The following is a 57,421-nucleotide window of genomic DNA, read 5'->3' as shown; positions in this document are numbered from 1 at the left end:
CGATCGCCGGATCGGCGAATGTCCCGCTCGCCGGCACGAAGGTCTTCATGAATCACGCCGTAATCTGGCGTGGTGGGAAGATCATGGACCTGGGGCTGCTGCCGGAAGGCAAATGGGCCATCGCGACGGCAATCAACAGCAAGGGCGACGTCGTGGGCCTTGCGGGCGTCGGCGGCGACACGCACGCCTTTTTGTATCAGGACGGCCGGATGAGCGATCTGGGCTCGCCGGGCGAAGAAACCGTCAGCGCGCGGGCCATCGGCGACGGCGGAGAAGTTGTCGGGATCTTCGCGGTGAACGAGCGTATCCACCACGCCTTTCTCTGGAAGAACGGCCAGATTGCAGACCTCAATCAGTGTCTGCCTAAAGGTTCGGGCTGGACACTTTTGCAGGGAGACGGCATGAATGCGCGCGGTCAGATCGCATGCCAGGCGCGCAGCGCGCAGGGCGAAATCCACGCGGTGCTGCTGACGCCGCAGTGACCTAACCCAGGATGGGTTACTCACGAGGGCGGTAGAAGCGGGCGTAACGCGAAGGCTGGATTAAGTTATTTATCGGACCATTACTTTCGAAGACGATCATTAGGAGTACGCAATGATGGATCGACGGTTGACGGCAAGATTTTCTCAGCTGGCCTTCGGCGCGGCGGCCGCACTGACGCTCGGCTCGGCCGCGTCCTTTGGCGCGCCTGTGACGGTGTGGACACAGCACAACGACAACTCCCGCACGGGACAGAACACGCAGGAGACGCTGCTCAATGTCTCCAATGTCAACAAGAACACGTTTGGCAAGCTCTTCAGCTACCCCGTCGACGATCAAGTCTACACCCAGCCGCTTTATATTCCGAACCTGACTATGGGCGTTGACAGCCAGGCGCACAACGTTGTTTTTGTGGCCACCGTCAACAACTCGCTTTACGCATTCGATGCGGATAACCCAGCCGCCAACGGCGGGGCGCCGCTGTGGAGCCGCAACTTTACCCCGGCCGGGATGCGCCCCCCGATCAAAAGCGACATCGCGGGCTGGTACAACGACTTCGATAATAACATGGGCATCGTCGGCACGCCCGTGATCGACACCGCCGCTGGAACCCTCTACGTGGTGTCCCGCCACACGGACGGCAACGGAAACTTTGTCCAGCAGCTTCACGCCATTAATATCCAATCCGGAGAAGAGCGCGCGAACAGCCCGGTGACGATCGAGGCGACGTACACCCTCAATGGAAACACCACCACCTTTGACAGTCGCCTGCAGAACCAGCGTCCGGCGCTGCTGCTGCTGAAGGGAAATATCTACATCGCGTGGGCGTCCCATGGCGATACGAGCCCGTACCATGGGTGGATCATCGGTTACAAGACCTCGGATCTGTCCAAGGTCACCGTCTGGAACTCCACCCCTACCGGCGACATGTCCTCGATCTGGCAGTCCGGGCAGGGTCTCACCACGGACGCCGCCGGCAATATCTACTTCATGACCGGAAACGGCACATTCGATGGCACGAACAACTTTGGCGAAAGCGTCCTCAAGCTTTCCACAAATCCCTCCGGCGTTCTCGCCTTCCAGGACTTCTTTGCGCCTTCGAACTGGGATACGCTGAACGCATGGGACGCGGACCTGGGCTCGGCGGGCGTGCTGGGTATTCCCGGCACGAAGCTGATTTTGTGCGGCGGCAAGGAAGGCAAGCTTTACCTACTCAATACCAGCAACCTGGGGCAGGTCAACAGCGTCGACAACATCGTGCAGGAGTTCCAGGCGACGTCGCCGTCGGCGGGTCAGAGCGGCCACATCCACGGAACTCCCGTTTATTGGAAGAACCAATCCGGCCAGTATATTTACATCTGGGGCGAGAATGATTATCTGCGCCAGTACCAGTTCCTGAACGGCGCGGACGTCAACCACGGCTCGTTCAATACCTCCGCGATCGCACACGGACCGTTCCGGGCGCCGCTCTACAATGGCGGCATGCCGGGCGGCTTCCTGAGTGTTACCTCCAATGGCGGCTCGACGACGTCGGGCATTATCTGGGCCGCGACGCCATTTAACGACAACGCCAATCAGCAGACGGTGGCGGGGATCCTCTCGGCGTTCGACGCCTCGGATGTCTCGCACCTGCTGTGGACCAGCAAGGATTTCCCGTCGCGCGACGATATCGGCCGGTTCGCCAAGTTCGTTCCGCCGACTGTCACCAACGGCAAGGTTTATATCCCCAGCTGGGGCGACGGCAACGGCGGCCCCTGCCAGCTTTCCGTTTACGGCCTCATGCCTCCGCCCGCCGCCGGAACTGGTTTGGCCGTCCAGTATTTCAACGATCCCGCAGACAGCTCCTATCCACTGACCAACCCGTTCCAGGGCGCGCCGAGCTTGAGCCGTGTTGATCCTACGGTCGACTGGGAGTGGGGCAACGACTCGCCGACCCCGGCCGTCACGACCGACCACTTCTCCGCGCGCTGGACCGGCCGCGTGCTGGCGCCGACGACCGGCGATTACACCTTCTTCGCGACTTGCGATGACGGCGTGCGTCTCTGGGTCAATGGCGCGCTGGTGATCGATCAATGGATCGACGAGGGACCGACCGAATACAGCAGCCCCGTGCTGTCGCTCGAAGCCGGCAAAAAGTACGACATCCGCATGGAGTACTACGAGGACGGCGGCGGCGCGGCGGCGCACCTTGCCTGGTCCGGTCCGGGGATTGATAAGCAGATCATCCCACAGTCGCGGCTGTATGTCGCCCCAACGCTGAAGGCCATTGGCTTCAATGCGGTCTCCGGACCTGGCGGCGCCACGGTGGCGGTAGGTGTGACGCTGAGCGATACGGCAAGCGTCGGCGGCGTCGCCGTGGCGATGTCCAGCTCGGACACCAGCGCGATCCCGCCCGGAACGGTCCTGATGATCCCCGCCGGAGCGAGCAGCGCATGGCTGCCGCTGACTCCCAGGACTGTCTCGGCGGACACCGTAATTACCGCGACCGCCACTTTCGGCGGCGTCAGCAAGAGCGCGAGCTTTACGGTCACTCCGCCGGTGCTCAAAACGCTGGCCGCTTCCGCCGTGGTCGGCGGACAAGACGTGATCGTCAAGGCCACCCTGCTAGGGAAGGCTCCCGCCGGCGGCGTCACCATCCCGGTGACGAGCAATTCGGCTAATGTGACAGGCGGCTCCATCGTCATTCCCGCCGGCGCATCCTTCGGAACGGCGTCTCTTACGAGTAAGATCGTCACGGCTGATGCGCCGGTCACCCTGACCGGGACCTATCGCGGTGTGACGGTCACGGCGAACGTTACGATCCAGGCCTCGTTCCAGTCGGTCCGTTTCGCCGCGACGAGCGGTTACGGAGGCGTGCCCACGAGCGTCGGCGTCGTCCTCTACACTCCGGCGTCTGCCGGCGGCGTCACGATCAAGCTGGCCAGCCCCGGATCGTCCCTCATTCCGGCTGGCGCTGCCGTCACGGTCCCCGCAGGAGCCTATAGCGCCTGGTACAAGGTCACCCCGGCGCCCGTCAAGACGGACACAGTCGTGACCGCGACTGCGACGCTCGGAACGGTCACTCGCGAAGCGTCCTATACCGTGAAGGCGACGGCGCTTCGCAGCGTTACCACCAGCGCCTCCGTTCTGGCCGGGGCGCCGCTCTCTGTGCGCGCCACGCTGTTTAGCCCGGCGCCGGCGGGCGGCGTCACGGTTCCGATCTCGGCCAGCTCGCCGTCGATCTCGGCCGGCTCAGTCGTCATTCCCGCCGGCGCCCTTACGGCGCTGACGTCCCTGGCGACCAAGCCGGTCGGCGCCGACACTGCGGTGACTCTGACGGGAACGTTCGGCGGGGCGACGCAAACGGCGAACGTGACGGTCCAGGCGACGTTCCAGAACATCGCCTTCGCCTCCGCGAGCGGCAACGGCGGGGTTCAAACCGGGGTGGGAGTGATCCTCTACGCTCCTGCGCCCGCTGGCGGCATTGTCGTGAAGCTCACGAGCCCCGGCTCCTCGCTCATTCCCGCCGGAGCCACGCTGACAATCCCCGCCGGCGCTTACGCCGCCTGGTACCGCGTTACGCCTCCTCTGGTCAACCAGGACACAGAGGTCACGGCGACCGCGACCCTCGGCTCCACCAGCAAGAGCGCGACCTATAACGTGATCGCGCACTAAAAGACACGGAGCGAAAGATACGGAAAGACAGAAGGCCGGCGAATTCGTTCGCCGGCCTTCCCCTTGGGCCTCACTTTCTATTCTAATCCTATCAGTGTTTGCGTAAAACCAATTTTTAAGACGCTGCGCTCACTTACAGTACGCCACTCATTTTGATCCGTCACGTTTTTGGCGTCAATCGTCACGGCGCGGTCACGATTGAGCCGCTATACTGATGACAGATCGAATGAATAAGGCGACGATTACAGGAGCGCGCAATGATGGATCGATGGTTGACAATAAAATTTACTCGGCTCGCGTGCGGCGCGGCGGCCGCACTGACGCTCGGCGCGACGGCGGCGTTTGGCGCGCCCGTGGCGGTGTGGACGCAGCACAACGACAACTCGCGCACCGGACAGAACACTCAGGAGACGGTGCTCAATGTCTCCAACGTCAACTCGAAGACGTTCGGCAAGCTCTTTTCCTATAATCTCGATGATGAGGTCTACGCGCAGCCGCTCTATGTGCCGGGGCTGACGATGCCGGTCGATAATAAAGTGCACAACGTCGTCTTTGTCGCCACCGTCAACAACACGCTCTACGCGTTCGACGCCGACGACCCTTCCGCCAACGGCGGCCAGCCGCTCTGGAGCGTTACGGTCGGCTTTGAAAGCGCGTCGCCGATGAACAAGAGCGATATTTCCAGCACGTACAGCGACTTCGACGGCAATATTGGGATTGTCGGCACGCCGGTGATCGATACGGCCACGGGTACGCTCTACGTCGTCTCCCGTTGGGCGGACCCCAGCTCAGGGTTTTACGGCCAGGAGCTGCACGCGATCGATATCCATACAGGCGCGGAGCGTCCGGACAGTCCGGTCGTGGCCGATGCGTGGTACACCCTAGACAGCACCACGACGCTGTTTGACTCTCGCCTTCAAAACCAGCGCCCCGCGCTGCTGCTGCAAAATGGCGTTGTCTATATCGCGTGGGGATCCCATGGCGACATGAGCCCGGCTCATGGCTCGATCGCTGGCTACAATGCGTCCGACCTGTCTCAGGTGGGCGTCTGGAACTCCTCACCTCGCGGGTATCTGGCAGGGATCTGGCAGTCAGGGCAGGGCCTGACGACCGACGCCGCCGGCAACATCTACTTCATGACCAGCAACGGCACGTTTGATGGGACCAATAACTTCGGCGAAAGCGTGCTCAAGCTGGGGACGGACGCGGCCGGCGCGCTCACCAACAAAGACTACTTCACGCCCTCCAACTGGAACACGCTGAAGTCGTCGGGCGCCGATCTGGGCTCGGCGGGAATTCTTGGCGTTCCGGGAACGAAGCTGATCCTCGGCGGCGGCAAGGAAGGCAAGCTTTATCTGCTCAATACGGACAACATGGGGAAGATCAATAGCACCGACAATGTTGTACAGGAGTTCCAAGCGACTTTCCCGGCCTCTGGGCAGAGTGGACCGATCCAGGGGTCGCCGGTCTACTGGAAGAACGCATCCGGCCAGTATATCTATGTCTGGGGGGCGAACGATACTCTGCGCCAGTACCAGTTCCTGAACGGCGCCGACGCCAATCACGGTTCGTTCAACAGTACGGCGATCGCGCACGGACCGTTCCGGGCGCCGTTCTACAACGCGGGCGCGCCGGGCGGGTTCCTGAGCGTCTCATCCAATGGCGCCGCCGCCAATTCGGGCATCGTCTGGGCCGCGACGCCGTATGACGACGACGCCCATCCGCACGCGGTGGCGGGAGTTCTTTCGGCGTTCGACGCCTCAAATGTCTCGCACGTGCTCTGGACCAGCAAGGACGTTCCCTCGCGCGACGACATCGGCCGATACGCTAAATTCGTGGCTCCCACGGTCAGCAACGGTAAGGTCTACATTCCCAGCTGGGGCAACGGCAGCGGTGGTCCCTGCCAGCTCTGTGTTTATGGCCTGCTGCCCACGCCCACAGAAGGGACCGGTCTGACCGTCCAGTACTACAACGACCCCCCGGACAGTGTCTATCCTCTGGTTAATCCGTTCAAGGGAACGCCGGTTCTGAGCCGCGTCGATCCCACGGTGGACTTTGATTGGGGCAATAATTCTCCCAATCCCATCGTGAACCCGGATCACTTCTCCGCGGTCTGGACCGGAAGCGTGGTGGCGCCGTATACCGACTACTTTACCTTCATGACGTTCACGGATGACGGTGTACGCCTGTGGGTCAACGGCGAACTCATCACCGATCAGTGGGTCAATCAGGGAGCGTCCGAGATCGATAGCAACTTTATCGAGCTGCAGGGCGGACAGAAGTACGATATCCGCATGGAGTACTACGAGGACGGCGGCTCCGCAGCGGCGCATCTGGGCTGGTACAGTCTCGGTCTCAACGAGCCGATCATTCCACAGTTTCGGCTGTATCCGGCGCCGGCGACGGTGAAGGCCATCGGCTTCAACGCGGTCTCCGGACCGGGCGGCGTACCGGTGGCGGTCGGAGTAACGCTGAGCGAGGCGGCCGGGGCCGGCGGCGCCGCCGTGGCGATGTCCAGCTCAGACACCGGCGCGATCCCGCCTGGTACGATCCTGACGGTTCCCGCCGGTGCTTCGTCCGCATGGCTGACGCTGACGCCAACCGCCGTTTCGGCGAATACCGTGATTACGGCGACCGCCACGATCGGCGGCGTGAGCAAGAGCGCGAACTTCACGGTGACCCCGCCGGTGCTCAAGACGCTGACGGCCGCCAGCTTAGTTGGCGGGCAGCCCCTCGCCGTCAAGGCGACGCTCCTCGGCAAGGCGCCTGCGGGCGGCGCGACCATCCCCATCACCAGTAATTCGGCGGCGGTGACCGGCGGCTCCATCGTCATTCCCGCCGGCGCGACCACGGGAACCATCTCACTGGCCACCAAGATCGTCACCGCCGATACGCCCGTCACCCTGACTGGAGCCTATAAGGGCGTGACCGTCACCACAAGCGTCACGATCCAGGCGACCTTCCAATCGATCTCGTTCGCCGCCCCGAGCGGCTACGGCGGCGTCTATACGTCGGTCGGCGTGGCTCTTTACGCCCCGGCTCCGACGGGCGGCGTCACGGTGAAGCTCGCCAGCCCCGGCTCGACCCTGATCCCGGCGGGAGCGACGATCACCATACCCGCCGGCGCATATAGCGCCTGGTATAAGGTCACCCCGGCGCCCGTCACGACGGACACTGTCATCACCGCCACGGCGACACTGGGCTCGATCACGAAAACCGCTTCCTATACCGTGAAGCCAGCCGTACTTCGAAGCGTCAGCGCGAACTCCACCGTGCTGGCCGGAACGGCCCTCCCCGTGCGGGCGACTCTTCTCAGCCCGGCGCCGGCGGGCGGGGTCACGGTTCCGATCTCAGCCAGCTCGCCGTCAATCTCAGCCGGCTCAGTCGTCATTCCCGCCGGCGCCCTCACGGCGCTGGGATCTTTGACGACCAAGCCGGTCGGCGCCGACACTCTGGTGACTCTGACGGGAACGTTCGGCGGGGTGACGCAAACGGCGAGCGTGACGGTTCAGGCGACGTTCCAGAGCATCGCCTTCGCCTCCGCGAGCGGCAAAGGCGGGGTTCAAACTGGGGTGGGGGTGGTCCTCTACACTCCCGCGCCCGCTGGCGGCATTCTCGTGAAGCTCTCCAGTCCCACCGCCGGCTTAATCCCTGCGGGCGCCACGCTGACAATCCCCGCCGGCGCTTACGCCGCCTGGTACCGCGTCACTCCGCCGCTGGTCAGCCAGGACACAGTGATCACCGTGACCGCGACCCTCGGCTCCACCAGCAAGAGCGCGACCTATAACGTGACCGCGCACTGATCTAGTGTCCGTCTCGTTCTCACCTTCCCCGGTTTCGGTTTTTATCTACCTAACCCGGGGAAGGATACTTCCTTCCCCGCGCTCCCACATATTCTGACTGCGGCCGAATAATTCTCCCTGTTCGTCGCTGTTCGATGCAGTGTGCGAGCCAGCCAGCGGCGCGTCCGGCGGCGAAGGTCGGCGTGAACAGTCGCGTTGGCAGCCCGAGTCCGTGCAGCAGCAGCGCCGTGTAGAACTCGACATTTGTCTGAAGCCGCCGTCCAGGCTTGTATTCCTCCAGCAAACGCAGCGCCGTTTGCTCGACGGAGAGCGCCAGAGGATAAAGGTCGCTGTCGTTCTCAAACAGGCGCTCGGCGGCCGACGCCAGGACATCGGCGCGGGGATCGCGCACCTTGTAGATCCGATGTCCAAACCCCATCAGTCGTTCACCACGCTCCAGCTTCTCACGCAAGATCGGCTCGGCTCGCTCCGGCGCTCCGATTTCAAAAACCATATCCAGCGCCGGGCCGGGCGCTCCGCCGTGCAACGGTCCCTTCAGCGCTCCGATTGCTCCGGTCACCGCCGAGACGAAGTCGGAACCGGTGGACACGATCACCCGTGCGGTAAACGTGCTTGCGTTGAGGCCGTGGTCCGCGACAGTGTTCCAGTATGTCTCCAGGGCGCGCACACGCTCCGGTGACGCCTCCTCTCCCGTCAGGCAATAAAGATAGTTTGCCGCATGGTCCAGGTCGGGGCGGGGCGCCACCGGTTCGCGCCCATGCAGGAGCCGCTCATAAGCGGCCACGATGACCGGAATGCGCGCGACGATCATGCGCGCCTGCTCCTCGTCGTCGGTAGGCGCATTTAGACTGAGCGTCGCGGTCGCCATGCGCAGCGCATCCATCGGATCGGCTTGCCGCATGGCGGCTGCACTCAGCAGGTCCAGGGTCGTTGCCGGCAGCGCGCGGCGGCGGGCAAGATCGCGCGCGAAAGCGGAGTGGTCTTCCGAGGAGGGGAGCGCGTCATTCCAGAGCAGTTGGATCATCTCCTCCGCCGCAGCTTTGCCCGCGATTTCTTCCAGCGCCACCCCCGCAATCGTCAGCCGTCCCGCTTCCCCCTCCACATCACTGATTCGCGTACGCGCGGCAATGACGCCTTCCAGGCCATCGGCGAATATTTTAGTCGTCTCCATGATTTCTTTATCTCCCGAGCAGGAATTTCGTATCTTGAGTCTTAATATGCGTGATATGAAACAATATTGTCAATATTGATTTATTAATCAATATGTGTATTGGAGAAACGATGTCGTCCAAAGACTTTTTCAGTGCTTCGGAAGCTGCTGCTGAGCTTGGCGTGAGCCTGGCGACGCTTTACTCTTATGTCAGTCGAGGAATGCTGCGCTCGGAAGGAGAGGACAACGCCAAACGATCGCGGCGGTATCCGGCGGAGGATGTGCGGCGCTTGCGTCAGCGCCGGGAGCTGCGCCATAATCCGGAGCAAGGGGTTGGGGAGGCGCTCAGCTGGGGGCTGCCCTTGCTGGAATCCAAACTGACGCTTGTGGAGGGTGGGCGCTGTTATTACCGTGGGCGTGAGATTGGCGGTCTTGCGCGCACCCACTCTCTGGAAAGTGTCGCCGCGCTGTTCTGGACGGGAGACTTTGCGGAAGAGGCGCTGGTGTTCGGTTCGCCGCCGGCGCTGCTTTCGCCGAGCCTGCGGACGCTGCGTCGGGCATTGTCGGAGGCGCCGCCCACGGAGCTATTTCTCACACTGCTTCCGGCGGCGTGCGCGGAGGACGGAGGGGCATGGGATTTTCGCCCGGCTCAGGTGGCGCGAACCGGCGCGCGAATCCTGCGTCTCATGACGACGCTGGCTGCGGGCCGGGATGCGCTGGACGGTGATGAGAGAATATCGGGCGCACTGGCGCGAGCCTGGGGATTGGAGCGTGACGCCGAACGCGTGCTGGACGCCGCTCTGGTGCTGTGCGTGGATCATGAGCTGAGCGTGTCGTCGTTCACCGCGCGCTGCGTGGCGTCGGCGGGCGCAACGGCGTATCATGCTGTTCTCGGAGGGCTGGCGGCCTTTCAGGGGACAAAGCACGGCGGCGCCACAAGCCGTGTGGAGGCGCTGCTGCGCGAATGCGCGGCGCCCGAGCAGGCGGGATCGGCGCTGCGTGCCCGTCTGCGGCGGGGCGAGGCGGTTCCCGGGTTCGGGCACCCTCTGTATCCCGAGGGCGATCCGCGTGGGCGTTTGCTTCTGGAGATGGCGCGTGAGATCGGCCAAAAATCACGGGAATGGGCGTTGGCGGAGGCTGTCGCGCGGGAAGGGAGCGCTCTGCTTGGTGAACATCCGACCATTGATTTCGGTCTGGTGGCGCTCCGCGGAGCGCTGGGCCTGCCGCCCGGCGCGGCGCTGACTCTCTTCGAGCTTGGGCGGTCCGTCGGCTGGATTGGGCACGCCATCGAAGAATATCGAGCGGACCGGCTGATCCGTCCCCGCGCCCGCTACAGCGGTCCCCGTCCTGGAACACTGGAGGAATAATGACGCAAGAACAAGCCGACGCGCTGGCGCTCGACTGGATCGAGGCCTGGAACGCACATAACTTAGAGCATATCCTGTCGCATTACGCCGACAATGTTACTTACGTCTCGCCGTTCGCCGTGCAGATGCTGGGCGATCCCAGGGGCGAGATGCGCGGCAAGGCCGCCGTACGCGACTACTTCACTCGCGCCCTCGCCGCGTTCCCGGATCTGCGCTTCGAATTCGGTCATGCTTTCGCGGGTGTGGACAGTCTGGTGATTCATTACAAAAGCGTGCGGGATTTGATGGCGGCGGAGTATTTCGAGCTGGGAGAAGACGGCAAATTCACGCGAGTACAGTGTCATTACAGGCCCGCGACGGGCAAATAAAAGACGCCTTCCTTGGCGGAAGGCGTCGCCGCTCAAAATTGAAAGCGTTATGGAACGTTCACGGTCGCCGTCAAAAAGACCATCTGTTTCCACGGAGCATGGAGCTGGGTTTTCGCGCCCGCGCCCGAGCGCCAATGGGAGCTTGTGAAGGTGTCGATCATCGTCGTCTTTCCATCACGAAACAGCGCCGTGGTGAGAATGGTCTTCCGATGCGGCTTGCCGGGAACAGGATCGAGCACCGTGTCGATTTTGTCCAGTTTCAGGCGAATGGAGATCCCGCCCGCGCCCGGGAAGTGCGGCGTGATTTCTGCTTTGAAGACTGTCTGCAAGTAACCACTCACCGATTTATCATCAATGATCAGCGCGCCATGCTGCGTGGTCCTGGATTCGCAGTGGACGGTCTGATCCGCCTTCGCCGTCACCCTCGCGCCCTGGAAATCGGTGGCGCCGCCTTCCCGCAGGGCCGCCAGCAGATCCGCATCGTGATTGGGACCCTTGCGCGCCCGCTTGCCGGCGGCGTCGAAGTCCGCGCTTCCGACACTGACATAGTCCACCACCACCATTACCGTTTTCTGAGCCTTCGCTTTCGGAGGAAGCGCCGGAGCGATCATCCCGCTTGTCGCCGCCAGTATCAGTATTCCTTGCAACATTATTTACGTATTCCAGTCAGATTCGTTCTTAACATTTAATTCCATGGCTGGACGCTTATTTCCTCCCTTGCTCTCAGCCGCGCATTTTGTAAAAGATAAATCCTGCGGCGGCGGCCACCGCGATCATGGCGACAAGTTCTCCCGGAGGAAACTGCGCGTTCATGGTGTGAACGATCGTGCCGTCCGCCAGCGTCTGAGTTTTGCCCTGCTGCATCTGCATTTGCCACGGCAGCCGCGTCACGGCGAAGCACGCCAGTACGCCGATCACCAGCGCCGCGATCTGTTTCTTGTTCATGAGAGGGTTATACCCGTGGGCGGCGTGTTAGAATTCCGCCTTCGCTGCATCTTCCCATTGAAACGGGCCGCGTACGCCGCCGTCGGGATCGATGACGCAATAGGCGCAGTGTTTGGTATGGCCGGACCAGTCGCCGGTGTTGATGTAGACCTGACCGCCTCGGAAGACGTAACGGTCGGGGTGGTGGGTGTGGCCGATCACGATGCTCTGGATATTTTTCTGACCTTCGCGATGGAACTCGCGGAAGGTGCGGCGCGCGGCCTGACGATACCGCAGGAGGACCAGCTTTTCCCCCCGGCTCCCTTGAAGACCTGCGAAGTGGTTGCTGCTGGTTCCCTTAGGAAGCGCCGGGAGCAGATGGGCGTCCTGGACGATCGTCTGCTTGCCCATGCCGACTTTGCCCTTGCGCTGCATTCCTGAAACGAGCTGGCCTTCGCGGCGGCGGTGGCCGTAGCGCAGGACATCGAGCAGAGCGTAGCGCATGTAAAGCCACAGGTACGGATCCCAGTGGTGCCCGTGCTCCATATAGGTCCAGTGTGGGTAATCGCCGCCCTCGGCGTCGGTGCAGAGCAGCAGGGAGGGGTTCCAGGCGCTCTGGACCCCGGGCAGGTAATCCGGCATCTTTGGGCGCACATAGCGCAGTCCGCTGATCCCGATATCGTGGTTGCCGGTCTGGAAGATGGCGCGGCGGACCGGCTGCTGTCCTGGTTCGGGCTGCGTGAGGCGGAGCAGGGGCTCAAGAACAGGGTCATAACGCTCCAGCAGAACGCCCTGCTCGGTGGCGAGAGATTCGCTCAGGCGCAGCATCAGCGGCTCGGGCTTGTTCTCATCGGGGTGCAGCGGGAGATCCATCAGATCGCCGTTTAAATAAAAGCTATCGATCCTGGGATTGGACTTGATGGTGGCGAGCAAATCCAAAAAACGGGTCTGGCGCTCCGAAACGCCGCCGCTTTTGGCGTACTCCCACGTATCGATATGCAGGTCCGAGACGATAATCCCTAGCGGCCCATCGGCGCCTGCGGGCGTGACTTCCGTCGGCTGCGGAGGATCCCAAAAGCGCTCCATCAGCCACTCCTGCGCCGGACCGGCGTATGTGACCCACATCGTCCCCAGCACGATGGCGACGGCGAATCCGCACAGCGCACCCAGCCCATAGATCAGGCCGGAGGCGATATGCTCGGCGCCGATCCGCCATGCGCCGGTGAACAGGCGCCAGACAAGGACGAAGACGGTCACATAGACGGCAAGGGGGCCGATGCGGCTCCCAAAGCGTTTCCAGATGGGATTCAGCGAGTTATCCTCCGGCAATGTCGTTCTTGGTTTGATCGAACAGGCCGACGACGACGTTCAAAATCGTCCCGCCGATGATGATCCCGATCCCAATGCTCAGCCCCAGGACGGCTCCCTGCCGGAACAAAAGCATCCCTCCACTCAGGAAGAAGCCCACGACCGTCACGAGCAAAAGCGCCGCAGCGAACCCCGTCACAAATCCGCGTTTCGCGGCCCGGCCGATAAGGACGGCGGTGTCACGATCCATAGTCGCCTCCGATTGCAGTCAGTAGATGGCGACATTATAACGGACAAGCACGCGGGCGTCAATCATGTCAAAGTCTCGAACCCAAATCGCCTCTCGCCGCGTTATTGATTTTCATGGACATACCGATCCCCCTGACGCCGCAGCAAGCGGCGAAGCGCCGCAAAACTCGAATGCAGACAGCAGCTGTCGTCGGCGCCATCGCGCTGCTGGGCGGCGTATTCATTCACGAACTGGATGTCACCCCAAACGTCTTGATCCCCACGCCGACGCTTCCATCGCCCAACGCCTATGACGACTACGCGCGAGCAGCGGCGCTGATGAAGGACCAAAGGGAGATCAAGGCGCCAAGACCAAGAGGGACTTTGATGGCTCCTGAAACTCAGCTGCGAGTGCTGCGCGACAACGCGCCGGCGCTGGCGGCCTTGCGCCAGGGAATCGCCCATTCCTACCTCAATCCTCCCGCGCGATCCTTCAGCACGGCGCTCGCGAACTTGGAGCCAGACCGGGCCCTCGTCCGCTTGCTGGTGCTGGAAGCGGACGAACAGGCTGCGCGAGGAGACTGGGGAGCGTCGGCGCAGACCAGTCTGGACGGTCTCAAAATGGGGAGCGACATCCCGCACGGTGGGGGCGTGATCCATCGCCTGGTCGGAATTGCGATTGACGCGATCTCCCGGGAGGCGCTGGGGCGAGCCGTCGACAACCTGAGCCTCACGGAGACGAAGGCCGCGCTGGAGCGGCTTCGGGCGATCGACGCCGATCCGCAGACGACGGCGCAGACTTTCCGGGAAGCGAAATGGTCCACGCAGGCGAGTCTGATGGAGCTATTCGGGCGACCGTCCTGGCGTACGACCTTCCTCGGAGAGAATGCTGGCGGGGACGCCGGGCCGTCGCTTTCCATGCGAATGTCATTCCTTCTCACGAGCAAGCGCCGCATGATGGCCGATTATACCGACTATATGGATACGACGATCTCCGACATGGAGGCGCATCGCCCCATATCGCCCCTGCCTCCCGCGCACTCCGATCCGATGGCGGACATACTTACGCCCATGTTTACCGGCCTGCCCGCGATGTGTGACGACGACCGAACACAGAACGCATTCCTGGAGATCGCGCTGGCGCTTCACGCCTATCAATTGCAGCATCATGACTATCCCGAGACGCTTTCGGCGCTGGCGCCCGATCTCCTTCCGCGTCTGCCCGATGACCCGTTCGCGCCGGGCTCCCCGCTGCGTTATCAAAATAACGCGGGGACTTACACTCTCTACAGCGTCGGCCCGGATGGCGTGGACGATGGAGGAAAAGCGATTGATAACCCGACCGCCCCCAGCGCGAAAACAAGGCGATCCGTCATGCAAGGCGCGAAAGGTGATGTCGTCATGGGCGTGAACTTTTGACGTGCCGGGCGCCATTGATAAAATCGTGAAGGCGTGTGTATGATGGGGCTTATGGATACGTCTCCACTCAGCAATAAACGCCGTTCTCCAAAGCGCAGCGTAATCATCGTCATGACTGCGGTGGTCATCGGCGCCTTCGCCGCCGTCGGGGTATATCTCTGGAGCCTGGAGCGTGACCCCCGATCTTTTGCCGAGTGTCCCTAGCGATCCGTTCGAATCCAGTCACGCCCTGCGCTATCGTAAGAAGAACAACTCTTATATTCTGTACAGCATAGGTCCTGATGGGGCAGACGATGGCGGCAAGTCGATCGACGAACTCGACCCGACGTACCCGCAGTCTCGCCATAACGTGTCTAGTGACAGCAAAGGCGATATCGTGGCGGGTGTCAACCCGTAATCGTGACACTGGAGAATTCGAAAACTTATGGACACATCAAGCCCAAAACTCAAGCGTCGTTCTCCAAGGCGCAGCGCCAGTGCGTTGATGATGACGGTTGTGATCGCCGCCTTTGCTGGCGTCGTCGCCTTGCTTTGGGAGCTGGAGCGCGATCCGGTGATGAATATCCCCACGCATACCGTCCCATCGCCCAATGCGCTCGATGATTTTGCGCGGGCGGGGAAGCTGATCCCGGATGTGAATATCGTCAATGGGCCGGGCGGGCGTGGCGTCTCCCGGGCGTTAGGGCTCTCGGCGGCGACGCAGAACCGAGTGGTGCGTGACAACGCGCCGGCGCTGGCGGCGCTGCGGCAGGGCTTGACGCGCCCGTATATGACGCCTCCTGAGCGCTCATCCACCGCGACATTCGACTATGTCGTGGATGACCGGCGTCTGGCCCGCCTGCTGGCGCTCCAGGCCGATATTCAGGCGGCGCATGGGGATTGGGCGGCGTCCGCGCAGACCAGCCTCGATGGGATGCAGCTGGGGGAAGACGTTCCGCGCGGCGGGATCTTGATCCATATGCTTGTGGGAGTCGCGATTGACGCCATCGTGCGTGAGCCACTGATGCGCTCAGTGGACCATCTCGATCTTGCGGGAACGCGGGCGGCGCTGCATCGGCTGCAAAAGATTGACGCTAACGCGCAGCCGTACGCCCCCATTTTGCAAGAGGAAGAATGGTCCATGCAGGCGGGACTGCTGGAGATGTATCAGAAGCCGAACTGGCGGAGGGATATCCTGCAAAATGGTGGGTTCGGGACGTCGCCAACGGATCTGAAGACACGAATGGCGGTTGCCATGACCAGCAAGCGGCAGGTCATGAACAATTTTACGAAGTATATGGACGGGCAGATCGCAGGTGCGCGGGCGCATCGTCCGCCGACGCCGTTTGATTACGCCGCCGCCGATCCTTTTTTACAAGTTCTTGCGCCTATCTATACGGGGACCGCGACGCGATACCACGACAACCGTACGCAGAACGCTTTCCTGGAAGTCGAGCTTGCCCTGCACGCCTATCTGCTGCAGCATCACCAATATCCCGAGACGCTGGCGGATCTGACTCCCGATCTTCTGCCTGCCGTCCCTGGCGACCCGTTCGCATTCGGCAAGCCGGTGCGCTATCAAAAGACAGCAAACTCCTATGTGCTCTACAGCGTCGGTCCGGACGGCGTGGATGACGGCGGAAAGGCGATCCAAGATCCCAATCGGAGGAACGGTCCGAAGCGTCCCGTCGTGGAGCCCCAGAACAAAGGCGATGTGGTCGCGGGCGTGAACTTCTGACCGAACTCCGTGAGAAACTCTATGAATCAACCGACAACAAACGCCGCGCGTCGCCCCGGCGGGCGCAATTCCGGCCTTAAGATGGGCCTCGTGACCCTCGGAGTGCTCGCTTTCGCAGGAGCATTTCTGGGGTTCATGGAGATCGATCCGAACGTCTCCATCCCTGCGCCGAAGCCGCCGCCGTCGCCAAACGCAATGGACGATTACCTCAAGGCGGGCGCCCTGCTGATGGACGACAACTTATTCGACGCGGCCCATCCGCCTGGGACATCCGCCAGCGCGGCGCTGACGCCTGCGGTGCAGGATCGGATACTGAACCATAATGCTCCGGCGATGGCCGCTCTGCATCAAGGGTTGATGCATGAGTTTCAGATGTGGCCGCCTCGTTCGTTCATTGGGTTCCCCAAGTACCGCAAAACCGCTCGCTATTTGGCGTTTCAGCGCGATGTCCATGCGACGCGAGGTGATTGGGGAGCCGCGATGCAGACTACTTTAGATGGTCTACAAATGGGTTCGGACATGCGGCGTGGCGGTGGTCTGATACCGACGCTGTTTGGCGTGACGGTCGGAGCGATTTCCAGAGATCCAAGATACCATATCATCGATCACTTGAGCCCCGAGGAAACGAAAGCCGCCTTTGAACGTATTCATGCGATCAACGCAAATCGCGTGACACTGGCGCAGATGCTCCAGCAAGACGAATGGGATAGGCAGACGGATCTCATGGCGCAGTTCCAGCATCCCAACTGGCGATCACAGCTGGCGGCGGGCGCGATGCCCAGCGGAAACAGCACGCCGCCGCCATTTCTCTCGTATACTCTGAGGAGCAAGCGAAGCGTGATGCAGCACTACACACGCTATATGGACGCCGCAGTCGTGGCCGCGCGAGCGCGTCGTCCGATCGCTCCCTATGCCACGCATACTCCCAGGTCATTGGATGATATGGTCATCATCGACGTTTCTGAAATACAGCAGAAATACAACTCGGATGTGACGCAGAACAACTTTTTAGAACTTCAGCTGGCGCTGCGCGCCTACAAATTTCAGCATGGCAGTTACCCCGAGACACTCGGAGCCCTCACGCCGGATCTGGAAACGGCGATTCCCGACGACCCATTCGCGCCCGGCAAGCCCTTTCACTATCAAAAGACAGCAAACTCCTATGTGCTCTACAGTGTCGGCCCGGACGGGGTGGACGACGGAGGCAAGGCGATTGATAACTTCGGCCACGTGCAGCCATACCTCCGTCGGGTCGCTCTCTCCGACAGCAAAGGCGATGTGGTCGCAGGCGTGAATGAGTGATGAGGTAAGCGTTGTGAATGATCCTCTCGATCCGAAGTCCGTTCCGCGCCGGCGCATGGGAGTGAAGTCCAGCGGCGGCGCGCTCATGATGATTGCGGTGATTGGCGCTTTCGTGGCTATTGGCGGGTTTCTGCTGAATCTTGAGCGTGATCCCGTGGTGCGCATCCCCACGCACGTCGTACCATCGCCCAACGCATTTGATGATTATGCGCGAGCTGGACAGGTCATGACGGACGTGAATATCGCCAACGGATTGCCCCATTCCATCATATACGCTCGTGTTATGTCGCCGCTGGCGCAAGATCGCCTGCTGAAAGCCCATTCGCCGACATTTGCGGAGATTCGCATCGGTTTGAAACATCCCTATCTGTCGCCTCCGGTGCGTTCGGCGTCGCATCGTTTCGCTGATCTCTATGTGGATTACCAGTTGACGTCGCTGCTCGAAATTCGGGCGGATCGGGAGGAAGCGAGAGAGGAATGGGCGGCGTCCGCTCAGACGAGGCTCGACGCCATACAGATGGGAGAGAATATCCCGCGCGGCGGAGGCGTGGACCACTTCAATTCTGGATTAGGTATTGTCAACAATTCACAAGTCTCCCTCACACGCATCGTCAATAATCTCAATTTGGTGGAAACCCGGCAGGCTCTGTCTCGATTGTACGAGATTGACGCAGCCGCGCAGCCGCTCGATCAGACGCTTGAGGAACAAAAATGGATACTCCAATCGGTGCTGCTGGAGATCTTTCAAAAGCCCAATTGGCGGGAGCAATTGGTCCCAGCGCGCCGGAGATCGAGAAAAGATGTCCGAATGAAAGTGGCGATCTTTCTCACCAGCAAGCGTCAGGTCATGGACAGTTACACGCATTATATGGATGACTGGATCGCAGGCGTCCGCGCGCATCGTCCGGCGTTATCGTTTCATGGCGCGGGCTCCGATCCCTTTTTGCAGGGCTTGACGAGTAACTCCCAAGACAGTGAGATGCTAACGCGCTATGACGAAAATCGCACGCGAGGCGCCTTTCTGGAAATCCAATTGGCGCTGCACGCCTACGAATTACAGCATCATTCGTATCCGGAGTCGCTCGTTGCGCTGACGCCGGATCTGCCAAATATCCCCAGCGATCCCTTCGCATACGGCCAGACGCTGCGTTATCACAAGACTGGAAAGAGCTATCGACTCTACAGCGTTGGTCCCGATGGCGTGGATGATGGCGGTAAGGAAATCACAACTCCCACCCAGACGCCGGGGCAGTGGACCCTTGATGTCCACCCACAAAGCAAAGGGGATGTTGTGGCGAGCATGTACTCCTAACAGTCCATGCTCGCTGACTATCTTACGCCTCAGCGCCGACTTCGATCAGAATCCCGCCGAGGGCGGTGAAATAGAAGCCGAAACTCCCATGAACGGGGCGCGGCTCATGCGGCAGCGTGACGCCGCCGGCTTGCAGCGTGCGATAAACTTCCCAGACTTTCTCCGGACTCTCTTGCATGAAACCGATATGGAAGGCTTTGGGGTACACCGGCGTTTCGTCGGTGAAGCGGCTAAGAACGAGAACGAATCCGTTTTCGCCTTCCAAGACCGCGAGCGGAGGTTTTTCTTTCTCCGTCAGGGCGCGAAAGCCGAAATACGTCGTGAACAGCGTCCGCGCTTCGGGAACGTCGCGAACGCAGAGATTCAGGTGGTTGAGTGTCATCATGGCTCCTTGTGTGAATGGAACGATGAGGGACTTCGGCGCAATGGGAACGATCTAATGAAAGTTGTGTCCGCAAAATGCGCGTTTGTCGTTAAGTCCCTCAGTCGACGGCGCAGGCGTAGAAACGCCTGTGCGATCGCTGTGGGTACTCACGCTTGCGCATGGAACATAAAACCTCTCGGGAGATCGAGAGGGTGACTGGGGCTACCAAACCAGTCCGCCTTTTTCAGCAGACTTAAGAATACCCACTATAAGATTTATCTGTCAATTGACAAAAAATATTTTCACTATTATAATAGATTTCACCGCGTGGTGAAAATATGTTAAACCGTGAAAATTATTTACGAGAGGCAAATGTCATTTCTAATGCAGCCTCCGCTTTACAAGATTGCCTCCTGAAAATTGCCGAAGGTGGGGTTGATTATAACATCTCTCCCAGCTTGTCATCGGGCGCTCGGCCGGATATTGTCGCCACTTTTTATCGTGAGCATCTCATCACAGTCATCGCGGAAGTGAAGAAAAGCGGTGAGCCGAAATTTGCGCGTGAGGCGTTTTATCAGCTTGAGCGCTATCGGCGGGAGATTCCAGGCGCCGCTCCCGCATTTATTGCCCCTTACATTTCTCCGCAGACGGCGCAGCTTTGCCGCGATGAAAAGATCGGTTATATGGATCTTGCCGGCAACTGCCACCTATCGTTTCCCGGGGTTTACATTCATGTTGAAGGTCAAGCAAATCCTTTTGCGCACTCACGCACGTTAAAATCGCTCTATCAGCCAAAGTCGGAACGAGTACTGCGGGTGCTTCTGCACCATCACCCGCGCAGTTGGCGCATTCAAAAGCTAGCTGATGAAGCGCAAGTGAGTACCGGCCAGGTGCATAAAGTGAAAGAGCTTCTGCTGGAGAAAGAATGGGTGACGGAAGGTTCTCAGGGAATAACAGTGTCGCGTCCGAAAGAACTGCTGCACGAGTGGGGGGCGCATTATCACCCAGAGAAACATCGCCAAGTCTTGCGGCATACTCTCGCGAATCTCGCCGTGTTCGAGAAAGATTTCTCTCACCTGTGCCGCCATCTCAATCGGCTGAGCGCTGTGACTTCATTCGCCGCTGCGGATTATTATGCGCCGCACGCCGCCTACCAGCGTGTAACGGCGTATGTTTCTGGGGATCTTGAGCCGCTTGATCTGGCTTTGGAGTTGGAGCATGTCACTTCGGGCGCAAACATTATTCTGCTCGCTCCTTACGACGATGGCGTGTTCTATGGCGCCCACGACGAAGACGGTGTGCGGATTGCTTCTCCCGTGCAAACCTATCTCGATTTGCAACAGGCGGGCGGGCGGGCATTGGAAGCCGCCGAAATTCTTCTGGAGCGAGTGATTAGCAAGCAATGGTAAATACACGATCTGAATATGAACCCGAAGCCATCCAGGCTGCGAAGCGGGTCTTGCTGGAGATTGCCTCTGTCTTTGAGGACGAACTCGAACATATCGTGTTTGTCGGCGGACAAAGATGCGATAGACATCGACTATGTCCTGCGCCGATATCCTGACGGATTGGAAATGCTGGGGCGTGTGTTCCAGAACGATGCATTTGCGAATGATGGATTGGTGCAGGAAGGAATCCAAGGTATCGCCAAAGCGTTTGGCTCTCTCGAAGCTATCGGTCCACTTTCCGTGGCTTCCTCCGACCGTTATCCCGAAGAAGAAGAGCGCTTGATCGTTCAGCAGACTGTCTATCAGAGAGCACAGAAATTTCTTCGCATGCTGAAACTGTAGGCGATTTGTCTCTCTTATTTCGAAAGCTTGTGCGAGAGGAGCCACGGCAGCAGGCCAGGTTCGGCGTAGGCGTTGTCCCAGCTGCTGTGGCCGACGCCGGGATACTCGCTGTAGCGGATATCGGCTTTGTGGGCGAGGAAGACGCCGACGAGCTGACGGGACTCGGAGACGGGGATCGTCGTGTCCGCCTGGCCATGGAAGTCCCAGATCGGCATGCCGGGGAGCGCCTGCGCCATTGCGAAGTAAGGATCTTTTTCGGCGGCGGTGGTTTCTTCGATGGCCGCATTGATCGATGGAGGATAGACAACTCCGCCGCAGACCGGAGCAATCGCCGCCCAGCGCTTGGGGTATTTGCGCGCCAGCTCCCACGTTCCATAGCCGCCCAGCGACAGTCCCGTCAGATAGATTTGACGCGGATCGCCGTTAAATTCTACGATGGCCGCGTCCAGCGTTTTGAGGGCAAGATCCTGCATCGCCGGCTGCGTCCAGCGCATTTCCGGCCGCAGCTGAGGGCAGACGATGACGGCGGGGAACTTGTCCGCGTCCTGGGCGATCAAGAGACGCACGCCGTTCTTGGTTTGCAGCGCCCCGTCCGTGCCGCGTTCGCCCGCGCCATGCAGAAACAAAATCACCGGCGTTTTCTTTTTCTTGTCCCAGTGCTTTGGGATAAAGACTTGATATTTATAAATCTCGTCGCCGATTGTGACCGTTCGGTCTGCGAACGGGACAAGTTCGGGCGCGATGGCGGCGGCGCGCGTCGGCGTGGCCGACAGTACGGCGATGGCGAGGATCGCGACCGGCGCAAAGAGAAGCGCGCGGGCGAGGCGGCTGAGCTTGGTGGACAAAGAACATCTCCCTGTTATCGTAAGCGTCGCCCTGCGATTTGCAGAGTGGCTTTCGATCATACTACCCGCACGGCGCTTATTCCCCAGTCTTCTTCATCAGCTCTTTTATTTTGAGGCGCGCGGCGGGAACGTTCACGCCGAATGCGCTTATCAGCTCGGATGAAAACTCGTCCGTCAGAGTGGTGAGCGAAGCCAATGGCTTCGGGGACTGGATGCTCCGCGCCGCGTCCACGGTCAATAATGAGTTCGGCTCCGGCGCTGTCCGTCGCCGGACGGGAGCGGCGCCGATCCCGCGCAGGACTTCGGCGGTGATTTGAGCAAAGTTCCAGCGGGTGGCGACGCCGCCTCGGCTGAGAAACAGCCGATCCGGCGGGTCCTGAAGCACGCCGCTGTCGTACAGAGTACGAAGGCATTCATAAGCGGGATCGGACTTTGGGACATCCGTAAAGACCTTCGGCGTCTTGTCAATGGCCGGCGCGATTTCCGGCGTACGGACTAACTCATCCACAATGCAGTAGCAGTGGTATGTTTTCGCCGGCTGGGCGATCCAATGGAACCTTGGTGGATGGGCGTCGACCTCAAACGGGCCATACACTTGGAGCTTCATCCGGCGCACGTCATTGATCGCGCTGAAACCGTTGTACCAGCCCCATGTGCCTGTGACAACTAACAAGCTCCCCTCAGTGCTCCAGGAACCCGTGATTTCTCGCCCGCTCATGCTCAAAGGGACGGAATGGAACGCGCCCCCGCGCTGAAAAATATAGGCCGAACTACCGTCGGTAAAGGCGAACTGGCCTTCCGCTTTAATGATCTCCATCGCGGATTGATATTGCGGAGCGACTACGGTCTTGTGCGCGGTCACGGCGAGCAGTGCGCAGGCGGCGATGGTAAACATTGAGTCGGCTTCCTTTCATGGTGAGGATTCCAGGCGTTCCCACGTATACGATAAATGTAATGATACCAGTAGCGACTTCGATCTTCACGCTGCTCTGAAGCCCGCTTTGTACGATTGTCGCCTATGAAACTCGCCATCAACTATTGCCCCGCCGCTGAAATGCTCGCGCGCGACGGTGCGTTGCCGGTCGATCTGTTCAAATGCCCGTCGCCGTTCGACACAGATGTTTCCGTCCATATGCCGGATTTGCTGGAGCGCGCCCGAAAGACGCGGCCCGTCTACGTCCACTTTCCCCTATTCGCCGGTAACGACAGTCTGCGGGATGTGAACTGGCAGGAGATTGTAAGTGTCCTCACGGCGACGGCGACGCCATATGTGAATTTGCACTTGGAGACGCGTTCTGCCGATTTTCCCGACATTCCCACGGACACGACGGATCCGGATCACCAAGATCAAATCGCCCGGGCGCTGATCGCCGATGTGATGCTGGCCGTGGCGCGGCTGGGCGCGGAGCGGGTGATTGTGGAGAACGTGGTGGCGCGGGGCAGCGTGCTGCGGCCGTGCATCGAGCCGGAGGTCATTACGCGGGTCGTGATGGAGACGGGGTGCGGGCTGCTGCTGGACACCGCGCATATCCGCCTGACCGCCGAGGAACTGGGGCTGGATGAGCGCGCTTATGTGGATGCGCTTCCGCTGGGCCAGCTGCGCGAACTGCATGTAACCGGAGCGCAGCCACATGAGGGTAGACTGCGCGACAGCATGCCGATGGGAGCCGAGGATTGGGATCTGCTGGAGCATGTTCTCGCCCATATCCGGAACGGCCGTGCGGCGGAGCCGTGGGTGACCGCGCTGGAGTACGGCGGCGTGGGGCCGGGTTTCGATTGGCGCAGCGATCCCGCGACGATCGCGGAGCACACGGCGCGCTTGCGCGCTCTTACCGACGGATAAAATCAGCCGAATTATGTAACAGCTAATTAACGTTGTAACGAGCTTTCATTATGTATCTTAGGTAACAATTTCTGGTGTGAATTCATTCAAATGTGTCTGATATCGCGGTATAGTCCAAATGCGATTCTGGGCATCCAGTGCTGTACGCAATAAACTGGTACGCGTCGACTAGCAAGGACAAACTACAGTGAAAACACCGAAACCCTTGGCGTATGCAATTGCGACATCTTTTTTTGCGTTCGCATCGATCGGCGCAGTGAGTGCGTCCAGCGGCAGCGCCGGAAGCTTCGCCGACCTACTTTCTCTGTCCGGCCCCTCCGCCACATTCACCGGCGGCCCGGGCGGAACGCTTTACGTCCCTTCCCCTCCCGGAACCGCCGGCATTCCGGTGAACTTCTTTTTGGACGCCACCCATCAGACAAACGCGATCTTTACCTTGTCTCCTGTGGTGGGGACTTCAACGGCCGTTCCTGTCTTTGGAACATTTCAAGAAACCACGACGGGGGGGACTTTCTCGATCGCGAATGGCTCCACCACCTATCTCTCCGGCACTTACACGAGCGGCATCCTGGGTGTTGCGAATGGCGGCACGACGGTTTCCTTCAAATCGGGCGGCGCCAATAGCGTGGTCTACACCGGCGGAACGTTCCTTGCTCCGGCCGGTTTGTCCGCAGGCGATATCGGCTCGTTCAATTTCAGCTTCTCCGGCGCCAACACCGGCGCCGGCACAGGCGTTTCCGTGGGCGCTTACATCAACAGCTTCGTCTCCCGTGGCGCGTCTGGGACATTCAGCGCTGAGGTTGCCTCAGTCCCGGAACCCGAATCCTTGGCTCCTCTGATCATTGGGGGGATGCTCCTGTTTGGGTTCGGACTTCGCCGCCGGAACGTTCCTGCGGAAATTGCGGCGTAATGCTTTGCGCGACGCACGAGAAAAAGCCAGTTTGAGCGCATGCGCTCAAACTGGCTTTTTCTGAATGACGCCGTCTTAGTTGACTTTGACGGAGAAGGTATCCAGATTGAATGTCGTCGGGAGGATCGCATCCTGGCGGTCGTAAAGCCAAATATCGATCGTCTTGCCCTTATACGTTCCGAGGTTGAAGGACTTCGTCACGTATCCGGCGGTCGCGTTGACATTGTAGAAGCCGCCGACACTTCCCAGAACGGCGCCGGTGGCGGGATCGCGCACTTCGATCCGAAGCAGGTCCCGGGATGAAGTCGTCGTTTCCGTCGTCGAGATCCAGAGCGCGAACGAAAGCGTCGCCGACATGGCCGTGGTCGGGATTGTGACCTGCTGATGCAGGAAGTCCGAGGTTCCCAGGCCGCAAATCGTCGCCTTCCACAATCCAGAAGCCGCCGGCTGGCTGCTTGTCGAGGTGTTAATGACCCCGGCGGTGGCGCTCCAGGGCATCAGAGCCGATCCGTTCTCAAAGCCCGGGTTGCCTAGCAGCTCCATGAACGATGTCGTGGATGGCTTGGCGTTCGCCTCGGGAGAGAACGACGTTTCACCTGCGGCGGTTACCGCCTTGACCTTGTAGTAATACGTCGTATTGTTGCTCAAAGCGTTGTTGCCCAGTGAGGTCGTTGTCACGCCCGTCTTCACCGGTGTCGCCGCCTCGCCGCCCGCCGTTGTTCCGCGGTAGATGTTATAGCTGGTCGCTCCAACGACCGGCGCCCATGACAGGAACACTTGGCTGTTGCCGGCGTTCGCCTGGAGCGAAACCGGTCCCGCTGCGGATGTCGTTCCCCCCGTGGTCGTTCCGCCGGTTGTGGTTCCGGTTGTTCCGCCAGTCGTCGTTCCGGTTGTTCCACCGCCTGTCGTCCCGCCGGTCGTTTCCCCCGTGGTTCCGCCAGTCGTCGTCCCCGTGGTTGTTCCTGTTGTTCCACCATCAGTCGTCCCGCCCGTGGTTCCTCCGGTCGAGCCGCCCGGCGCGAGATCGGCGAGCAGGTTGCCACCATTGAACGATCCCCAGCCAGTCGCCGCGTCGTATCCAGGCAGGGCCGGATAATAGAGGTTCGTGCTGGTCATCACGTCGTGGAAGTCCGAAGCGTAGCGAGCGCCTTTGCCGATGGAGTAAAGCGTGGGGTTCGCGAAGCCGAGCGGAGCAAGGCTCGCCGAGGCGCGCTGCTCGTTGACCAGAGCCGTGAACGCCGACCACAGCGGCGCCGCGCAGCTCGTTCCGCCATAGATGTACCAGCCGCCGCGCAGGCAGATGGAGTATCCGGATGAAGGATCAGACGCTAGAGAAACGTCCGGAACGGTCCGCATGGCCGGGTTGGCCAATGTCGCCGCTTTGACAACTCCTGTTTGATAGGACGGCGCCGACCAGTAGAAGCTGGATCCACCGCCGCTGCCCGCGCCCCGGGAGCTGCGCGACTTGTCGCCCGTGTTGGACCAGGTCTTTTCAGAGACCCATGAGCCGCCGGCGACGCCGGTGGTGAGCGTGGTGCCGCCAACGCCGGTAACGTAAGGCTGCGCGGCGGGATCGTCTACGCTGAGCGAAGATCCATCGTCATACGCGCCGGAGTCGCCGGAGGCGGCGAACATCGATTGGCCCTGCGCCGCCATCTGCATGAAGATTTGATTTTCCGCATCGAGAACATCATAAGGGACCATCCCTTCGCTAATGCCCCAGGAAGAGCTGACGGATTTGGCGAGGTTATCGGTTGCGATCTTGCTGTAGCCGGCGAGTACGCCCGCGCTGGAGTTGGGAGCCTGGTAAACGATGATCTTGGTCGCGCCCGGCGCCAGCGCCATCTGAAGCTCAATGTCCAGCGTGACTTCGCCCTGGCCGTTCAGGTCGCCGGTCATTCCGGTCGCGCCGCCGACGAAGACGTTCTGGAGCGGAACGGCGCGCAGCCCGAATTTCTGCTGATAGGCGGTGATGTCGCTTGCCGAGTATCCGTCCAGCTGAAACAGGGCCAGCGTCTGCCCGGCTCCGCTGCGCGAGGTTCCGGTCAGTCCATAAGCGGCGCGGATGTCGGTAGGCGTCATGCCTCCGCCGGGACCGGAGCCGATTTGGTTGGGATTCTGTGTGATATTCTGAGGCGTGACGAGGAAATTATGAGTTTCCCAGACCGTGGCGTTTTCCAGACCGGTGACGTTGGAAATGAAGCCCCGCATGCTTGCTGGAAGCGATGGTTCGCGATCTGGAGCATAGAATGCTCGTCCATTTAATTGTTGGTAACGCTGTAATCGCAATCCAAATGTCTTTTCCGCGATTGCCGCCGGGGCGTTGACCTCGACGAGCAGCCGGTTGGAATGCTGCTGAGTGATCGTGAATCCGTTCTCCCTAGCAAAATCGACGACCTTCTGATATTGCTGCTGCGTGGGAGAGAAGCGCGCGGCGAATTGCTCCGGCGTCAGATACTTGCCGTAGAGCGCATCGGCGGGATTGTGCAGCCGCTGAATCAGATCGCTTAGCTCCGGCTTGTTGCGAAGGGGCAGGGATAGCGCGAGCGCCACGGGATGATTGGTGGGAAGCTGACCTACGGCGTGAGCCGCCGCAGAGATCGGCGGGATGTGTCCGGAAAGCGAAAATCGGTCAGCGGCGTTTGCTGAATTGGCTATAGTCAGAAGCGCGGCGGCTGCGGCGAAGGCAGACGTGCGCTTGAGTTGGTTAAGTTTCAACGGAAGCGTTCCTTTGAGATCAAGACATTGTCCAGGTGATTCAGTTTGGGCGCACGGAAGCGGAGGAGGGTAACAGCGGCTTCCGTTTCGAGAAAAATCATTCGTAGCGCCTAAACATAATCATAACATAGATTCTGGCAATTTTGCGGGTCGGCAAATATATTTTTGCGTTCGCACGCTGTGTATTTGTAAGCTTGGTTGCTATTATGCAGAGTTCGATGAATATCAAATAACCCTACATACGAATTGTCGGCATTTGGACGAAAATTTGGAGTCTGAAGATTTATTCTGGGAATATTCTGGATTAGAATGAACGCTTGCTTTTATTCCGCAATCTTAAACAAATCAATTATCCATCAAGCATATGGGCTTTTAAATTAAAAGTAAGTTAAAGCAGCAGGGCTTTAACTTTACTATGTTTAATAGCGAGCAAGCGTAATTAATAAATATTCGAATATTATGCGAATCTAATTTAATATTATCGAATATTGTGTTTATTAGACTTTACACACGGGTATAGCTTAACTGCGGTTCTGGATCCCCAGTGTTGTACGCATCTCAATTCCGGCCACAAGCAGTTAAGCGTCGGAATACATCTATATCTATTATTCAGAGAATAAGGGCCCCCTATCGTGAAGACACAGAACACGCTCAACGCAGTTATTGCAACCTCTCTCCTGGCGATTGCTTCCATCAGCATGGCCAGCGCCGCCAGCGTCAGCGCCGGCAGCTTCCCCGACACGCTCGGACTTGGCGGCCCTTCCGCTACGTTCACCGGCGGGCCCGGCGGCACGCTTTACGTCCCCAGCGCTCCGGGAACGGCGGGCATTCCCGTCAACTTCTTCCTGGATCCCGCACATCAAGCGAATGCTATCTTTACGTTTTCGCCCGTATCGGCCACTTCCGCCGCACTGCCTGTATTCGGCACATTCGCGGAATCGACGACGGGCGGCACTTTCTCGATCGCCAGTGGCTCCACGACGTATCTGTCCGGAACCTACAGCAGTGGGATTATGAGTGTCGCGAACGGCGGCACAACGGTTTCCTTCGCGTCGGGCGGCGCCAATAGCGTGGTCTATACCGGCGGAACGTTCCTTGCTCCGGCCGGTTTGACTGTCGGCAACATCGGCTCATTCAACCTGAGCTTCTCTGGCGCGAACTCCGGCGCTGGCAGCGGCGTGTCCGTGGGAACGTACATCAATGGTTTTGTTTCCCGTGGCGCCTCCGCGACGTTCAGTGGCGTTCCCGGCACAAATGGCGGCAATGGCAACCCCGTTCCGGAACCCGGCTCCGTGGCGGCTTTGATGATCGGCGGCATGCTCTTGCTGGGCGTCGTCCTGCGCCGACGGACCGCTTCTCCCACATTCGCCGCCTAAGCGGGGCCTAAGGAGTTGAGCCGGACAGGACAAATGACAGTTGTATGTCATTTGTCCTGTCCGGCTTTTCTTTGTTCGGCTCAGGTATCATAAACCCATCACACCGATGGGAACACGATAGACCATGGATCACAGCGCAGCGCTCCTTGAACTTTCTTCCGGTATGCCGGTCATTTACGGCGGCGACCGCATCGCGTACGTCTCCGAGGAGCTGGCGACCGCCTTTCAGCCGGGCGACAAGCTCCTCGTGGTCCAAACGACCGGCGACCTGCTGCGCATCCCCGCCGAAGTTTCCGATAAGACGAAGTCCGCAGTGGCCGTCGCCTATGAAGCGTTCGCCGGGATGTCCGGCGTAAGCGACGAAGATGTCTCGCGCTTCTTTGAAGAGTTTGCGCTGCGCCTTGGAGATCCAGAAGCATGGTCCGAGATCGCGGCGGCGAACGCCGCGGACGTCGCACAGGCCCAGGCGCGTGGGAGGTCCACGACACGGCTGGCGGCTGGCGAAAAAATGCGGCGTGGAATGGTCGAAGGCCTGCGCGCCTGGCGCGATATGCCGGGGCTGAGTGGCCGGGTGGTGGAGCGCGCCCAGCACGACGGCTGGAGCGCCGAGCAGTTAATGGCGCCGCTAGGCGTCGTCGGCTTTGTATTTGAAGGGCGCCCGAATGTCTTCGCCGACGCCGCCGGCGTTCTGCGCAGCGGAAACACGGTCGTCTTTCGGATCGGCAGCGACGCCCTTGGCACAGCCCGCGCCATTGTGGCCCACGCCCTGGCGCCCGCACTGGAGGCGGCCGGCTTACCGGCGGGGGCGGCGACCCTGGTGGACAGCGCGGACCGTGCGGCGGGATGGGCGATGTTCTCCGATCCGCGCCTTGCCCTCGCGGTCGCGCGCGGCTCGGGCCGGGCGGTGGAGCAGCTGGGAAGCGTCGCGCGCCAATCCGGCGTTCCCGTCAGCCTTCATGGGACCGGCGGCGCCTGGATCGTCGCGGACGCCTCCGCCGATCCGCATCGTCTGGAGCGCGCCGTTTTCCACTCCCTCGACCGCAAGGTCTGCAACACCCTCAACACGGTCTGTCTTCCCCAGGATCGTCCCGAGCTTGCCGATGCGTTCTTGCGCGGGATCACCGCCGCCGGGGAGCGCTTGGGACACGGTTTCAAACTGCACATCGTCCGGGGCGACGAACGCGTCGTCCCCGCTGATTTCTTCACGACTGTCACCGAGGTGCGTCGCGCCGAGGGCGATGTGACCGAGCCGATCGCCGAACCGCTGGACATTGATGCATTAGGCCATGAGTGGGAGTGGGAACAGACGCCTGAAGTGACGGTGAAGTTGGTGGCGACGACCGAGGAGGCCGTGGCTCTCTTCAACAAATACAGCCCGCAGTTTGTCGCCAGTCTCATCACGTCGGCCGAAGACCTTGCCGAGCGCTTTTATCGATCGGTCAACGCACCGTTCGTCGGAGACGGCTTCACGCGCTGGGTGGACGGCCAGTACACGCTGGGGCGCCCCGAGCTCGGCCTATCCAACTGGCAGACCGGCCGCCTCTTCGCTCGTGGCGCCATTTTGAGCGGCGACGGCGTTTTCACCGTCCGCACCCGCGTTCGTCAAACCGATCCCGAGATTGGCCGTTAATAAGGAGAGTGTGAACATTGATTCCAAAGACTTCAGCGCTCTGCGCCCTGATAGTGATGGGCGCGCTGGCATGCGTGTCCGCGGCGCCGGCGAAGCCGCAGACGGTGCATCCCGGCGATGTTTGGCCTGACGACAAAGGCAATCATATCCAGGCGCACGGCGGCGGCATCCTCAAGCAGGGCAAAACCTATTACTGGTTCGGCGAATACCGCGCGCAGGACAACGAGCCCAGTCTTCGCTACGTCGGCTGTTATTCGTCTCAGGATCTGGTCCATTGGAAGTTTCACGCCCCCGCTCTTAAGATGGCGGCGCCTGAAAACTTGGGGGAGCGCTGGGTGCTGGAGCGCCCCAAGGTCTTCTACAACGCCAAGACCAAGCTATATGTGATGTATTTCCATCTGGACAGCAGTGACTATAGCCTGGCGCGCGTGGGCATCGCGACCTCAAAGCACGTAGATCGGGATTACACGTATCTCAAGAGCTTCCGGCCGCTGGGACAGATCAGTCGTGACATCGGCCAGTTTGTCGACGACGACGGCTCGGCCTATCTGATCTTCGAGGACCGCCCCAACGGCTTTCACATCGCGAAGCTTTCGGACGATTATCTGAACGTGGAAAAAGAGGTATGCCTGATCCCCATGCACATGGAGGGCGGCGCAGTGGTCCATTATCAGGGCCTCTACTACGCCATCGGCTCGGCGCTCACGGGCTGGAATCCCAACCCGAACAAGTATGCGACCGCGACATCGCTTTCCGGACCATGGTCGGAGTTCAAGGACATCGCGCCTCCAGAAGTGAACACCTACGGATCGCAGTCGACGATGATGCTGAAAGTGGTCGGCTCCAAATCCACAACGGTGATCTTCATGGGCGACATCTGGAAGCCGAAGACACAATGGGATTCGCGTTATCTGTGGATGCCGCTGGAAATTGGGGACGGCAAGCTCACCCTCCCCGCGCCGAAGGTGTGGACGCTGGATATAAAGACGGGTGAAGCGCTAGTCGGCGGTTAGCTCAACTCGCTATAGACAAGAGCCCCTCCGGCCCACTGGATTAGGACGGCCCCTCCGCCCCAGGATGGGAAGCTAGGAGTTCGCCCCTCCGCCCCAATTCTGGGGGACCGGAAAATGCCGCAGTCCGAAATCGGGTCCCCCAGAATTGGGGCGGAGGGGCCATCCTAGACCTGGCGGTGAGGGCTTTCTTACGCCGCCATCCGCTCCGCCTGCTCCCAGTCGGTCGCGATGCAGTTGCGCCCCCGCGCTTTCGCCACGGAAACGGCGCGCTCGGCCTGAGCGGCAAGGGCCGAGGCGGATTGGCCGACATCCAGCGTGGCGACTCCGGCGCTGACGACAACGCCGCGCTTTTGCCAGCGACCGCCGGCGACGATCTCGCGGAACCGCTCGGCGGCGGCTTCGGCCTGGGCGCGCGTGGCTTCCGGAAGGATGATCGCGAACTGCTGGCCGCCGTAGCGGGTCACGCAGTCACAGGCGCGGGCCGCGCGCTTCAGCAGCGCGGACGTCATCTTCAAAACGTCGTCGCCGGCCGTCACACCGAAGGTATCGTTGTAGTCGCGGAAGTGGTCGATGTCCAGAACCACCACGGACAGCGGCGCTTCATAGCGCGACGCTCGCCAGCACTCCTCGGTCAGCTTGACGTGGAAGGCGCGATGGTTGGGCAGGCCTGTCAGTCCATCAACGGCGGCGGACGCCTCCGCTCGCTCGCTCAGCGTCTCGATCGTTTTGGCCTGCGCCTCCAGCTTCGCCTGCGCCTCGCGCAGCTGCTCCTCGACCTTGCGCCGTGCGGCCGCCTGGACTTCCGCCTCGCGCTTTGCTTCGGTAATGAGTTCCGGCTGGCCGCTGCGGCCGAACGCCAGGATCACCACGGCGGCAAAGAGCACGGCGATCAAACCCCAGCTGATCAGAAGCCCGGTCAGACCGACGCTTTGCGTCATTGTCTCCAGCACATACCGCAGCCTGCCCGCCGCGTCTGCTGTCGGACGCGGGGCAATCAAATGCGCCAACTCAATCAGCGCCGCAGCGCTTGCCGCTCCGATTCCTATTTTTCGCACTCGTATGGAGGCGTTGTTCATCTTCCTCACCTATCGTTCATCGTCTCCCAAAACGCGGTATTGCGTGCGGGCGTGATGATGATCACAAGGGATTCTTCGGCAGGGTTAGTGAAGATTTACAGGGTAAACAGGCGTGGAAGGCCGCCGAACCGCCATTTCCAGTACATCTGCGAGGGCTGGAAGCGCGATCCGGCGTGGGATTTGGGAGGGTGGCGGAGGATTGAGCTGGGGTAGGTCAGCCTCTACACAGCCTGTTCTTCTTTTGGGGGTTCCCACAGTTCGATCCGATTGCCTTCGGGATCAGTGATCCAGGCGAAGCGGCCATATTCGGAATCGTCGCGCTTCGGATCGATCTCGACACCCTCTGCCGTGAGCGCTTCCAGGAGAGCGTCGAGGTCATCCACTCGGTAATTGACCATGAACGCAGCTTTTGTTGGTTCGAAATAGTCTGTGTCCTCGGGAAACGGCGCCCAAACGGTGACGCCTTCCTCGGTCGAAGGCTCCGCGCCACGCCATTTGAACATCACTTCGCCGTGCTCGCCCAGCGGAATGCCGAGATGGCTTGCGTACCAATCGGTCAACACCTTTGGATCTTTCGACTTGAAGAAAATTCCGCCGATACCAGTGACACGTTTCATCGCTTCAACTCCTAGTCCGGATTTATGACAAATCGATTAAAGCGGGCGCACTCCGCTGAATTGTGCTGTAACCACATACCAAAGCCAAAGGAGACGCCTGTTTGGCCAAAGATACACCACTGAGTCTCGACTTTCCTGCTCTTGCCGGCGAGCGAGTGATTGAACTGAATATTTAATAGTGCGCTAACTGGGTCAAAGCAAGCATAAATCTTCGTAAATAATTTGGGCTAGGCGCGGTGCGCCAGCTCCCCCCGGCACAGTCGGGTGTAGGACGCTTCCGAATGCGGGGGAAACGCCGATTCGTCGTCCCAATCGAGCTCGCGGCTGTCCCATCGGTGTTCGAGCCACAACCGCCGGGCGACTGCGGCGCGGTGCCCATGACGCGAATCCCGGCAGCCGCACAGCAGGATCATGGGGCCGGCGATCTGGCGCAGAAACTCCAATCCCAGATGATAGTCGATGATGGAGCTCGCGCCGGCCGCCGCGCCGCAGCCATCGTGATCGGCCAGAGCGATGCAGCGGACATACCGGTCTCCCAAAAGCTCCCGCAGCGCCGAGCCGCGCCAGCGCCGAGCCGCGCCAGCGCGGCTCGGCCGCCATCAGCGCACTATAGCGGATATCCACCACCGTCGCGTCCAAACGCTCCGCGATCCGCCGCAAATCCTCGGGAGCGCGCCCAGGATAGCCGCAATGATAAAGCTCGCCCATAATCGTCCTCCCGTGATCATTAATTTTCTTTAAGAACATATGTTCGTTATTCTTGAGCGAAGAAATCCCATATCTAGATTAAAATGATACCATTTTGCGGCGATTATGTCAAGAGATATTTTGATAAATAGTATAGTTTTGTTCCATTGATATCGCTGCCGATACTATTTTCACGCATTGCAATCCATCTTTCTGACTGTCTGCTTGTTTGAACTTGCAATTAAATGGCTAATATCTTCTGTGTTTTGCCGTTTCTTCTAGTATAATACTGTGATCAATACTAGAACTTTGACTCGATTTTCGACATCATATATCTATTGGAGCAGTGGTCCATGAGGACATGAGGAGCTCTCATCCATGCATAGCGGCAGTTTCTATCGCTCATTAGTGAGCGCGACATTGATGACGGTCATTCTGACCGGAGGAGCGGTTTTCGCCGAGCCGAGCAGCTCAGCGAAGTCCGGAGTTCACGTCGCCAAAACCAAGGAAATCGCAGATCTCTTTCAGCAGGGCCTCAAGCTTGAGGACGCGGGCGATTATGTGGGCGCGGAAAAAGTATTTCTCGACGGCCTGGAAAAATCGAAAATCGCGAAGGATGACAGCAATACCGCCGCCTTTCTCGATCAGCTCGGCTTTGTCTGCTATAAGACATCCCGCTGGGCGCAGGCTGTTTACTACGACACGCTGAACTTAAGTTTTTCTGAGAAGAGTGGTGACGACACCGCGATCGCCCGCAGCCTGAGCGCTCTCGCGAATGCGACCCTCAAACAGGGCCAGGCTCCTCGCGCCATTACCCTCCAGACGCGGGCGCTGGAGCTGCGCAAGAAGCTGGGCGAGCCGCATGCGATCGCCGTCACGCAGGCTGATCTGGGAACGGCCTACGCCGTCTCCGGCGACTACGCCAAAGCCGTAGACGTCTACTCAGATGCATTCATCGCCTTCGACAAAGAGGGAAACAAAGAGTACTCCGCGTATACCGCCAGCAATCTCGGCCGCGCCTTCACACGTCTGAAGCAGTACGACAAGGCTCTGGACAGCTTCAAACGCGCCGGCGCGCTCTACGCGCAGCTGGGCGACAAAGTCGCGCAGTCTCAGACTCAGAAGGATATTGGCGTCGTCTACGAGCGTTCCGGACGGATGGCGGACGCCAAAGCGGCTTACGCCGAAGCGGACCGCATCATCGCCTCTGCTCCTCAATAGCACTGATCTGGGATTCTTGCGCATCGATTCACGGCCGCCCCCAAGGCGGCCGTTTTATTTGTCTTCTTGTGTTTTCAGACGCCGGCTTTGTTCCCAGCGTTTCGCCCGACAAAGCCTTCCCCCCACTCCCGCATCTGACAAAGGATTGATTCCAGTGTCTGTCCGTACTCCGTCAACGAGTACTCGACCTTAGGCGGGATTTGCCGGTAGATCTCGCGATGCACGACGCCGTCTTCCTCCAACTCGCGCAGCTGCAATGTCAGCATCCGCTGGGTGACGCCCGGCAGCATCCGCTGCAACTCCCCAAACCTCTTCGCGCCGCCCAGCAGATGAAACAGGATCACCGACTTCCATTTGCCGCCGATCACATCCAGAGTCGCTTCCACCGAACACCCATACGAGCAGTCAAATCGTTTCGCGCGCATTTCTCTTTACTCCATTAGTTCCTTTTTTGTGAGTATAACACAAATATGTGCGTACTTGCGCTGAACGCTTGTATTCGTCATAATCAAGCATCATCAGTGGATGAGGAGAACAACCATGAAACGTTATGAATTACGAAATGGATCGGGCCTGGAGGCGCTGACGCTTACGGAGCGCGAGACGCCGCAGGCCGGATATGGACAGGTACTTGTGAAGATCCGCGCCGCGTCCCTCAACTACCGGGACTTAATGGTGGCCGAGGGCAGCTATGGCGCGGGCACGGAGGAGGGCTTGGTTCCCCTGTCCGATGGAGCTGGAGAGGTGATTGCAGTCGGCGAGGGGGTGACGCGGGTGAAGGCCGGCGACCGCGTCGCGGGAATCTTCATGCAGAAGTACCTCGATGGCGAGCTGACCCGCGAGAAGTCCGTGTCCGCGCTGGGCGGCGCCATCCCCGGTGTTCTCTCCGAATATGTCGTATTTCACGAAGACGGAGTTGTCAAGTTTCCGGATTATCTGTCGTACGAAGAAGCGGCGACGCTTCCCTGCGCCGCCGTCACGGCGTGGCAGGCGCTGGTCCATGTGGGCGGGATCAAGGCGGGAGACACCATCCTCTTGCAGGGAACCGGCGGCGTTTCACTGTTTGCGCTGCAGTTCGCCAAGATAGCGGGCGCCCGTGTGATCATCACGTCGAGCAGCGATGAAAAACTGGAGCGCGCCAAAGCTCTGGGCGCGGATCTGACGATCAACTACCAGAGCGAGCCGGAATGGGGCAAGCAGGTCCTGGCGCTGACGAATGATTATGGGGTGGATAATATCGTCGAAGTCGGCGGCGCCGGCACCCTCAATCAGTCCTTGGCTGCGGTCCGTTACGGCGGCGTGGTTACTCTGGTGGGCGTGCTGACCGGAGCGGCGGGCGAGATCAAAACCGGCATGATGCTAGGGAAGAATATCCGAGTGCAGGGCATCTATGTCGGCTCAAGAACGATGTTCGAATCCATGAACGCCGCCTTGCTTCAGCATCAGTCTCATCCTATCGTCGATAAAATTTTCGGATTTTATGAAGCTTCTGAAGCGTATGCGTATCTTAAGACAGCGAGACACTTCGGTAAAGTCGTCATTCGTATTGGCGATTGAGCCGAATGTGGCTTGCGGGCAAAACATGTTTGGATCTTTTAATTGTGATTTAGCATGCAGGCATATGCTAATTTAGAATTCAAAAATCCCGATTTTTTTGCCCGGCATATGCTCGTCACTCCCACGTGGCCTGCGATGGCGGAATAGGCCGCCCGACAGAACAACCAACGAGGAAAGAAAACATGACCGACCGCAAGAAGATCGCACTTTGGGGCGCCACGGCCCTCACCGCGGGCCTGCTGTTTCTCAGCGCCCCGGTTTCGCGCGCCGAAGACCCGTCGCCGCCCACGCCTCCGGCCGCTCCGGCAATTCCCGCCGATCCCGCGCCGACCCCGCCGCTGACGCCCGCGCCACCGTCGACGCCGCCCACGACGCCGCCGGCGGTCCCCACGCCGCCGACCCCTCCTGCGATTCCGCCGACGGATCCGGCCCCAGTGAAGCCGATCGACCCGGCCGTTCCCGCGATCCCGGCCACTCCGGTGACTCCGACCGTCCCCGCGACGCCGACCATGCCCGCCGCTCCGTAGCGGGCATCGACATCCAGTCTATGACCTTCGCTCTGCGAAGGCGGAAATAACGGCGGCCCCGCGTGCAATGCACGCGGGGCCGTTTTCAGTTGGTTTTTGGATTCGGCCTCTACGCCGCGCGCAGCACGTATAAAATCCCGTTGGTGGCGGTGCAGGCGAGGGTGTCGCCATAGAGGGCGAGGCCGGCGGAGGCGATGCGGGCTCCGGGTGTGGTTTCGTAGGAACGATGGACGATGTAGTCGGTATCAAGGGTGTAAAGACTGCCGTCGTCGGAGCCGGCGTATACTGTGGAGCCACTGCATACGGGGGCCGTGCGCAAGGGAGCGGCGCTGACGCGCCGGGAGCGGATCAAATTGCCGGTGTCGGCGGCGATCATGTGCAGGAAGCCGTCGTTACCGGCGACGAACAGCAGGCCATCGGGGGACAGCGCCGGGGACGCCGTGACGCCTTTAGGGGTGACCAGGGTGCGCCATCGGATGGCGCCCGTGGCGGCGTCGAAGGCGTAGACCGTTCCGGTCATGGTCGCGGCGTACACCGAGCCCTCATGAAAGATCGGCGCGGCGTTGAACGGGCCATCGGCGGCGGTGCGCCATGTTTCGGTCAGATGGTCCAGGTCGAAGGCGTAAACATGGGAGTCGTCGCAGGCGGCGAACGCGGCGCTGTTTTCAACGGCCGGAGCAGTGTCCAGGCGTCCTCCGAGCTGGAAGACGTGTCGGATCGCCCCATCCGTCCGGTCCAGGACGTACAGAGAATCGTCGGCGGGGACAAGGACGGTCCCCGGAGTGGCCAGCACGCCGCCATAAACGGCGCCCGGAACGCGGCTGTTCCAGCGGAGCGCGCCCCGGATGGCGTCGATCGCCGTGACGGTTCCTCCGAGAGTAGCCGCGTAGAGCATACCGTCCGTCGGATCGATGGACATCGCGCCCCGATCAGGGTACAAGCCGCGCGAGTCGGACAGTTCGTGCTCCCAAAGGGCGGCGCCCGTCGCAAGCTCAAAGGATTGAATGAACGCGCGACCGGCCGTCGAGTCAATCGCCGCGGCGATCACCATGCCGAACGCCAGCAGTGGCGCGCTCCATTCCAGCGCTTCAGCGGCATTGGTGACAGGGAACGAAGGGGACGACCAGCGGCGCGCCAGCTGAATGCCCAGCGGCAAAGGATCGCCGCCGTCGCGCGCCGGCCGGCCACCGGGGCTTGTGGTCCAGTCGCGTTCTCGTCTTAAGATGTGCGAAGCGTTGACGCGGCAGGTGTGCGCGATCCAGGTATTCGGCGCGCCGCAGACGGAGCACAGCCGGATCCGTTCGCCGCAGCGGCGGCACTCGCGCGTGCCTTCGGGCAGCGCCGCGCCGCAGTTCGGGCAGGACGCCACTGGCGGCACGATGCTCAGATCGATCGCAACATCTGCCGGCAGCGAGGCTGCGTCCTGCGCCCCCACCGCCAGATACTGCGCATGCAGCGCCGCCTTGATCGGCGCCAGCGAGCTGTCTCTGGCTCGCTCCGGCCGGAGCTCCGCCACCAATGTCTGCACGGACAGCGGCGCCAGCGCGAACTCCTGCGGATAGATTTCGACCCATGGCGCCGGCGACCGCACGCCGACATGCAGCACCGCATGGGCGTCGTCATTGCGCACCGTCGCCGTGCGCCGCGTCGCCGCGCCGTCGCCGGGGAGTTCCTGGGAGAAATCGAAGGTAGTGAGGTCGATGAGGGGCATGGAAGTTACTTGATCTACTCGCAAATGTCCACGGGTGGCATGCCGGCAGCTTTGGGCAGGCATGGATTGCGTTCAGCGGTTCCAACCAATGGTGGTCGGATGCGTTTTGCTTCATGCTGGCCCAGAGCTGCTGGCATGCCACCCATGCGCTTACTTTGGTCGGCTTTAGGCCGAGATCCTAATCCCGCCCAAACGCCTCGCGCCGGGCGTCGCGGTCGCTGTCGCGGGCGGCGATGCTATCGCGTTTGTCCCAGAGCTTTTTGCCGCGCCCGATTCCGATCTCGATCTTGACATAGCCGCGATCGAAGAAGAGTTTGGTTGGGACGATCGAAAGTCCCCGCTCATTCACGCGGCTGGAGATCTTGATGATCTGCCACTTGTGCAGCAGCAGCTTGCGCACACGACGGGATTCGACGTTGTAGCGGTTGCCCTGGTCGTAGGGGGCGATGTAGAAGTTGTTGACCCACATCTCGCCGCCCTGCACGCGGCAGAACGAATCCTGGAGGTTCGCCAGGCCCAGGCGAATCGATTTGATCTCCGTGCCGGTCAGCGCGATGCCGCAGATGTAAGTCTCTTCGATCTCATACTCGTGGCGCGCTTTTCGGTTAAGAATGGAGACGTTGCGCTTCTTAGCGTCGTCCTTCCCTTTAGTCCCAGTAGCCATATCTCTATTATAGCAGATTCGAGCCGATGGGAAACGTCCGGGAAGCCGCACGTTTAGCGCGCGGCTTGGGGCTGCTTGGTGGAGGTAGACATCGTGGTGCGGTTGCGTCCGCGGTCCTTGGAATCGTAGAGCGCGGCGTCGGCGCGCGTCACCAGATCGACCGGGGCGTAGATGTCCATGCGCACGGCGGAAACGCCGAGACTGATGGTGATCGCGCGGCGGGGCCATTCCTGCTGTTCAATGGCCGTCCGGATACGTTCGGCCAGATGGAACGCCGCCAATTGATCTGTCTGCGGCAGGATGATCGCGAATTCCTCTCCGCCATAGCGGGCGACGGTATCGGTCTCACGCGCTTCGGAGCGGAGAAGATCGGCGACCCGTTTCAGCACGACGTCGCCTTCAGGATGCCCGAAGGTATCGTTGTATTGCTTGAAATGATCGACGTCGAGTAGGATCATCGACAGTGGGATACCATGCCGGCTCGCGCGCCGCCACTCGGCGTCCAGACGTTCCTGGAACGTGCGGTGGTTGGTGAGACCGGTGAGGCCGTCGGTGGTGGCGAGGGTCTCCAGGCGGGCGTTCTGCTGCTCCAGCAGGATCTGCGCGCGGACCAACTCCTCGTTCTGGGCCTCCATCTCGATCTGGACATTCTGCATCGCCTCGTTTTTCGCCAGGACTTCGGCATGCATGGCTCGCAGGTCGTGATGCGCCTGCGCCACGGCCTGAGTACGCTCCGCGACTCGCGCTTCGAGAATCTGGTTCGATCGGCGCAGTCGGCGGCTGCGCAGGGTCATGCCGGCGATCGGCAGCGAGATGATAAGCAGGACAGCAAGAATTCGGAACGGCAGCGATTCGTAAAAATGCGGACGCAGGGTGAAGGCGAACGACGCCGAGCCGATTACCAGCGGATTGGCGCCCTCACGCACGATCACCCGGAACGTATAACTGCCAGGAGGCAGGTTGGTGTAACGCACGCTGTGGTCGTCGACAGCCTCGGTCCAGCCCTTATCGAACCCATCGAGGCGGTACCAGTAACGGAACCCGCCGGAACGCATATAGGATAAGCAGGCGAACCGGAACTTGGCCGACCCTTCGCCTGGCGATTTTGTCGCCGCGTGGTTCGCCGATGTAGGAACGCCGTTCAGAAACGCATCCTCGATCACGACGGGCTGCTGCTCCACGGTCGCCATCTGCGGGACGATGTGAGCCAGGCCATGCTGTCCGGGAAAGAGATATCCGCCGCCAGGAGCGAGCGAGCCGGCGGGAGAGGTCGCCGCCGCTCCTTCGCCGGCGTCCACGCCGACGGCGGCGTCGAGCGGCGTGCAGACGAAGGAGCGGCTTTTTCCGTCCGCGTATTGGCTGATCTCATCCTCGTTCACAGTGAAGACGCCCTTGCTGCTGTTGATGTACAGCGTGCCGTCGGGGTCTTCCATGATTTTATGCACGGAATCGGCGTAGAGGCCGTCCATGGCGTTGATCGTTTGGAACTTACCGTTTGCATAGCGCACGATGCCCGCCCCCCAGGTTCCCATCCACAGGTCGCCGTTTCGGGAAAGAAGGATGTCGATAACGGGTACGGACGGCAGTCCTTGATCGGCTCCGAACCACTGCATCTTTCCGCCGGAAATGTGGCCGACGCCCATGCCGCCCGAGACCCAGACGCCGTCCGCTCCATCTGGGCAGATCGCATAGGCGCGGCCGCCAAAATCCGGATTGGTCAATCCGAAGCGCCGTACGTGTACGCCGTCATAATGGAAGATGTCAGGCCCTGCGATCCAGAGGCCGCCGTGTCCGTCCTGCTGGATCGCACTGATTGTGCCCAGAGAAGAGTTTGCCGGCTTCGCCAGTGTCAGGGCGAAGGGCGTGGTCACATCCTGGACGCTCTGAGCGAGATCCCAGCGATAAAGCCGTCCAGACCGGCTGACCCAGAGGCCGCCGCGCTCATCCTCGCACAGCGAACCGATCGTTCCCGTTCGGAGGAGCGCCGGCGCCGCCGCAATCCATTTGTCTCCTTGAAGCCGGCCTACTCCCGCTCCCGCCGTGCCGACCCAGGTGCGGCCGGCGCGGTCCACCAATACACAGCTGACTTCGGCATTCGGCAGTTGAACGCCGGAGTAAAGCGTGCGATTGAGCAGGGGACGCCGCCGCTGCAGGCCATCGCGCGTTCCGACCCAGACGACGCCTTCGTGGTCGCGCAGGATCGGCTTCGCACGCCACTCTATCGCGGAAGCGCTGCCCGTAACGCAAAATTCTGGACCGTTCGCTCCGCACAAAACGATGCTGTTCTTGGACTGGCCCTGGGTTGTTCCCCAGACATTGTAGTATTGATCTCGGAACAGCGCCAGCGTCATCGTTCCCAGCGGATAATGGCCCGTGACCGTTAATCGCGCACCGGACGGGCGCAGTCGATACAGGATAGGACCTATCTGTGTCCAAAGAGCGCCATCGCCGGACGCCATGATCTGTGTGACGGGCTGAGCGGCGAACTCCTTGGGCGTGACGTTCTTCAGTTTGCCGTCGTCGGAAAGAAGATAGAGCCCATTGCCTCCGCCGACCCAGATCTGACCTTCGGAATACGCCATTGAACCGGACGATCCGAAGGGAAGCGCCTCCAACTCACGGGGCTGCCCCGCCTCAGCCACACGATAAACCTTGGACATCTGGGAGAAGTAGAGAGTCCCATTGGGCGTTACGACATACTGGGGTTCGGGCCAGCCGGTAATGCCGGTGCAGTCGGTGAAGTTGGCCCACTCGGCCAGTTTGCCCTGTTCGCAGCGGTAGAACCGCGAGTCTGTATGCACATAGATGCGCCCGTCGAGCGCCCGGAAAATATTGTGGACACGGTTCATGCTTCCGTCGTTGACGTGAGGCGTCATGTCCTGAAACACGCCGCTGTGCATCCGTGAGACGCCGGAGCCAGCGTGTATCCAGAGGTTTCCGTCTGAGTCTTCGACGATCTTGCGGATATTGTTGCTGACGAGTCCGGGAGTGCCGCGCGTGGTAAATGTGGTGAAATGCTCGCCGTCGTAGCGGACCAGCCCTTCTTGAGTGGCGAGCCAGAGATATCCTTCGCGTGTCTGATGGATCGATTTGATCGACGCCTGCGGAAGACCGTCTGCGGTGGTAAAGGTGGAGGCGACATACTGCGCCAGCGGCAGGCGGGCGCGGGCCTGGGCGGCGCAGCAGAGCAGAGCGGCAAGAATCGCAACGATTCGCGCTGCGTGGGGCGCTCGCCAGGAGCCGGGCTTTCGCCTCAGAAATCTTCGCAAAAATTGTTCCATGGATATAGTCCGCGTGTTACCCTTCCATTATCGGCGGATCGCAGCAATCCATGGATAGGAAATATTGGCGGAATCCTAGTATGCGTCCATTTGATTTCTCGCCAAACCCCGTGTATAATAAGAGCGATTGGTCTTTGTCCCGCGCGGGGCGGCGGCGCGAGCCGCCATGGTTGGATGCTTGGAAACGGGATTGGCACGGACTTTGCAGTGTTGGTAGATTAAGCATCGAAAAAATTGTTGATCTCTCCGCTGCTTGATCCCCCGGACCGGCGCGTCATTCCCCAGCCGGCCTCGCGTTTCAAAGAAAGGTACTTTGCATGAATATTTGTGTGATCGGCACAGGATACGTTGGATTGGTGACGGGAGTTGTCTTCTCGGACCTCGGCAACGACGTTGTCTGTGTCGATAAGCTCTCCGCGAAGATCGACGGACTAAACAAGGGGATTATGCCCATCTACGAGCCGGGCCTCGAAGAGATGGTCGCCCGAAACGTGGCCGACGGCCGCCTTCAGTTCTCCACCGACCTCGACGCCGCCGTGACTAAGGCGGAGGTCGTCTTCATCGCCGTCGGCACGCCGCCGCGTGAAGATGGCTCCACTGACCTGTCCTACGTCGAAGACGCCGCCAAGGGCGTCGCCCGCGCGCTGAACAGCTACAAGGTCATCGTCAACAAGAGCACCGTCCCGGTCGGCACCGGCGACTTTGTCCGCCAGACGATCATGACCAACCGCCGCCGCGCCGTGGACTTCGACGTGGTCTCGAACCCCGAGTTTCTGCGCGAAGGCTCGGCCATCACCGATACTCTCGTCCCGGACCGCATCGTCATCGGCGCGCCAAACCGCGTGGTCGCCATGCGCCTGCTGGAGCTTTACGCGCCGCTGGAGCGCCCGATGATCATCACCGACGTCGCAAGCGCCGAGATGATCAAGTACGCCTCCAACGCCTTTTTGGCCACCAAGATCTCCTTCGCCAACGCCGTCGCCAACATCTGTGAAGTCGCGGGCGCGGACGTCACCCAGGTCGTCAAGGGCATGGGCCTCGACAGCCGTATCGGCGCTCCGTTCCTGTCGGCCGGTCTCGGCTACGGCGGTTCGTGCTTCCCGAAGGACACCCGATCGCTGCTGCACACCGCGCAGGAGTTCGGTTATGACTTCCCGCTTCTGAAGGCCACGATCGAGACGAACGACGAGCAGCCGCGCCGGTTCATCCGCAAGATCCACAGCGTTCTGGGCGGCGACGACCTCAAGGGCCTGACTGTCGGCGTCCTTGGCCTCGCCTTCAAGCCGAACACGGACGATATGCGCGAAGCGAAGAGCCTCGACGTCATCACCGACCTGCTCGCCTGCGGCGCGACGGTGAAGGCTTACGATCCGATCGCCATCGAGAACACGCGCGCCATCTTCCCTCACATCACCTATGGCGCCAACGCCTACGAAGTGGCGGCGGGCGCGGACGCCCTGATCGTGGTGACGGAGTGGAACGAGTTCAAGACCCTGAACTTCGAGCGCCTCGCCAGCATCATGAACCGGCCATTGATCCTGGACGGCCGGAACATCTACGATCCGGAGACGGTTCGCCGCAACGGCTTCGAGTACCACAGCATCGGCCGCGCGCCGCTGTCCCCGATTGGCGCTCCGACCGCCGCCAAGCCCGCTACCCAGAAGGAAGCAGTCCCTTCCGTATGATCGCCTCCAAAACGTTCGGGCCGCTGATACAGCGGCCCGGCGTTCGACAATTCGTAAAGTTCGGGATCGTCGGCGCAAGCAGCTCGGTCATCAACTTCGGCGTCCTCAACCTGCTTTACCACAAAGCCGGTTTTCCGCTGATGTCCGCCCTCACGGTCGCATTTCTCCTGTCTGTGTGCAACGGCTTCATCTGGAATCGCCGCTGGACATTCAAGGAGAGGCGTAGCCATTCCCCCCAGGCGCAATCCCTGCGCTTCCTTGCCGTCAACATCGTCGCCTTTTTACTCAACAACTCGATCGTCACCCTGATCGTCGCCCACTTCACCAGCTCCGGCGGCGGATTGATCGGCGACCGATCCCACTTCACCCAAGTTCTGAACGACATTCTGACTGGCCAGGGGAAAGCCCATTACGGCTTCTGGCTCGTCAACGGCGCCCTCGCCGCCGCCACCAGCGTCGTCGTCTTCTGGAACTACTTCGCCAACCGGCATTGGACATTTAAGAAGTAGTCACGGCGCAATATCCGACCACAACTCGGCTGCGACAAATTGGCTCAAATGTCCAACATTTGTGGTTGCGATTACAATTTCTAAATCGGTTTGAATAGAAAGAACTTGAGCGACGAGGATGACATCTCCGTCTAGAGCTTCTGGGCTGGATGTGGGAAGTCCATTATTTCTGGACTGCGCCCATAGCTTGGCGGCTAAATTGAGATCGGCGTCCTGAAGGGGAAGATAGCGCTCAGGAGTTGCGATGCAGAAAGCGCGCAAACGAGCAATCTGACTTGTTGCATTGAGGCGCTCAAGTTCACGCAGCGTTTCATAATAAGTGATGGCTGGAGCGATAACTCGATTGCCTGCGCGAATGCACTCTTTTACCCATTCTTGGCATCGGTCGAGAAGAGTGGGCGCTGCACCATGCATTGGCTCTCTTTTGGCAACACTGCTTAATGGAAAAGTGTCCAAAACAATCAGGCGCGGCATTATAGCTCCCTCATTCCGAGTTCTCGCCGCGTTTCGTTCGTTCTTCGCTCAAATTCACTCCAAATACGCTGCTCCTGTTCCATCTCCTCCGGAGTCATTTGTGCATCTTCTTTTTTCCATTCCGCGAACAACTGCAGCGTTGGATCAGAGTTCTCAGTATTGGGGGACAGATGCTCAGTGACGAGTTTTTTGACGAGTGTAGCCGTATCGAGGCCAGCATTTCGCGCTTCCTGTGCGAGTTGCGCTTCTTCCTTGGGTGAGAGATCGATTGTTACGGTCATGAAATCACCTCCGAACTTGATAACTTTATTATACCAAAGCCGCTTAACTCGGTGACGCCGTTTGCGTCGGGCTCAGCGTCAGCGCGACTTCCTTCAGCAGCTTTCCATCCAGATAGATATCAAATCGATAACTTCCAAACTTCTCGAACTTTAGGTTCGTGAGGTTGATGATCATCGGAATATTCACTGCACGCGCGGACGCGCCTGCGTGCGCTTCGAACGGCATTGGGCCGACATAGTTGACGGTGTGGCCATCGGCGTCGATCAGCTTCACCTCCAGCATATGCTTGATTCCCTGCTCCTGCATTTCCGCGCGCAGCGAAACCGCCAGCACCATCAGTGGATGCGTCGCGGGCAGCGTGGGGGCGAAAATGTCTTCAAAAATCCCCAGAATATTGAGCTTGCCTTCCGCCGAAACATTCGCCGCGTCCGCGATCACCGCCAGATTAAGATCCATTATTCTTTGCTCGCTCCCGCGCCTTGGCGCATATAAATTTCTTTTGGTCTGTGTCGATTATACCGGGCGGCAGCCACTATAATGAATCCAAAGGCTGTGCGCTTTGTCGCGGCAATGGGAAGGGAAACGAACCATGGGGCTCAAATGGGCCGGCAAATGGATATTGGGATGCATTTTCACCGTGTGCCTTGCGATTTGCGGAGCGCAGTCGCTGTACGCCGCGACTGACTTGTTTCACGATCTGCCCGGCAAGCCCGTCGCACAGCGCGTGCTGTATCGCTGGGACGGCAACTCTCCCAATCGTTTTTCCTGGGGGCGATACCAAGTGGTCATTACACATAATGACCGCTATGACGACGACTCCACTCAATTGTCGATCGTCAACTCACAAGGACGCGTGGTCAAGGAGATCAAAACGGCGTCCGTAGAGGAAGTCGGCTTGATCGAAATCACAGGACGCAAGCCGAGTGAACTGTATGTGCAGACGGCCCCAGTTGTGAATATTCGAACTCTTCGCCGCGCTTACTACTTTACTCAGTCGCCAAGCGTCCATACATTGATGACGACGATCTTCTTGTTTGACGCTGTCCATCGCCTGGCGGATGGTCGAGTTTTGTACGCTGTGAATAGCGTCGCGCCGATGGAGGGGCCATGGCTAATAGACGTGGAGATGTCGCATGGGGAATGCCCGGGGACCGTGGTCGTGGGGGAGCTTCGCGGCCGTCGATTTGTAATCCTCAATCGCCATTACCGCCAAGCTTCGATGCGTGAGGCGCAGGAATATCAACGTCAATTACTCGTATCGATTGAAGATGATGGAATCGCACGGATGGCGTTCGTCATCGGCTATTACGCCAATCTGTATATGATCGGGCGCAGCGCCGAAGCGCGCGCCTGGTTACGCCGGCATTTGCCGCCAGAGAGCCAGCAAGATTTACAGCAAGCGCTGCCAACGCTGAATGAATTCCTGCGACGCGTGCCGCGAGTGGCGTGGGTGTATGATCGCCGTGTTTATCAATTGGACGACAGCGGCAAATATTATTTCCCAGATCGATAAGATCACCGGGCCTCTGAGATAATTTGATCATACGGTCGATAGGTCATTTCAACTTGCTGGCCAAGGGTGGCGTTCCCGCCGAAATTTCCGCCTGCAGGAGCAAGTCCGAAGAGCCGGCCTCGCTGATCGAGTTCATCAACATCGCGGTAATTGGATCCTGAAATACGTGTGGCTTCTACAATAACGCCGTCACCATATTTTGTCACCGATGTCACCTTGAAGTGCGTACCCCATGACCGAGAGTAAAATGCCTCCGCGAGTGGCATGGGCGCCAGCGCGGATTTTGGCTGGAAGTAACATGGCCCGGAATCGGAAATGATCTCTCCTTTCCAATTGATCGCCTCAATGTTCAGCAAGTAAACGCGGTTTCGATTGAAGATGGGATTTTTCCCGGCCAAATCTAAAGTGAGATGAGTTTGAGACACCTCAATGGTATTCGAGCGATGATCGGACGGAATATTGAGGGGAGTCCAGATAATGGGTTGCCCCTTGGCGTTGTTATAGTATTCTCCTGTGATGATCCGATATCGGAAGGCGTGCGGGTACGGTTCCCATGACAGGGACAGCTGTGGTGCGGTGACCGGGATAGGATGATTGACTTTACCCAACGATTGATCAAAAGGGGCGTGGAGATTGACGCGGGAGCGAATCTGTGTGACTGGCAATACGCCGACATGGCTTTCCGCGATAAAGCCTTTATTTAAGATCAGTTTGTACTTTTCAATTTGATTCCCACGCGGTTCCGAGAGAGCGCCGCCGAGTTCCTGTGCAAAACCGTCGCCTGAAAACCGAGCGGCTGTCACTTGGCGATTGGCGGCGCGGTCTATCATGTCATTGATTCCCGAAGAGCTATAAAGCGCCCGGTAAACCGGCAGATAATAACAGCCGTCGGCGTCAGTAATCACATAAGGGTAGATGAGGAGGCAAGTGGGATGCTGCTGAGAATTTTTCATCCCGCTGCATCCAATGGAGGTCCGGAATCTCCATCCCACCACCGGCGAGCCGTCGTCATACTCGGTACGACCCGCAAGCACCGCAGGAGCGTCGCGCAGGGATGCCTTGACCCATTCCTGCCCTTTTTTGTAATTGCCGTGATGGTTGTACCAACCTCCCAGCAGATACTCCGCATAGAAAAAATGAGGATGCTTGGCGAGAATCCGCTCCAGCGAGGATTTGACTGAGGCCGGCGGTGCTTCCTGCCCATTCTTCCCAAAGAAATTGGCTGTCATTCCAGGGCCGATACGATCGATCAGATCCTGATTTTCCTTGGAAATCTCATAGTCTGGCGTTGCGCTGGTAAAAAGCCTCCCATGGTTCAGTGAAACGACACGTACTGGGCGCACGGTCCAGCCCTGCTGTTTGGCCCAATCGAAGTGCGGAGCGTCGATGCCTGCGCCGAGAAGCAGCACGCTGAAGCTAGCCGCCGCGAGGGCGCCGATGGTGACGCCGATTCGCAGGCGTCGCGTCAAGGCGCGGGCGGGCGTCAATGCCGCTGTCAGAATACGCTGGATGCGGCGGCCGACGGCGGATCGGAAGGGAACAACGCCGACGCCGATGGCCCGCTGGATGTGCGACCCTTGCCGCCGTTCCGCGAGAGTCAGCAGGAAGTTCGCGTACTCGCGCGGCGGGCAATCGCGTTCAACCACGGCAAGGTCACAGGCGTCTTCGCTGATATGCTCCAATTGACGGCAAAGCAGCCACAGGAAGGGCTGTGTCCAGAGAACGATACAAATCAGTCGTGCGGCAAGGTTCCAGATGCAGTCGCGGCGGCTAAGGTGCGCTAGCTCGTGCGCGAGCACCGCCCGCTGATCCGCAGGATCGGAATGCTGCACGAAGTCGCTGGAAAGAAAGATCGACGGTCTTACTACACCTGCGAGAAATGGGCTCGCAACGGAGTCATGGACAGACAGACTGGGAGGGCGACGGCTAAGCGCGGCAAGCGCTTCATAAACAGGGCCATCTGAGAGCGGCTGTGCGATATGCCGAAGGCGAAGCAGCGCGATTTGGCAGATGATCATCCAAATCAGCAGCAGTGCGCTTCCCGCGATCCATAGCCATGCGACAACTGTCAGGAACATCCCCATGACCGAAAGCGTGTACGGCGACGGAGGTTTCTGATCGGAGGCTGAAACGGGGTTTGACTCGGCGGCGCTGTCCAATGTCAATCGGATAGAATGTGTAGGAACAGCAATATCTGTCGCTGGCGGCGTGGAACCTCCGGCAGCCGTGGATGTGATGGCTGGTAAGGAGAGTGTCCAGGATGGCGGCAGTAAGCTGGAAAGCGGAGAGGCGATTGCGATGACGGCGACGCCCGTTAGCACCCAACGCCCAATCAGCGTCTGCAACCCGGGGCCATGTCGGCGCGCCGCCCACAGAGCGAGGAGGCCAAGCAGCATCAGAACGCCCGACTGAAGCCAAACGCCGATGGCAATCTGTGCGAAGATGATCATCGTGTTGCCTCCGGCTCGGTTTCCTCGTCGATCAGGGCGCGCAGACGACGCAGTTCGTCGTCCGGCACGCGCTCGTGCTTCAATAAGTGCGAGACTAATCCAAAGACCGAGCCGCCGAAGACGCGGGTGAGGAGGTCGCGTGTCGCGGTTTGACTGACGTCGGTCTGTTCTGAGAGCGGCTTGAAGACGAAGATGCGTCCCCGCGCCTCATGCGCCACCGCGCCCTTTGCTTCTAATTTGCGCAGCAGAGTCTGCACCGTGCTATGGGCAATGGGAGCCGTTTCGTTCAAGGCGTCCGTAATATCTCTCGCCGACGCCTCGCCGCGATCCCAAAGCACCTGCATAATTTGCAGCTGCACTTTACCCATCCGATTCGTATTCGCCATCAATGATCTACCTCGGTAAACGTTATTTGAAGTTTACCATGGTAAACGAAAAATGTCAAATTGAAATTTTAGAGGCGAAACATTTCACGGTTTTTCGCGTCTTTAAGAGTAAGGAAAATATTTATGAACAATCGTCGTCTCACGCCGCAAGGCTTTACTCTGATCGAGCTCCTCGTAGTCATAGCCATCATTGCGATTCTCGCCGCCATTCTGTTCCCGGTCTTCGCCAAAGCGCGGGAGAAGGCGCGGCAGACGTCATGTCTCAGCAACACCAAGCAGCTAGGACTGGCGTTTCTACAGTACATTCAGGATAACGATGAGGCGCTGCCGCTGTCGGGATCTCATGGGACGACTGCCGCCTGCGCCGGTGTTGGGAATGGCAGCTGGGTGCTGCCGGAACTGATCGATAACACGGCGTCCGCGTGCGCCTCGGATAAACTGCCGGTTCCGAACGGGGCGCTTTATACGTACGTCAAGAGCACGCAGGTTTACAAATGTCCGTCAGACCCGAACGCGGACCGGGATACGCTGAGCTACACGATGAACTCGCGGCTGAGCGGAATGACCGACGCATCCGTGCAGGCGCCGTCGGGATGCGTGCTTCTGATCGACGAAAACACGGCTGCGGGAACGGGGCATGTGCTGGACAACGGCAACTTCCTCGCCCCGACCGTCGACCTCCCCAGCGGCGCTCCGACATGGAACGATCTGCCGGCCACGCGCCATACCGACGGCGCCGTGTTCGCATTTTACGACGGCCACGCCAAATGGTATAAGCCCGAGCGGCTGAAGGCGGCGAACTTCGATCCGGCGGCTAATCCGTAAGCGCCTATGTGTCGAAAACAGCCTGACGTTGTTTGGAAGACGTCAGGCCGCGTCTAGTTGGGTTCTACTGGAAGTTACGGAACGTTACCGATTTTTCCGAAGTCACGAAAAAACCACGTAATTCGACCGATTCGGGATGGGCAGGATCCTTGATGTCTACGTAGCTGGGACTGCTGGACCATGCGGCGTCATCGATGAACGCAATCACTTGGACCGGCGCATCTTCGGGTAGGCTCTGAACCGATGTCGTCTTCGCATCACCGGGATGTCGGCAAATGTAGCCTTTGGTCGTAACTCTTCCGTTGCTGTCGCGGGCCTCAATCTTCATGGAGTGGCCTGGGGCTATTTCCGGGAACCGGACGATAACCCCTCCGGCGATCATGGATGGCGGCGTGGGCGGCTTCGCCTTGTTGTCCGCAGCTTGGCTGCCGGCGTCTCCGACGCGTGTCAGACGGATGATGGACTTCGCGCCGTCTAGAAACAATAAAGTGTTCCCGCTGAGCTGGTAACGTGTGGTTTGTTCCGAATGGAACGGCTTCGCCACGCCTTCGCGCCACATGGCCCGTGTCATGATAACCTTGAGACGATTCCCTTTCATTGAGTAGGTCCCAAAAAGATGTGGGATACTGTGGGCAGTGTTGCACTCGAATACGCCATTAGGTTTAAAGGCCACATAATCGTAGGAACGGCCATCGTCATGATCTGGATTGCTAGGCATCTTCCAAACTCCTAGCAGGGACGTTTCAGTGGGCTTCGATTTCGCCTGAACGCTCCACGGCAGCGCGGCGGCGGCCCCAAGCGCCAGGACGCACACTGTCGCCTTCATGCCCCATACGGGGGTTGTTATCATCCGTTTCATCGTTTGCAGTCTCCGTTTCAATAAGTGAAATCCGGCGCTCATTCCGAGGGATCCCGCTGGACAATGACGTCCGTGTTTCATTTCGAGATTGACGAGAAACTCCGCGTAACGGGCGGCGATCAATCCCCCAGACTCCAGCACCAGCATATCGCAAGCCTCCTCCCGAGCCAACTCCTCTTCACGGCGAGTAAGCCAAACGAGAGGATGCACGCAGAACAGGGCCGTCAGAATGGCCGTCGGCAGCGACCACCACAAGTCGGCGCGGCGCAAGTGCGCCATTTCATGCGTGAGCGTCATACGCCGCTGCTCTGGACTGAATATGTCGACTTGGTTCGCCGGCACGATGATGATGGGCCGCAGGAGACCGGCGACGAGCGGAGCCCCAATATCGGTGGATGTTTTGAGCGCCGGAAGTCGTTTGATTCCCATGCTGGCGGCGACTTGAGCTAAATCGTCCGTCCAGTTCCGTGAAACAATGGGAGCGGCGCGCTCGATCAATCGCCGCAGCGCCACCCACTGACCCAGCATTCGCGCCGCGCACCATAAGACGCCTATGAGCCACAAAGCAGCGAGGATCAACTCTGGCGATGGGAGAACGTGAGAGTTCTCAATGGCCGTACCCTGGATATTGGCCGAGGCGACGGCTGAGACCCCCGCGCCGGAATGGTGTATTGCGATCGGCGCAAAAGCAGCCCATCGCACCGGTGTGGTCCGCGCTGGAAGCATGATCGGAATGGCGCCTCCGAAGAGGCCCAGCGCTAGTTTAAGATAAGATAGTCGCCAGAGCCAGCATCGGGAGGAGGCTGAAAGGTGAGGAGCGAGACGGCAGAACGCCCAAACAAGCACGATGAAAAGTGTCCCTTGCAGGCTTGTCCGCCAAAGCACGGAGAGTACGGCGGCGGCATGTGCGTTTCCGGACATAAGGATCTGTGATAATGTCATGGCGCCTCCTCCTCATTTTCCGTAGGCTGCTCCAAGTCTTGAACCAGCAGTTTGAGTTGATTGGCCTCCGCGTCCGTCAGCCCCTGGGCGCGCGTGATGTACGCGACAAACGGCGCCAGCGATCCCCCCAGCGACCGCTGCACGAACTCCTGCACCAGCGATTCCAATACCTGCTCCTTGGGCTGAGCTGCGGTATAAGAAAACCCCGCCTCCGTTGCCTGGCGCGTGACAAACCCTTTTTTACGAAGATTTTCCATCGTAGTCAGTAGCGTCGTGCGAGCCAGACTATGAGTTCGGCCATACGTTTCCGTCATTTGACGGACGGTGAGTGGACCATGGTCAGCAATATGGCGCAACGCTTCCAATTCCTGAGCACCCAGTGAGCGTGTTCGCTGTATCACAAATTGTTCCTCCTCTCTTTGTGTCTGACTAATTGACTAGTCTGTCGCTATTATACGGCAGACTAGTCAATTAGTCAACAGGGAGAAAAAATTGTGTGCTCTCTTTAGTTCGCCTACGCTAACCCTTAGGGGCGGCGGTTTTGGGGGCTGAATGCAGACTTTTCGCGAGGGCGGCCAGTGTGGCGTCGTTTGCGTTTCCATCCGTCAGATCGATCACGAAGCCGTCCCAGTGCGGCTTCATGGCTTGCAGCGCCTCCAGCAGCTGCGTAGGAGAATCCGTCACGTCGCCAGAAAAGGCTTTGAGATTGAGGCGCGATTGTTTGCTCGCATCGACGGCGGTGCGTTCTGCATCGCCGCCGTTCCAGGGAGCCGTGACGATGCGCGGGAGCGGCTTCTGGGGATCCTCCCAAAGGCCGTACCATCCCGTATCCCAAACGCTGCCCTGTGCGGGAACGAGCAGTCCCAGAGGGCGGCCGGCGTCACTTTTCGCGGACGCCAGTAGTCTTCTCATGAAATCCGAAAAGACGGCCGCTAGGTATTCGTCCCACTGGGGCCGTCCCGCGCCTTCGAGCGCATAGTCACGGAACTCCGGGATAAACAGCGCGGATACGGCAGGCCCGGCATCGGCGTCAGGATCCATATCGATGGGATCGACGTGGCGGCTGCGCAGAAACGCCAGGCGCAGAGGCTCGGTGAATCCGAGGGTATATCCCAAAGTGCGGTCTTGAAAGGGATTGCCCCATTCATACCCAAGCGGCGCTTTCGCGCGCACGGCGACGGCGCCGACGCCGGGTGTTGCTGAGATGTGGGCGATCAGATTTGTCACTGTGTCCGCGACCATCGGAGCGGCGGGACTGACGAAGACTTCCGAGGGCGCTTCCATCGTTTCTGAGTTTTGGTTGGCGACATCCTGATAATGCTGACCCCATGCGCCCGCCTGCGCCGAGTTCTCGCCCAGCAGCGTCCGGTCTTGAAGCTCCTTAGGGGCGTCGGCGCCCCAGTCCAGCGGCGTCAGGATCGGAACGATGGAGACTCCCGCGCCCTGGGCTTTGGCGAGCGCTTCCGTAAGGATATCCGGGGAGCCGCTCAGATGCGACTGACCCTGAGAGAAAACATCCAGCCAGAGTTCGTTGAACCCGATCGCCTTTACTTGGGAGATAAGATGATCGACCTCGGCCGCCGTGCGCGGCTGTGCGATCACGGCGCGGCGCCCGAAATGGGCAAAGGCGGCCTTCAAAGCCGGCGCGGGTGGAGGCGGCGCCGGCGCGGCGGGCTTTGCGGCCTGTTCCTCCTGATATTTCTGAGCTTCGGCCCGGCCGCGCTTTTGCCAAAACTCTTCCTGCAGCTTTGACGAAGGGCGCAGGGCTTCCTGTACGCCGAGATAACTGTCCATCACGACCGTCCCATGCAGCGCCTCGGTGTCCAAAAGCACTGTCGACGTCGCGGAAAGCCAAATTGTCGTCTCGGTGGTTAGCCTCGTGGACGGATTTTGAGGATCGGTCGAGACTTTATGCGTGTCGTTCCAATCCCGGACTAGACTTTGGACGAGTTGCTGCTGACCCGGCGTGAGCGCGCTCAGGGGAACCCGGGAGGAAAGGTCGGCGCCGGGGATATAGCCCGGCTCGGCGAGCGCCGCCTTTTTCTGCGCATCGGTCATAGTCAGGGCGTCGCTCAGCATCGTTTCCTCCGATGTCGCGCGTCTCTGGATCGCCCTGTCTCCCGCAGCCGCGATCGCGGCCTTACGCTCCATCTCCGCCTGCTGGGCGAACCGTGTCAGGATCATGCGGCGCGTCCCAGAGCCGCGCAGATCGTTGGTCAGCACATACGCCGGGCCGACCTTGCGGTATGTACCGCGAACGCAAAGCGCGAGCGCCCGCAGCAGGTCTCTGGCGCGCGCGGACTGAGGGCCAAGGAGCGTTACTCGCTGTTTTTCATAGCGTCCGTCTGCATAAAGCTCCGTATGCGTGGCGACGCCGATGCGTGTGACCAGATCGCCGACCGTGCTGACGTTCGTCAAGTCGATCGCGGCGGAGAATGCGTCGCCCTCATCGCTCAGGTCAGACTTCTTCAGGACATTGGGAACGGTGGCGCGCAGGGTGGCGCCATAGACTTTCTCATGCGGACCCTCACCGCTGTTCCCGCCCAGCGCCGCGAATTCCGGAGCGCCTGTGACCGGCGCGGACGCCCCAATCGACGTATTCGGGTCACCCACGATCGGGATGGAAATTTCCGTGCGCCGCGTCAGTCGGAGACGCCCACTCAGAAGCTCGCTCATCTCTAACTTTGGTGGCGGTTCGACTAGGGCAAACTGCGCGAACCCGCCCTTGCGCGGAATAAATGAGACGACTCCGTCGGGAAACATCGCCCGGTAAAGCGCCTTCTGTTCCTCGGTCACTAGGTCTGAGACGCTGAGGCCGCGCTTGCCCGTGAGCAATTTCCACTGGTCGTCGCTCAAAGCCCCCAAGAGCATTTTGAACGCATCCGAGGACGGCATCCCGTCATAGGGATCCGGCTTGCCTGGGTTGGTATTGAGCACGGTCATCGTCGCGGGCGCGATCGCCGTGACATCGTGAAAGTCCTTCGCCAGAAACCCAAACGCCGCCGCGATGCTTGGCGCCCTTGCCTCCGAGGCTGGCAGCGGCGCCTCCTGCGGAAGATAGAGCCCCTCGGCTCCCACGGCAAGCGTCACTTGCGACTGCGAAGGCGGCGCTTTTTTCAGCGCCTGCTCCAATGTGAGCGGGTCGCGCGCCGGGCCGACGATAAAGGGAGGCTTGCCTTCCGGGATGATGGCCTGCGCCGAATCACAGACACACAAAAGCAGGGAGGCCACTAGAAAATACGACACTCGGTTCATATCTCCAGTATAGCGCGTTGCTCTGGAAAATTGAAGGAAAGAACTCGTGATGCGATCTATTGATACGCAGCGACTCTTTGGCGTTCGTCTCTTACAAGGAGAAAATCATGAACAATCGTACTGTCATCACTGCGGCGCTCGCCCTGGGAGGAAGCGCCGGCTTTTTGATGGGATCTGGCGCATTGCGCACGCAGGCGCAGCCGCCCGTAACGCCTGCGATAAGCCTCGCCGACGCCAGCGAATCGGCGCGGATCGCCACTCTGGAAAAGCGCGTGAAAGCTCTGGAGACGCGGCTCAATAAAGTCGCGGTCTTTGTTTCGCCATCGGGCAGGAACCCTCTCGCAACTTCTAATGAGTACCGCGCGGCGCCGCCACCGGCCCCAGAGTGGCGTGTTGTTCCGCTGGACAAAACAAACGCCGACCGTTAGAAAGCAAGGAGCGCCGGCCTTGCAACGTGAGGCCGGCGCGTCCTTATTTATGCAGCAATAGATCCTGAGATAGTCTTTTTGCAATCATGGCACAACAAATGCAGTGATAATTCATGAAGAAATTCCTTCGAATGATCTCCCGATCGCTGCGGGTTTCGAAGCGATGACACGCGATCGCGACAGACCGCCCGAATGGCCGCGCGGATCATCTCATCTCTAAGGATAATACTTCATGAAGTGTCAGCACATTGTTCTCGTCGCCTTCACATCCGCAGCGCTTGCTGCCATTGTGGTTTCGCCATCCTTCAGCGCAACGACGGTCTCGACATCATCGAACCTGACCCACAACTTCTTTGGCTTCAGTTCCGTCGGCCAGACGTTTACCGCACCGACCGACAACATTTTGGATAGTTTCTCCGCGACCTTCGTGGATACCCAGGCTCCGCTCACGTTCTCGCTTTTTTCCTGGAACGGATCGACGACGACCGGAAGCGCGCTCTACACCAGTGGGCCATTGGCGGGTACGACTGCGGGCGGAATCGCCACCTTTAGCTTCACGGGCATCAACACCACCCTGACGACCGGAAACACATACGCCGCTATCTTTGATGGCTCAGCTATCTACCAAGTAGAGGTCGCTCACGATCCCAGCATCGATCCCTACACAGGTGGTCAAATGATCGCCGGCTTGGGACCGGGATTGTTCACCATCAACGACAGCCAAAGTTTTTTAAAGTATGAGGATATGGGCTTCACCGCCAACTTCTCCGGAAGGGTGTCCGGAGTCCCCGAACCCGGCGCGCCCCTCACACTCGGCGTCTTCGCGCTGAGCCTCGCGGCGATTGTATTCCGCGCTCGAAAGACAAATTCGAAAACCGCGTAATCCGACGACAAAAGCAAACGCCGACGCCCGTGGACTTAACTGTCCACGGGCGTCGGCGTTTTTTGCTT

The 57,421-nt window shown here is 59.9% G+C and carries 51 protein-coding genes (1 of these 51 cut by a window edge); 27 read left to right on the top strand and 24 right to left on the bottom strand.

The genetic code is table 11. The features are described 5' to 3' along the window. The 3 genes from ABIZ35_RS05760 to ABIZ35_RS05750 form a co-directional block, all read left to right on the top strand. A protein-coding gene (locus ABIZ35_RS05760; protein ID WP_348218921.1) for a hypothetical protein crosses the window boundary here: on the top strand, window positions 1-482 show its final stretch. 571 nt of this gene lie to the left of the window's left edge; only the last 482 of its 1,053 coding nucleotides appear in the window; its start codon lies beyond the left edge, outside the window; its stop codon occupies window positions 480-482. Window positions 483-594: 112 nt separating this feature from the next. After that, on the top strand, window positions 595-4,134 hold the full coding sequence (locus ABIZ35_RS05755; protein ID WP_348218920.1) for a PA14 domain-containing protein: 3,540 nt from the start codon (window positions 595-597) through the stop codon (window positions 4,132-4,134). A 257-nt stretch (window positions 4,135-4,391) separates the two neighbouring features. Further along, a complete protein-coding gene (locus ABIZ35_RS05750; RefSeq protein WP_348218919.1) occupies window positions 4,392-7,937 on the top strand; it encodes a PA14 domain-containing protein in 3,546 nt (1,181 codons plus the stop codon). Window positions 7,938-7,986: 49 nt separating this feature from the next. Here ABIZ35_RS05750 and ABIZ35_RS05745 read toward each other — a convergent pair whose 3' ends face one another. Next, on the bottom strand, window positions 7,987-9,108 hold the full coding sequence (locus ABIZ35_RS05745; protein WP_348218918.1) for a citrate synthase/methylcitrate synthase: 1,122 nt from the start codon (window positions 9,106-9,108) through the stop codon (window positions 7,987-7,989). Window positions 9,109-9,218: 110 nt separating this feature from the next. Here ABIZ35_RS05745 and ABIZ35_RS05740 point away from each other — a divergent pair, with 110 nt between their 5' ends. Continuing rightward, entirely contained in the window at window positions 9,219-10,454 is a 1,236-nt protein-coding gene (locus tag ABIZ35_RS05740) for a citrate synthase family protein (protein WP_348218917.1), read from the top strand. Further along, complete coding sequence (locus tag ABIZ35_RS05735; RefSeq protein WP_348218916.1) at window positions 10,454-10,822, top strand: nuclear transport factor 2 family protein; 369 nt, start codon at window positions 10,454-10,456, stop codon at window positions 10,820-10,822. Before ABIZ35_RS05740 ends, ABIZ35_RS05735 begins: the two co-directional genes overlap by 1 nt. A 47-nt stretch (window positions 10,823-10,869) precedes the next feature. Here the strand turns inward: ABIZ35_RS05735 and ABIZ35_RS05730 are convergent, their stop codons facing one another. From ABIZ35_RS05730 to ABIZ35_RS05715, 4 genes are all read right to left on the bottom strand, one after another. After that, the gene (locus tag ABIZ35_RS05730; protein ID WP_348218915.1) at window positions 10,870-11,472 is read right to left on the bottom strand and encodes a hypothetical protein; all 603 of its coding nucleotides are present in this window, start codon (window positions 11,470-11,472) and stop codon (window positions 10,870-10,872) included. Between the two features lie 73 nt (window positions 11,473-11,545). Continuing rightward, window positions 11,546-11,767 carry a hypothetical protein gene (locus ABIZ35_RS05725; protein ID WP_348218914.1) on the bottom strand — a complete coding sequence of 74 codons (222 nt, stop codon included), beginning with the start codon at window positions 11,765-11,767 and terminating at the stop codon, window positions 11,546-11,548. A 27-nt stretch (window positions 11,768-11,794) separates the two neighbouring features. Next, a complete protein-coding gene (locus ABIZ35_RS05720; RefSeq protein ID WP_348218913.1) occupies window positions 11,795-13,075 on the bottom strand; it encodes a metallophosphoesterase in 1,281 nt (426 codons plus the stop codon). Further along, window positions 13,062-13,304 (bottom strand): hypothetical protein, encoded by a 243-nt coding sequence (locus tag ABIZ35_RS05715; protein WP_348218912.1) that lies wholly within the window; start codon window positions 13,302-13,304, stop codon window positions 13,062-13,064. Before ABIZ35_RS05715 ends, ABIZ35_RS05720 begins: the two co-directional genes overlap by 14 nt. A gap of 113 nt (window positions 13,305-13,417) precedes the next feature. Between ABIZ35_RS05715 and ABIZ35_RS05710 the strand changes: the two genes are divergently transcribed. The 6 genes from ABIZ35_RS05710 to ABIZ35_RS05685 are packed head-to-tail and all read left to right on the top strand — an operon-like array spanning window position 13,418 to window position 19,032. After that, window positions 13,418-14,701: a hypothetical protein gene (locus ABIZ35_RS05710; protein WP_348218911.1), complete on the top strand. Its 1,284-nt coding sequence runs from the start codon at window positions 13,418-13,420 to the stop codon at window positions 14,699-14,701. A 51-nt stretch (window positions 14,702-14,752) separates the two neighbouring features. After that, window positions 14,753-14,905 carry a hypothetical protein gene (locus ABIZ35_RS05705; protein WP_348218910.1) on the top strand — a complete coding sequence of 51 codons (153 nt, stop codon included), beginning with the start codon at window positions 14,753-14,755 and terminating at the stop codon, window positions 14,903-14,905. Continuing rightward, the gene (locus tag ABIZ35_RS05700; protein WP_348218909.1) at window positions 14,874-15,098 is read left to right on the top strand and encodes a hypothetical protein; all 225 of its coding nucleotides are present in this window, start codon (window positions 14,874-14,876) and stop codon (window positions 15,096-15,098) included. Before ABIZ35_RS05705 ends, ABIZ35_RS05700 begins: the two co-directional genes overlap by 32 nt. A 27-nt stretch (window positions 15,099-15,125) precedes the next feature. Next, a complete protein-coding gene (locus tag ABIZ35_RS05695) occupies window positions 15,126-16,418 on the top strand; it encodes a hypothetical protein (RefSeq protein WP_348218908.1) in 1,293 nt (430 codons plus the stop codon). Between the two features lie 21 nt (window positions 16,419-16,439). Then, window positions 16,440-17,720, top strand: coding sequence for a hypothetical protein (locus ABIZ35_RS05690; RefSeq protein WP_348218907.1), 1,281 nt, complete (start codon window positions 16,440-16,442; stop codon window positions 17,718-17,720). A gap of 13 nt (window positions 17,721-17,733) precedes the next feature. Continuing rightward, window positions 17,734-19,032: a hypothetical protein gene (locus tag ABIZ35_RS05685; protein WP_348218906.1), complete on the top strand. Its 1,299-nt coding sequence runs from the start codon at window positions 17,734-17,736 to the stop codon at window positions 19,030-19,032. A 22-nt stretch (window positions 19,033-19,054) separates the two neighbouring features. On the opposite strand, the gene ABIZ35_RS05680 is transcribed toward ABIZ35_RS05685, so the two are convergent. After that, entirely contained in the window at window positions 19,055-19,417 is a 363-nt protein-coding gene (locus ABIZ35_RS05680) for a VOC family protein (protein WP_348218905.1), read from the bottom strand. A 317-nt stretch (window positions 19,418-19,734) separates the two neighbouring features. Between ABIZ35_RS05680 and ABIZ35_RS05675 the strand changes: the two genes are divergently transcribed. Both ABIZ35_RS05675 and ABIZ35_RS05670 read left to right on the top strand, forming a co-directional pair. Further along, window positions 19,735-20,805 carry a type IV toxin-antitoxin system AbiEi family antitoxin gene (locus ABIZ35_RS05675; protein ID WP_348218904.1) on the top strand — a complete coding sequence of 357 codons (1,071 nt, stop codon included), beginning with the start codon at window positions 19,735-19,737 and terminating at the stop codon, window positions 20,803-20,805. A gap of 72 nt (window positions 20,806-20,877) precedes the next feature. Continuing rightward, window positions 20,878-21,186, top strand: a complete 309-nt coding sequence (locus tag ABIZ35_RS05670) for a hypothetical protein (protein WP_348218903.1) — start codon at window positions 20,878-20,880, stop codon at window positions 21,184-21,186. 14 nt (window positions 21,187-21,200) lie between these two features. On the opposite strand, the gene ABIZ35_RS05665 is transcribed toward ABIZ35_RS05670, so the two are convergent. Both ABIZ35_RS05665 and ABIZ35_RS05660 read right to left on the bottom strand, forming a co-directional pair. Then, complete coding sequence (locus tag ABIZ35_RS05665) at window positions 21,201-22,031, bottom strand: PHB depolymerase family esterase (RefSeq protein WP_348218902.1); 831 nt, start codon at window positions 22,029-22,031, stop codon at window positions 21,201-21,203. 76 nt (window positions 22,032-22,107) lie between these two features. Beyond that, a complete protein-coding gene (locus tag ABIZ35_RS05660) occupies window positions 22,108-22,926 on the bottom strand; it encodes a hypothetical protein (protein WP_348218901.1) in 819 nt (272 codons plus the stop codon). Window positions 22,927-23,049: 123 nt separating this feature from the next. Between ABIZ35_RS05660 and ABIZ35_RS05655 the strand changes: the two genes are divergently transcribed. Together ABIZ35_RS05655 and ABIZ35_RS05650 are read left to right on the top strand one after the other, a co-directional pair. Then, entirely contained in the window at window positions 23,050-23,874 is an 825-nt protein-coding gene (locus ABIZ35_RS05655) for a DUF692 family multinuclear iron-containing protein (protein WP_348218900.1), read from the top strand. 187 nt (window positions 23,875-24,061) lie between these two features. Further along, window positions 24,062-24,784, top strand: coding sequence for a PEP-CTERM sorting domain-containing protein (locus ABIZ35_RS05650; protein WP_348218899.1), 723 nt, complete (start codon window positions 24,062-24,064; stop codon window positions 24,782-24,784). A 75-nt stretch (window positions 24,785-24,859) separates the two neighbouring features. Here ABIZ35_RS05650 and ABIZ35_RS05645 read toward each other — a convergent pair whose 3' ends face one another. Continuing rightward, entirely contained in the window at window positions 24,860-27,502 is a 2,643-nt protein-coding gene (locus ABIZ35_RS05645; RefSeq protein WP_348218898.1) for a protease pro-enzyme activation domain-containing protein, read from the bottom strand. 632 nt (window positions 27,503-28,134) lie between these two features. Here ABIZ35_RS05645 and ABIZ35_RS05640 point away from each other — a divergent pair. From ABIZ35_RS05640 to ABIZ35_RS05630, 3 genes are all read left to right on the top strand, one after another. After that, a complete protein-coding gene (locus ABIZ35_RS05640) occupies window positions 28,135-28,878 on the top strand; it encodes a PEP-CTERM sorting domain-containing protein (protein ID WP_348218897.1) in 744 nt (247 codons plus the stop codon). 124 nt (window positions 28,879-29,002) lie between these two features. Continuing rightward, on the top strand, window positions 29,003-30,508 hold the full coding sequence (locus ABIZ35_RS05635; RefSeq protein ID WP_348218896.1) for an aldehyde dehydrogenase family protein: 1,506 nt from the start codon (window positions 29,003-29,005) through the stop codon (window positions 30,506-30,508). A gap of 17 nt (window positions 30,509-30,525) precedes the next feature. Beyond that, window positions 30,526-31,521: a family 43 glycosylhydrolase gene (locus ABIZ35_RS05630; RefSeq protein WP_348218895.1), complete on the top strand. Its 996-nt coding sequence runs from the start codon at window positions 30,526-30,528 to the stop codon at window positions 31,519-31,521. A 188-nt stretch (window positions 31,522-31,709) separates the two neighbouring features. On the opposite strand, the gene ABIZ35_RS05625 is transcribed toward ABIZ35_RS05630, so the two are convergent. From ABIZ35_RS05625 to ABIZ35_RS05615, 3 genes are all read right to left on the bottom strand, one after another. Beyond that, window positions 31,710-32,597 carry a GGDEF domain-containing protein gene (locus tag ABIZ35_RS05625; RefSeq protein ID WP_348218894.1) on the bottom strand — a complete coding sequence of 296 codons (888 nt, stop codon included), beginning with the start codon at window positions 32,595-32,597 and terminating at the stop codon, window positions 31,710-31,712. Window positions 32,598-32,818: 221 nt separating this feature from the next. Then, window positions 32,819-33,214, bottom strand: coding sequence for a VOC family protein (locus ABIZ35_RS05620; protein WP_348218893.1), 396 nt, complete (start codon window positions 33,212-33,214; stop codon window positions 32,819-32,821). A gap of 227 nt (window positions 33,215-33,441) precedes the next feature. Further along, window positions 33,442-33,753, bottom strand: a complete 312-nt coding sequence (locus tag ABIZ35_RS05615) for a hypothetical protein (protein WP_348218892.1) — start codon at window positions 33,751-33,753, stop codon at window positions 33,442-33,444. Between the two features lie 526 nt (window positions 33,754-34,279). Here ABIZ35_RS05615 and ABIZ35_RS05610 point away from each other — a divergent pair. After that, window positions 34,280-35,122, top strand: coding sequence for a tetratricopeptide repeat protein (locus ABIZ35_RS05610; RefSeq protein ID WP_348218891.1), 843 nt, complete (start codon window positions 34,280-34,282; stop codon window positions 35,120-35,122). A gap of 74 nt (window positions 35,123-35,196) precedes the next feature. Here the strand turns inward: ABIZ35_RS05610 and ABIZ35_RS05605 are convergent, their stop codons facing one another. Beyond that, on the bottom strand, window positions 35,197-35,547 hold the full coding sequence (locus ABIZ35_RS05605) for a helix-turn-helix domain-containing protein (RefSeq protein WP_348218890.1): 351 nt from the start codon (window positions 35,545-35,547) through the stop codon (window positions 35,197-35,199). Window positions 35,548-35,662: 115 nt separating this feature from the next. On the opposite strand from ABIZ35_RS05605, the gene ABIZ35_RS05600 reads away from it, so the two are divergent. Further along, window positions 35,663-36,679: an NAD(P)-dependent alcohol dehydrogenase gene (locus ABIZ35_RS05600; RefSeq protein ID WP_348218889.1), complete on the top strand. Its 1,017-nt coding sequence runs from the start codon at window positions 35,663-35,665 to the stop codon at window positions 36,677-36,679. Window positions 36,680-36,861: 182 nt separating this feature from the next. Then, window positions 36,862-37,206 carry a hypothetical protein gene (locus ABIZ35_RS05595; RefSeq protein ID WP_348218888.1) on the top strand — a complete coding sequence of 115 codons (345 nt, stop codon included), beginning with the start codon at window positions 36,862-36,864 and terminating at the stop codon, window positions 37,204-37,206. A 109-nt stretch (window positions 37,207-37,315) separates the two neighbouring features. Here the strand turns inward: ABIZ35_RS05595 and ABIZ35_RS05590 are convergent, their stop codons facing one another. The 3 genes from ABIZ35_RS05590 to ABIZ35_RS05580 form a co-directional block, all read right to left on the bottom strand. Beyond that, window positions 37,316-38,917: a PQQ-binding-like beta-propeller repeat protein gene (locus ABIZ35_RS05590; protein ID WP_348218887.1), complete on the bottom strand. Its 1,602-nt coding sequence runs from the start codon at window positions 38,915-38,917 to the stop codon at window positions 37,316-37,318. Between the two features lie 178 nt (window positions 38,918-39,095). Beyond that, complete coding sequence (gene smpB / locus ABIZ35_RS05585; protein ID WP_348218886.1) at window positions 39,096-39,581, bottom strand: SsrA-binding protein SmpB; 486 nt, start codon at window positions 39,579-39,581, stop codon at window positions 39,096-39,098. Window positions 39,582-39,634: 53 nt separating this feature from the next. Continuing rightward, entirely contained in the window at window positions 39,635-42,862 is a 3,228-nt protein-coding gene (locus ABIZ35_RS05580; RefSeq protein ID WP_348218885.1) for a diguanylate cyclase, read from the bottom strand. A gap of 317 nt (window positions 42,863-43,179) precedes the next feature. Here ABIZ35_RS05580 and ABIZ35_RS05575 point away from each other — a divergent pair, with 317 nt between their 5' ends. Further along, on the top strand, window positions 43,180-44,547 hold the full coding sequence (locus tag ABIZ35_RS05575) for a UDP-glucose/GDP-mannose dehydrogenase family protein (RefSeq protein ID WP_348218884.1): 1,368 nt from the start codon (window positions 43,180-43,182) through the stop codon (window positions 44,545-44,547). Beyond that, entirely contained in the window at window positions 44,544-45,056 is a 513-nt protein-coding gene (locus tag ABIZ35_RS05570) for a GtrA family protein (protein WP_348218883.1), read from the top strand. The genes ABIZ35_RS05575 and ABIZ35_RS05570 overlap by 4 nt, the downstream gene beginning before the upstream one ends. On the opposite strand, the gene ABIZ35_RS05565 is transcribed toward ABIZ35_RS05570, so the two are convergent. From ABIZ35_RS05565 to ABIZ35_RS05555, 3 genes are read right to left on the bottom strand one after another with little or no spacing between them, the layout of a single operon-like run. Continuing rightward, window positions 45,057-45,530 (bottom strand): nuclease, encoded by a 474-nt coding sequence (locus ABIZ35_RS05565; protein WP_348218882.1) that lies wholly within the window; start codon window positions 45,528-45,530, stop codon window positions 45,057-45,059. Beyond that, window positions 45,530-45,811: a hypothetical protein gene (locus ABIZ35_RS05560; RefSeq protein WP_348218881.1), complete on the bottom strand. Its 282-nt coding sequence runs from the start codon at window positions 45,809-45,811 to the stop codon at window positions 45,530-45,532. The genes ABIZ35_RS05565 and ABIZ35_RS05560 overlap by 1 nt, the downstream gene beginning before the upstream one ends. Window positions 45,812-45,854: 43 nt before the next feature. Continuing rightward, the gene (locus ABIZ35_RS05555) at window positions 45,855-46,268 is read right to left on the bottom strand and encodes a hypothetical protein (protein WP_348218880.1); all 414 of its coding nucleotides are present in this window, start codon (window positions 46,266-46,268) and stop codon (window positions 45,855-45,857) included. Window positions 46,269-46,401: 133 nt separating this feature from the next. Between ABIZ35_RS05555 and ABIZ35_RS05550 the strand changes: the two genes are divergently transcribed. Continuing rightward, complete coding sequence (locus tag ABIZ35_RS05550; RefSeq protein ID WP_348218879.1) at window positions 46,402-47,325, top strand: hypothetical protein; 924 nt, start codon at window positions 46,402-46,404, stop codon at window positions 47,323-47,325. Between the two features lie 2 nt (window positions 47,326-47,327). Here ABIZ35_RS05550 and ABIZ35_RS05545 read toward each other — a convergent pair whose 3' ends face one another. Both ABIZ35_RS05545 and ABIZ35_RS05540 read right to left on the bottom strand, forming a co-directional pair. Continuing rightward, the gene (locus ABIZ35_RS05545; RefSeq protein WP_348218878.1) at window positions 47,328-49,775 is read right to left on the bottom strand and encodes a M56 family metallopeptidase; all 2,448 of its coding nucleotides are present in this window, start codon (window positions 49,773-49,775) and stop codon (window positions 47,328-47,330) included. Next, the gene (locus ABIZ35_RS05540; RefSeq protein ID WP_348218877.1) at window positions 49,772-50,161 is read right to left on the bottom strand and encodes a BlaI/MecI/CopY family transcriptional regulator; all 390 of its coding nucleotides are present in this window, start codon (window positions 50,159-50,161) and stop codon (window positions 49,772-49,774) included. Before ABIZ35_RS05540 ends, ABIZ35_RS05545 begins: the two co-directional genes overlap by 4 nt. 123 nt (window positions 50,162-50,284) lie before the next feature. On the opposite strand from ABIZ35_RS05540, the gene ABIZ35_RS05535 reads away from it, so the two are divergent. Further along, window positions 50,285-50,986, top strand: coding sequence for a DUF1559 domain-containing protein (locus ABIZ35_RS05535; protein WP_348218876.1), 702 nt, complete (start codon window positions 50,285-50,287; stop codon window positions 50,984-50,986). Window positions 50,987-51,050: 64 nt separating this feature from the next. On the opposite strand, the gene ABIZ35_RS05530 is transcribed toward ABIZ35_RS05535, so the two are convergent. From ABIZ35_RS05530 to ABIZ35_RS05520, 3 genes are all read right to left on the bottom strand, one after another. Beyond that, complete coding sequence (locus ABIZ35_RS05530) at window positions 51,051-52,787, bottom strand: M56 family metallopeptidase (RefSeq protein ID WP_348218875.1); 1,737 nt, start codon at window positions 52,785-52,787, stop codon at window positions 51,051-51,053. Beyond that, window positions 52,784-53,188: a BlaI/MecI/CopY family transcriptional regulator gene (locus ABIZ35_RS05525; protein WP_348218874.1), complete on the bottom strand. Its 405-nt coding sequence runs from the start codon at window positions 53,186-53,188 to the stop codon at window positions 52,784-52,786. The genes ABIZ35_RS05530 and ABIZ35_RS05525 overlap by 4 nt, the downstream gene beginning before the upstream one ends. A 118-nt stretch (window positions 53,189-53,306) precedes the next feature. Beyond that, window positions 53,307-56,033, bottom strand: a complete 2,727-nt coding sequence (locus ABIZ35_RS05520) for a hypothetical protein (RefSeq protein WP_348218873.1) — start codon at window positions 56,031-56,033, stop codon at window positions 53,307-53,309. Window positions 56,034-56,149: 116 nt separating this feature from the next. Here ABIZ35_RS05520 and ABIZ35_RS05515 point away from each other — a divergent pair, with 116 nt between their 5' ends. Together ABIZ35_RS05515 and ABIZ35_RS05510 are read left to right on the top strand one after the other, a co-directional pair. Next, window positions 56,150-56,470, top strand: coding sequence for a hypothetical protein (locus tag ABIZ35_RS05515; RefSeq protein WP_348218872.1), 321 nt, complete (start codon window positions 56,150-56,152; stop codon window positions 56,468-56,470). A gap of 232 nt (window positions 56,471-56,702) precedes the next feature. Next, window positions 56,703-57,353, top strand: coding sequence for a hypothetical protein (locus tag ABIZ35_RS05510; protein ID WP_348218871.1), 651 nt, complete (start codon window positions 56,703-56,705; stop codon window positions 57,351-57,353). Window positions 57,354-57,421 lie beyond the last annotated feature (68 nt).

This window comes from Capsulimonas sp. (assembly GCF_039929585.1).
Classification (GTDB): Bacteria; Armatimonadota; Armatimonadia; order Armatimonadales; family Capsulimonadaceae; genus Capsulimonas.
The sequence above is the reverse complement of the archived record's forward strand: the minus strand, read 5'-3'. Positions and strand labels throughout refer to the sequence as shown.

Excerpts from the sequence above, each read along its gene's own strand:
- ABIZ35_RS05740 (WP_348218917.1), top strand. The coding sequence starts at position 9,219 with ATGTCGTCCAAAGACTTTTTCAGTGCTTCGGAAGCTGCTGCTGAGCTT.
- ABIZ35_RS05745 (WP_348218918.1), bottom strand. The coding sequence starts at position 9,108 with ATGGAGACGACTAAAATATTCGCCGATGGCCTGGAAGGCGTCATTGCC.
- ABIZ35_RS05635 (WP_348218896.1), top strand. The coding sequence starts at position 29,003 with ATGGATCACAGCGCAGCGCTCCTTGAACTTTCTTCCGGTATGCCGGTC.
- ABIZ35_RS05730 (WP_348218915.1), bottom strand. The coding sequence starts at position 11,472 with ATGTTGCAAGGAATACTGATACTGGCGGCGACAAGCGGGATGATCGCT.
- ABIZ35_RS05555 (WP_348218880.1), bottom strand. The coding sequence starts at position 46,268 with ATGGATCTTAATCTGGCGGTGATCGCGGACGCGGCGAATGTTTCGGCG.
- ABIZ35_RS05595 (WP_348218888.1), top strand. The coding sequence starts at position 36,862 with ATGACCGACCGCAAGAAGATCGCACTTTGGGGCGCCACGGCCCTCACC.
- ABIZ35_RS05705 (WP_348218910.1), top strand. The coding sequence starts at position 14,753 with ATGGATACGTCTCCACTCAGCAATAAACGCCGTTCTCCAAAGCGCAGC.
- ABIZ35_RS05610 (WP_348218891.1), top strand. The coding sequence starts at position 34,280 with ATGCATAGCGGCAGTTTCTATCGCTCATTAGTGAGCGCGACATTGATG.
- ABIZ35_RS05625 (WP_348218894.1), bottom strand. The coding sequence starts at position 32,597 with ATGAACAACGCCTCCATACGAGTGCGAAAAATAGGAATCGGAGCGGCA.
- ABIZ35_RS05530 (WP_348218875.1), bottom strand. The coding sequence starts at position 52,787 with ATGACATTATCACAGATCCTTATGTCCGGAAACGCACATGCCGCCGCC.
- ABIZ35_RS05710 (WP_348218911.1), top strand. The coding sequence starts at position 13,418 with ATGGACATACCGATCCCCCTGACGCCGCAGCAAGCGGCGAAGCGCCGC.
- ABIZ35_RS05620 (WP_348218893.1), bottom strand. The coding sequence starts at position 33,214 with ATGAAACGTGTCACTGGTATCGGCGGAATTTTCTTCAAGTCGAAAGAT.
- ABIZ35_RS05680 (WP_348218905.1), bottom strand. The coding sequence starts at position 19,417 with ATGATGACACTCAACCACCTGAATCTCTGCGTTCGCGACGTTCCCGAA.
- ABIZ35_RS05735 (WP_348218916.1), top strand. The coding sequence starts at position 10,454 with ATGACGCAAGAACAAGCCGACGCGCTGGCGCTCGACTGGATCGAGGCC.
- ABIZ35_RS05605 (WP_348218890.1), bottom strand. The coding sequence starts at position 35,547 with ATGCGCGCGAAACGATTTGACTGCTCGTATGGGTGTTCGGTGGAAGCG.
- ABIZ35_RS05550 (WP_348218879.1), top strand. The coding sequence starts at position 46,402 with ATGGGGCTCAAATGGGCCGGCAAATGGATATTGGGATGCATTTTCACC.
- ABIZ35_RS05540 (WP_348218877.1), bottom strand. The coding sequence starts at position 50,161 with ATGGCGAATACGAATCGGATGGGTAAAGTGCAGCTGCAAATTATGCAG.
- ABIZ35_RS05725 (WP_348218914.1), bottom strand. The coding sequence starts at position 11,767 with ATGAACAAGAAACAGATCGCGGCGCTGGTGATCGGCGTACTGGCGTGC.
- ABIZ35_RS05755 (WP_348218920.1), top strand. The coding sequence starts at position 595 with ATGATGGATCGACGGTTGACGGCAAGATTTTCTCAGCTGGCCTTCGGC.
- ABIZ35_RS05590 (WP_348218887.1), bottom strand. The coding sequence starts at position 38,917 with ATGCCCCTCATCGACCTCACTACCTTCGATTTCTCCCAGGAACTCCCC.
- ABIZ35_RS05510 (WP_348218871.1), top strand. The coding sequence starts at position 56,703 with ATGAAGTGTCAGCACATTGTTCTCGTCGCCTTCACATCCGCAGCGCTT.
- ABIZ35_RS05570 (WP_348218883.1), top strand. The coding sequence starts at position 44,544 with ATGATCGCCTCCAAAACGTTCGGGCCGCTGATACAGCGGCCCGGCGTT.
- ABIZ35_RS05655 (WP_348218900.1), top strand. The coding sequence starts at position 23,050 with ATGAAACTCGCCATCAACTATTGCCCCGCCGCTGAAATGCTCGCGCGC.
- smpB (WP_348218886.1), bottom strand. The coding sequence starts at position 39,581 with ATGGCTACTGGGACTAAAGGGAAGGACGACGCTAAGAAGCGCAACGTC.
- ABIZ35_RS05750 (WP_348218919.1), top strand. The coding sequence starts at position 4,392 with ATGATGGATCGATGGTTGACAATAAAATTTACTCGGCTCGCGTGCGGC.
- ABIZ35_RS05715 (WP_348218912.1), bottom strand. The coding sequence starts at position 13,304 with ATGGATCGTGACACCGCCGTCCTTATCGGCCGGGCCGCGAAACGCGGA.
- ABIZ35_RS05600 (WP_348218889.1), top strand. The coding sequence starts at position 35,663 with ATGAAACGTTATGAATTACGAAATGGATCGGGCCTGGAGGCGCTGACG.
- ABIZ35_RS05660 (WP_348218901.1), bottom strand. The coding sequence starts at position 22,926 with ATGTTTACCATCGCCGCCTGCGCACTGCTCGCCGTGACCGCGCACAAG.
- ABIZ35_RS05515 (WP_348218872.1), top strand. The coding sequence starts at position 56,150 with ATGAACAATCGTACTGTCATCACTGCGGCGCTCGCCCTGGGAGGAAGC.
- ABIZ35_RS05675 (WP_348218904.1), top strand. The coding sequence starts at position 19,735 with ATGTTAAACCGTGAAAATTATTTACGAGAGGCAAATGTCATTTCTAAT.
- ABIZ35_RS05580 (WP_348218885.1), bottom strand. The coding sequence starts at position 42,862 with ATGGAACAATTTTTGCGAAGATTTCTGAGGCGAAAGCCCGGCTCCTGG.
- ABIZ35_RS05560 (WP_348218881.1), bottom strand. The coding sequence starts at position 45,811 with ATGACCGTAACAATCGATCTCTCACCCAAGGAAGAAGCGCAACTCGCA.
- ABIZ35_RS05545 (WP_348218878.1), bottom strand. The coding sequence starts at position 49,775 with ATGATCATCTTCGCACAGATTGCCATCGGCGTTTGGCTTCAGTCGGGC.
- ABIZ35_RS05695 (WP_348218908.1), top strand. The coding sequence starts at position 15,126 with ATGGACACATCAAGCCCAAAACTCAAGCGTCGTTCTCCAAGGCGCAGC.
- ABIZ35_RS05565 (WP_348218882.1), bottom strand. The coding sequence starts at position 45,530 with ATGCCGCGCCTGATTGTTTTGGACACTTTTCCATTAAGCAGTGTTGCC.
- ABIZ35_RS05535 (WP_348218876.1), top strand. The coding sequence starts at position 50,285 with ATGAACAATCGTCGTCTCACGCCGCAAGGCTTTACTCTGATCGAGCTC.
- ABIZ35_RS05690 (WP_348218907.1), top strand. The coding sequence starts at position 16,440 with ATGAATCAACCGACAACAAACGCCGCGCGTCGCCCCGGCGGGCGCAAT.
- ABIZ35_RS05575 (WP_348218884.1), top strand. The coding sequence starts at position 43,180 with ATGAATATTTGTGTGATCGGCACAGGATACGTTGGATTGGTGACGGGA.